General features: G+C 70.2%; 53 protein-coding genes and 1 pseudogene (2 of these 54 cut by a window edge). 22 read left to right on the plus strand and 32 right to left on the minus strand.

Annotated elements, in window-relative coordinates:
• Nucleotides 1–299 carry the 3' portion of a hypothetical protein gene (locus ACIGEP_RS10270; RefSeq protein WP_396661525.1) on the plus strand. Its footprint begins 70 nt before the window's first position, so the window shows 299 of its 369 coding nt (coding positions 71–369); its start codon lies beyond the left edge, outside the window; the stop codon is at nt 297–299.
• Nucleotides 300–434: 135 nt separating this feature from the next.
• Here ACIGEP_RS10270 and ACIGEP_RS10275 read toward each other — a convergent pair whose 3' ends face one another.
• Genes ACIGEP_RS10275 through ACIGEP_RS10290 form a run of 4 tightly spaced genes read right to left on the minus strand, consistent with a single transcriptional unit; the run spans nt 435 to nt 3,952 of the window.
• Nucleotides 435–2,615 carry a heavy metal translocating P-type ATPase gene (locus tag ACIGEP_RS10275; protein ID WP_396661526.1) on the minus strand — a complete coding sequence of 727 codons (2,181 nt, stop codon included), beginning with the start codon at nt 2,613–2,615 and terminating at the stop codon, nt 435–437.
• Complete coding sequence (locus tag ACIGEP_RS10280; protein ID WP_396661527.1) at nt 2,612–2,899, minus strand: heavy-metal-associated domain-containing protein; 288 nt, start codon at nt 2,897–2,899, stop codon at nt 2,612–2,614. Before ACIGEP_RS10280 ends, ACIGEP_RS10275 begins: the two co-directional genes overlap by 4 nt.
• A gap of 20 nt (nt 2,900–2,919) precedes the next feature.
• Nucleotides 2,920–3,201, minus strand: a complete 282-nt coding sequence (locus tag ACIGEP_RS10285) for a metal-sensitive transcriptional regulator (RefSeq protein ID WP_018187744.1) — start codon at nt 3,199–3,201, stop codon at nt 2,920–2,922.
• 46 nt (nt 3,202–3,247) lie between these two features.
• Nucleotides 3,248–3,952 (minus strand): FadR/GntR family transcriptional regulator, encoded by a 705-nt coding sequence (locus tag ACIGEP_RS10290; RefSeq protein ID WP_396661528.1) that lies wholly within the window; start codon nt 3,950–3,952, stop codon nt 3,248–3,250.
• A gap of 168 nt (nt 3,953–4,120) precedes the next feature.
• On the opposite strand from ACIGEP_RS10290, the gene ACIGEP_RS10295 reads away from it, so the two are divergent.
• The 15 genes and pseudogenes from ACIGEP_RS10295 (at nt 4,121) to ACIGEP_RS10365 (ending at nt 20,477) form a co-directional block, all read left to right on the plus strand.
• Nucleotides 4,121–5,503, plus strand: a complete 1,383-nt coding sequence (locus ACIGEP_RS10295; protein ID WP_396661529.1) for a GntP family permease — start codon at nt 4,121–4,123, stop codon at nt 5,501–5,503.
• Entirely contained in the window at nt 5,496–6,263 is a 768-nt protein-coding gene (locus ACIGEP_RS10300; protein ID WP_396661530.1) for an SDR family oxidoreductase, read from the plus strand. Before ACIGEP_RS10295 ends, ACIGEP_RS10300 begins: the two co-directional genes overlap by 8 nt.
• Nucleotides 6,264–6,288: 25 nt before the next feature.
• The gene (locus ACIGEP_RS10305; protein ID WP_396661531.1) at nt 6,289–7,311 is read left to right on the plus strand and encodes a zinc-binding dehydrogenase; all 1,023 of its coding nucleotides are present in this window, start codon (nt 6,289–6,291) and stop codon (nt 7,309–7,311) included.
• A complete protein-coding gene (locus ACIGEP_RS10310; protein WP_396661532.1) occupies nt 7,308–7,799 on the plus strand; it encodes a gluconokinase in 492 nt (163 codons plus the stop codon). Before ACIGEP_RS10305 ends, ACIGEP_RS10310 begins: the two co-directional genes overlap by 4 nt.
• Nucleotides 7,800–7,871: 72 nt before the next feature.
• A complete protein-coding gene (locus ACIGEP_RS10315; protein WP_396661533.1) occupies nt 7,872–8,789 on the plus strand; it encodes an NmrA family NAD(P)-binding protein in 918 nt (305 codons plus the stop codon).
• 104 nt (nt 8,790–8,893) lie between these two features.
• Nucleotides 8,894–9,742, plus strand: a pseudogene (locus ACIGEP_RS10320) (UbiA family prenyltransferase); the annotation flags it as partial.
• Nucleotides 9,649–11,166 carry a phytoene desaturase family protein gene (locus ACIGEP_RS10325; RefSeq protein WP_396661534.1) on the plus strand — a complete coding sequence of 506 codons (1,518 nt, stop codon included), beginning with the start codon at nt 9,649–9,651 and terminating at the stop codon, nt 11,164–11,166. The pseudogene ACIGEP_RS10320 and the gene ACIGEP_RS10325, both read left to right, overlap by 94 nt.
• A 93-nt stretch (nt 11,167–11,259) precedes the next feature.
• Nucleotides 11,260–12,024 carry a GntR family transcriptional regulator gene (locus ACIGEP_RS10330; RefSeq protein ID WP_396661536.1) on the plus strand — a complete coding sequence of 255 codons (765 nt, stop codon included), beginning with the start codon at nt 11,260–11,262 and terminating at the stop codon, nt 12,022–12,024.
• A 176-nt stretch (nt 12,025–12,200) separates the two neighbouring features.
• Nucleotides 12,201–13,181: a sugar ABC transporter substrate-binding protein gene (locus ACIGEP_RS10335; RefSeq protein WP_396661537.1), complete on the plus strand. Its 981-nt coding sequence runs from the start codon at nt 12,201–12,203 to the stop codon at nt 13,179–13,181.
• Between the two features lie 66 nt (nt 13,182–13,247).
• Entirely contained in the window at nt 13,248–14,717 is a 1,470-nt protein-coding gene (locus ACIGEP_RS10340) for an ATP-binding cassette domain-containing protein (RefSeq protein WP_396661538.1), read from the plus strand.
• On the plus strand, nt 14,714–15,754 hold the full coding sequence (locus ACIGEP_RS10345; protein WP_396661539.1) for an ABC transporter permease: 1,041 nt from the start codon (nt 14,714–14,716) through the stop codon (nt 15,752–15,754). Before ACIGEP_RS10340 ends, ACIGEP_RS10345 begins: the two co-directional genes overlap by 4 nt.
• Nucleotides 15,755–15,798: 44 nt before the next feature.
• Nucleotides 15,799–17,157 (plus strand): aspartate aminotransferase family protein, encoded by a 1,359-nt coding sequence (locus ACIGEP_RS10350; protein ID WP_396661540.1) that lies wholly within the window; start codon nt 15,799–15,801, stop codon nt 17,155–17,157.
• Between the two features lie 52 nt (nt 17,158–17,209).
• Entirely contained in the window at nt 17,210–18,631 is a 1,422-nt protein-coding gene (locus ACIGEP_RS10355; protein ID WP_396661541.1) for an amidase family protein, read from the plus strand.
• Complete coding sequence (locus tag ACIGEP_RS10360) at nt 18,628–19,548, plus strand: hypothetical protein (protein WP_396661542.1); 921 nt, start codon at nt 18,628–18,630, stop codon at nt 19,546–19,548. Before ACIGEP_RS10355 ends, ACIGEP_RS10360 begins: the two co-directional genes overlap by 4 nt.
• Entirely contained in the window at nt 19,545–20,477 is a 933-nt protein-coding gene (locus tag ACIGEP_RS10365; RefSeq protein WP_396661543.1) for a phosphotransferase, read from the plus strand. The genes ACIGEP_RS10360 and ACIGEP_RS10365 overlap by 4 nt, the downstream gene beginning before the upstream one ends.
• 181 nt (nt 20,478–20,658) lie before the next feature.
• Here the strand turns inward: ACIGEP_RS10365 and ACIGEP_RS10370 are convergent, their stop codons facing one another.
• The 15 genes from ACIGEP_RS10370 to ACIGEP_RS10440 form a co-directional block, all read right to left on the minus strand.
• Nucleotides 20,659–21,249, minus strand: coding sequence for an N-acetyltransferase (locus ACIGEP_RS10370; protein WP_396661544.1), 591 nt, complete (start codon nt 21,247–21,249; stop codon nt 20,659–20,661).
• A gap of 170 nt (nt 21,250–21,419) precedes the next feature.
• On the minus strand, nt 21,420–21,710 hold the full coding sequence (locus tag ACIGEP_RS10375) for a hypothetical protein (protein WP_396661545.1): 291 nt from the start codon (nt 21,708–21,710) through the stop codon (nt 21,420–21,422).
• Nucleotides 21,711–21,763: 53 nt separating this feature from the next.
• Nucleotides 21,764–22,888: an imidazolonepropionase gene (gene hutI, locus ACIGEP_RS10380; RefSeq protein WP_396661979.1), complete on the minus strand. Its 1,125-nt coding sequence runs from the start codon at nt 22,886–22,888 to the stop codon at nt 21,764–21,766.
• A 32-nt stretch (nt 22,889–22,920) separates the two neighbouring features.
• Nucleotides 22,921–24,240, minus strand: coding sequence for a formimidoylglutamate deiminase (locus ACIGEP_RS10385; protein WP_396661546.1), 1,320 nt, complete (start codon nt 24,238–24,240; stop codon nt 22,921–22,923).
• Entirely contained in the window at nt 24,237–25,439 is a 1,203-nt protein-coding gene (locus ACIGEP_RS10390) for an allantoate amidohydrolase (RefSeq protein WP_396661547.1), read from the minus strand. The genes ACIGEP_RS10385 and ACIGEP_RS10390 overlap by 4 nt, the downstream gene beginning before the upstream one ends.
• Before the next feature lie 2 nt (nt 25,440–25,441).
• Nucleotides 25,442–26,206, minus strand: coding sequence for an enoyl-CoA hydratase/isomerase family protein (locus ACIGEP_RS10395; protein WP_396661548.1), 765 nt, complete (start codon nt 26,204–26,206; stop codon nt 25,442–25,444).
• Entirely contained in the window at nt 26,203–27,111 is a 909-nt protein-coding gene (locus ACIGEP_RS10400) for a 3-hydroxyacyl-CoA dehydrogenase family protein (protein WP_396661549.1), read from the minus strand. Before ACIGEP_RS10400 ends, ACIGEP_RS10395 begins: the two co-directional genes overlap by 4 nt.
• Complete coding sequence (locus tag ACIGEP_RS10405) at nt 27,108–28,310, minus strand: CaiB/BaiF CoA transferase family protein (protein WP_396661550.1); 1,203 nt, start codon at nt 28,308–28,310, stop codon at nt 27,108–27,110. The genes ACIGEP_RS10400 and ACIGEP_RS10405 overlap by 4 nt, the downstream gene beginning before the upstream one ends.
• A complete protein-coding gene (gene hutH / locus ACIGEP_RS10410) occupies nt 28,300–29,844 on the minus strand; it encodes a histidine ammonia-lyase (RefSeq protein ID WP_396661551.1) in 1,545 nt (514 codons plus the stop codon). The genes ACIGEP_RS10405 and hutH overlap by 11 nt, the downstream gene beginning before the upstream one ends.
• Before the next feature lies 1 nt (nt 29,845).
• Nucleotides 29,846–31,516 (minus strand): urocanate hydratase, encoded by a 1,671-nt coding sequence (gene hutU, locus ACIGEP_RS10415; RefSeq protein WP_396661552.1) that lies wholly within the window; start codon nt 31,514–31,516, stop codon nt 29,846–29,848.
• 31 nt (nt 31,517–31,547) lie between these two features.
• Entirely contained in the window at nt 31,548–32,462 is a 915-nt protein-coding gene (locus tag ACIGEP_RS10420) for an ABC transporter substrate-binding protein (RefSeq protein WP_396661553.1), read from the minus strand.
• An 82-nt stretch (nt 32,463–32,544) separates the two neighbouring features.
• Nucleotides 32,545–33,261 (minus strand): ABC transporter permease, encoded by a 717-nt coding sequence (locus ACIGEP_RS10425; protein WP_396661554.1) that lies wholly within the window; start codon nt 33,259–33,261, stop codon nt 32,545–32,547.
• Nucleotides 33,258–33,908 (minus strand): ABC transporter permease, encoded by a 651-nt coding sequence (locus tag ACIGEP_RS10430; RefSeq protein ID WP_396661555.1) that lies wholly within the window; start codon nt 33,906–33,908, stop codon nt 33,258–33,260. The genes ACIGEP_RS10425 and ACIGEP_RS10430 overlap by 4 nt, the downstream gene beginning before the upstream one ends.
• Complete coding sequence (locus tag ACIGEP_RS10435; RefSeq protein WP_396661556.1) at nt 33,905–35,002, minus strand: ABC transporter ATP-binding protein; 1,098 nt, start codon at nt 35,000–35,002, stop codon at nt 33,905–33,907. The genes ACIGEP_RS10430 and ACIGEP_RS10435 overlap by 4 nt, the downstream gene beginning before the upstream one ends.
• Complete coding sequence (locus tag ACIGEP_RS10440; protein ID WP_396661557.1) at nt 34,999–35,673, minus strand: IclR family transcriptional regulator; 675 nt, start codon at nt 35,671–35,673, stop codon at nt 34,999–35,001. Before ACIGEP_RS10440 ends, ACIGEP_RS10435 begins: the two co-directional genes overlap by 4 nt.
• A gap of 135 nt (nt 35,674–35,808) precedes the next feature.
• Here ACIGEP_RS10440 and ACIGEP_RS10445 point away from each other — a divergent pair, with 135 nt between their 5' ends.
• Nucleotides 35,809–36,309 (plus strand): HutD family protein, encoded by a 501-nt coding sequence (locus tag ACIGEP_RS10445; RefSeq protein ID WP_396661558.1) that lies wholly within the window; start codon nt 35,809–35,811, stop codon nt 36,307–36,309.
• A gap of 181 nt (nt 36,310–36,490) precedes the next feature.
• Here the strand turns inward: ACIGEP_RS10445 and ACIGEP_RS10450 are convergent, their stop codons facing one another.
• The 3 genes from ACIGEP_RS10450 to dnaB form a co-directional block, all read right to left on the minus strand.
• On the minus strand, nt 36,491–38,452 hold the full coding sequence (locus ACIGEP_RS10450) for an MDR family MFS transporter (protein WP_396661980.1): 1,962 nt from the start codon (nt 38,450–38,452) through the stop codon (nt 36,491–36,493).
• 232 nt (nt 38,453–38,684) lie between these two features.
• Nucleotides 38,685–40,541, minus strand: coding sequence for a carbohydrate-binding domain-containing protein (locus ACIGEP_RS10455; protein WP_396661559.1), 1,857 nt, complete (start codon nt 40,539–40,541; stop codon nt 38,685–38,687).
• A gap of 222 nt (nt 40,542–40,763) precedes the next feature.
• On the minus strand, nt 40,764–42,134 hold the full coding sequence (dnaB, locus tag ACIGEP_RS10460; protein WP_064002773.1) for a replicative DNA helicase: 1,371 nt from the start codon (nt 42,132–42,134) through the stop codon (nt 40,764–40,766).
• A 438-nt stretch (nt 42,135–42,572) separates the two neighbouring features.
• Between dnaB and ACIGEP_RS10465 the strand changes: the two genes are divergently transcribed.
• Both ACIGEP_RS10465 and ACIGEP_RS10470 read left to right on the plus strand, forming a co-directional pair.
• On the plus strand, nt 42,573–43,814 hold the full coding sequence (locus ACIGEP_RS10465; RefSeq protein WP_396661560.1) for a hypothetical protein: 1,242 nt from the start codon (nt 42,573–42,575) through the stop codon (nt 43,812–43,814).
• A 97-nt stretch (nt 43,815–43,911) separates the two neighbouring features.
• Entirely contained in the window at nt 43,912–45,606 is a 1,695-nt protein-coding gene (locus tag ACIGEP_RS10470) for an LPXTG cell wall anchor domain-containing protein (RefSeq protein WP_396661561.1), read from the plus strand.
• Nucleotides 45,607–45,975: 369 nt separating this feature from the next.
• On the opposite strand, the gene rplI is transcribed toward ACIGEP_RS10470, so the two are convergent.
• The 5 genes from rplI to ACIGEP_RS10495 all read right to left on the minus strand — a co-directional run bounded on the left by rplI (nt 45,976) and on the right by ACIGEP_RS10495 (nt 48,694).
• Nucleotides 45,976–46,428, minus strand: a complete 453-nt coding sequence (gene rplI, locus ACIGEP_RS10475) for a 50S ribosomal protein L9 (RefSeq protein WP_396661562.1) — start codon at nt 46,426–46,428, stop codon at nt 45,976–45,978.
• A gap of 11 nt (nt 46,429–46,439) precedes the next feature.
• Nucleotides 46,440–46,694 (minus strand): 30S ribosomal protein S18, encoded by a 255-nt coding sequence (rpsR, locus tag ACIGEP_RS10480; RefSeq protein ID WP_005054609.1) that lies wholly within the window; start codon nt 46,692–46,694, stop codon nt 46,440–46,442.
• Between the two features lie 53 nt (nt 46,695–46,747).
• A complete protein-coding gene (locus ACIGEP_RS10485) occupies nt 46,748–47,263 on the minus strand; it encodes a single-stranded DNA-binding protein (protein WP_396661563.1) in 516 nt (171 codons plus the stop codon).
• A gap of 5 nt (nt 47,264–47,268) precedes the next feature.
• On the minus strand, nt 47,269–47,607 hold the full coding sequence (gene rpsF, locus ACIGEP_RS10490; RefSeq protein ID WP_396661981.1) for a 30S ribosomal protein S6: 339 nt from the start codon (nt 47,605–47,607) through the stop codon (nt 47,269–47,271).
• Between the two features lie 139 nt (nt 47,608–47,746).
• On the minus strand, nt 47,747–48,694 hold the full coding sequence (locus ACIGEP_RS10495; RefSeq protein WP_396661564.1) for a helix-turn-helix transcriptional regulator: 948 nt from the start codon (nt 48,692–48,694) through the stop codon (nt 47,747–47,749).
• A 95-nt stretch (nt 48,695–48,789) separates the two neighbouring features.
• Between ACIGEP_RS10495 and ACIGEP_RS10500 the strand changes: the two genes are divergently transcribed.
• Nucleotides 48,790–49,245, plus strand: coding sequence for a VOC family protein (locus ACIGEP_RS10500; RefSeq protein ID WP_396661565.1), 456 nt, complete (start codon nt 48,790–48,792; stop codon nt 49,243–49,245).
• Between the two features lie 49 nt (nt 49,246–49,294).
• A complete protein-coding gene (locus ACIGEP_RS10505; protein ID WP_396661566.1) occupies nt 49,295–50,413 on the plus strand; it encodes a hypothetical protein in 1,119 nt (372 codons plus the stop codon).
• A gap of 30 nt (nt 50,414–50,443) precedes the next feature.
• Here the strand turns inward: ACIGEP_RS10505 and ACIGEP_RS10510 are convergent, their stop codons facing one another.
• Nucleotides 50,444–51,190, minus strand: a complete 747-nt coding sequence (locus ACIGEP_RS10510) for a 3-hydroxybutyrate dehydrogenase (RefSeq protein WP_396661567.1) — start codon at nt 51,188–51,190, stop codon at nt 50,444–50,446.
• The gene (locus tag ACIGEP_RS10515; protein ID WP_396661568.1) at nt 51,187–52,569 is read right to left on the minus strand and encodes an MFS transporter; all 1,383 of its coding nucleotides are present in this window, start codon (nt 52,567–52,569) and stop codon (nt 51,187–51,189) included. Before ACIGEP_RS10515 ends, ACIGEP_RS10510 begins: the two co-directional genes overlap by 4 nt.
• Nucleotides 52,570–52,713: 144 nt before the next feature.
• Between ACIGEP_RS10515 and ACIGEP_RS10520 the strand changes: the two genes are divergently transcribed.
• Nucleotides 52,714–53,625, plus strand: a complete 912-nt coding sequence (locus ACIGEP_RS10520) for a LysR family transcriptional regulator (protein ID WP_396661569.1) — start codon at nt 52,714–52,716, stop codon at nt 53,623–53,625.
• 10 nt (nt 53,626–53,635) lie between these two features.
• Here the strand turns inward: ACIGEP_RS10520 and ACIGEP_RS10525 are convergent, their stop codons facing one another.
• The 3 genes from ACIGEP_RS10525 to ACIGEP_RS10535 form a co-directional block, all read right to left on the minus strand.
• Nucleotides 53,636–54,976, minus strand: coding sequence for a DUF6716 putative glycosyltransferase (locus ACIGEP_RS10525; RefSeq protein WP_396661570.1), 1,341 nt, complete (start codon nt 54,974–54,976; stop codon nt 53,636–53,638).
• Nucleotides 54,973–55,845 (minus strand): N-acetylneuraminate synthase family protein, encoded by an 873-nt coding sequence (locus tag ACIGEP_RS10530; protein WP_396661571.1) that lies wholly within the window; start codon nt 55,843–55,845, stop codon nt 54,973–54,975. The genes ACIGEP_RS10525 and ACIGEP_RS10530 overlap by 4 nt, the downstream gene beginning before the upstream one ends.
• Nucleotides 55,846–55,949: 104 nt before the next feature.
• Nucleotides 55,950–56,891 carry the 3' portion of a cytidylyltransferase domain-containing protein gene (locus ACIGEP_RS10535; RefSeq protein ID WP_396661572.1) on the minus strand. The gene runs 228 nt beyond the window's last position, so 942 of the gene's 1,170 nt are visible here — the last part of the coding sequence; its start codon lies beyond the right edge, outside the window; it ends in the stop codon at nt 55,950–55,952.

Below are 56,891 nucleotides of genomic sequence, written 5' to 3' on the forward strand. Positions count from 1 at the left end.
CGCTGGAAGGCCGCGACGTGGGATTCGTGTTCACAGCGAAGCAATGGTTCTGGAGTCTCTCCTGGCCACTCCGACGACAGTGGTGGATCTGGTACATCGTCGTGTGGAACGACGGTGAGCGCGAGAGGTCGACCGAGGACTACCCGCCCTTCATCGCCGTTGAGGAGATGAAGGGCGGACATCTCACGGTGGACAGCGAGGACGACAGCCGCTCCGGTCGATACGACCTGCGATGGCTCCACCCTCGAGGGGCAGATGAGGCGCGCACGAGGTGGTCGATCACACCGGCATCCTTCTGACTCCGGAGTCTCGGTGTCACCGGATGCAAGGGGTCCGCGGCGACACGCCGGCTCTGGATGCCGGGGCGCGGCGTGTCGCGCGGCATCCATTGCATCCGCGAACACCCCCGCGAACACCCGGCCGCGGCCCAGCCCTCAGCCCCGCACAACCCCTTGGAACCCGCGCAGGCGCAGGCTGTTCGTCACCACGAACACCGACGACAGGGCCATGGCCGCCGCCGCCACCAGCGGGTTGAGCAGCGCGGCCATCGCCAGCGGGATCGCCGCCACGTTGTACGCGAACGCCCAGAACAGGTTGCCCTTGATGATCCCGAGCGTGCGCCGCGCGAGCCGCACCGCGTCGGCGACGACGATCGGGTCGCCCGAGACGACGGTGATGTCGGATGCCGCGATCGCCGCATCCGTTCCGCCGCCCATCGCGATGCCGAGGTCGGCGGCCGCGAGCGCCGCGGCGTCGTTGACGCCGTCGCCCACCATCGCCACGACTCGACCCTCGCCCTGCAGACGGCGGATCGTGTCGAGCTTGCCGGCCGGCGTCACCCCGGCCTCGACGCGGGAGATCCCGACCTCGGCCGCGACGCGCGCCGCAGAAGACGCGGTGTCGCCGGTCAGCAGGATCGGTTCGAGTCCGAGCTCGCGGAACCGGGCGATCGCCGCGGCACTCGACGACTTCACGGTGTCGGCGACGACGATCGCGCCGAGGTACACGCCGTCACGAGCGACGGCAACGACCGTCCCCTCGGGCAGGCCGGCGGACACAGCAACGGCCCACTGCTCGGCGAGCCACGACGGACGGCCCGCGACGACCGCCGCGCTGTCGACGATCCCCTGCACGCCGAATCCGGCGTGCGACTGGAACGACTCGACACCACGCGGAGCCGACGTCGCGTCGACGATCGCGCGGGCGACCGGGTGTTCCGACCCTGACTCCACTGCCCCCGCGACCGCCAGCAGCTCCTCCCGAGCAACCCCCGCGGGCAGCACCTCCGTGACACGCATGCGCCCGGTCGTCACCGTCCCGGTCTTGTCGAGGACGATGGTGTCGACCGTACGCGTCTGCTCGAGCACTTGCGGCCCGCGGATGAGGATGCCGAGCTGCGACCCGCGCCCGGTGCCCACCAGCAGCGCGGTCGGAGTCGCCAGGCCGAGTGCACACGGGCAGGCGATGATGAGCGTCGCGACGGCCGCGGTGAATGCGAGCTCCCAGGGCGCCCCCGCGATCAGCCAACCGACGAGGGCGGCGAGCGCGAGCACGATCACGACCGGGACGAAGATCGCCGAGACGCGGTCGGCGAGGCGCTGCACCCGAGCCTTACCGGTCTGCGCCTCCTCCATGAGCCGTCGCATGCGGGCGAGCTCGGTGTCGGCGCCGACGCGGGTGATCTGCACCTCGAGGCGCCCGCCGACGTTGATCGTCGCGCCCACGACGCGCGAGCCCTCGGCGACCTCGACGGGCATCGACTCGCCGGTCAGCATGCTCGCGTCGACGCTGCTCATCCCCGCGGTGACGAGTCCATCCGACGGGATCTTCTCGCCGGGGCGGACGACGACCGTGTCGCCGACGACGAGCTGAGAGACCGGAACGCGCGTCTCGACACCGTTGTGCAGCTTCGCGGCATCCGTCGCGCCGAGTTCGAGCAGCGCGCGCAGCGCCTCGGACGACGCCCGCTTCGCGCGCGCCTCGATGTAGCGACCCGCGAGGATGAAGACCGTCACGAGCGCGGCGACCTCGAGGTAGATCTCGTGCCCGCCCGCCTGCGGAGCGCCGACCAGCGTGAACGACATCGTCATGCCGGGCATGCCCGCGCCACCGAAGAACAGGGCGTACAGCGACCAGCCGAACGAGGCGATGACGCCGAGGCTGATGAGGGTGTCCATCGTCGCGGCGCCGTGGCGCAGGTTGACGGCGGCGGCCCCGTGGAACGGCCACGCGCCCCACACCGCGACGGGAGCCGCGAGCGTGAGGGCGAGCCACTGCCAGTACTCGAACTGCAGCGCCGGGACCATCGATAGCACCGCGACCGGCAGCGACAGCGCCGCGCTGATCAGCAGGCGCCGGCGGAGCGGGCGCGTCTCGTCTTCCGGCTCGCCGACCTCGGGTTCGGGCGCCGGAACCGTCGCCGCGTACCCGGCGGCCTCGACGGTCGCGATGAGCTGGGCGGTGTCGACACCGTCGGCCCGTACGCGCGCCTTCTCGGTCGCGTAATTGACGGATGCCTCGACGCCGGGCATCTTGTTGAGCTTGCGCTCGATCCGGGTGGCGCACGACGCGCACGTCATCCCCGAGATGTCGAGCTCGACGTCGGTGAGGCTCATGCCGAGACCCGGGTGTAGCCGGCCTCCTCGACAGCGGCGGTGAGGGCGTCGTCGTCGACGGGCTGCGCGCTGTGCACCGTGACGCGCGACGAGCCACCCGCGACGAGCTCGACCGAGACGGCCTCGACACCTTCGATCTCGGACAGCTCCTCGCGGACGCTCGCGACGCAGTGCCCGCAGGTCATGCCTGCGACGAGGATCTCCTCGTTGATGGCGGATGCCGGTGCCGCGGAAGCGGCGGGGGTCGGGACGTCGGTGAGTCCGAGCTGGATGCGTTCGGTCATGGCGGTGTCCTCCGGGGGTGTCAGGAGCGGACGAGACGCGCGATCGCGTCGTTCGCCTCGCGGATCTTGTCGGCGGCCACCTGGCCGCCTTCGGCGCTCGCCTCGGCGACGCAGTGGCTGAGGTGGTCGGACAGCAGCGAGAGCGCGACGGTCTCGAGCGCCTTCGTCGCGGCGGAGACCTGCGTGAGGATGTCGATGCAGTACTTGTCTTCGTCGACCATGCGCGCGATCCCGCGCACCTGGCCTTCGACGCGGCGCAGCCGCTTCTGCAGGTCGTCCTTGTTCGCGTCGTACCCGTTCATGGCCGATACCATACCCCCCTAGGGTATGAGGGTCAAGGATCGGGGCTCAGGCCTCCTCGACCTCGTCGGACACCAGGGTCAGGTGCTCCCGCGCCGACGCCTCGGCATCGACGCCGCGGCCGTCATGGATCGCCTGGGCCGTCGCGAGGTGGGCTTCGAGGGTGCCGACGCGCGGCATCCCGGGCGTGAGACCTCGCACCGCACGACCCCGCAGGATCTCGGCGATCGGGTCGCTCAGCTGCAGGAAGAGCGGGTTGCCCGACGTGCGCAGGAGCAGTCGGTGATACGCGATGTCGGCCTCGAGGTACTCGTCCGAGTCGCCGAGCCCCTGACTGCCGAGGTCGCTCAGCTTCGTCGCCCACCGCAGCAGCTCGTCGCGCTCGGTCGCGGACGCGCGCTCCGCCGCGAGCCGCGCCGCGACGGGCTCGACGGCGACGCGGAGTTCGGTGAGCTCGATGATCACGTCGCGCCGGTTCGGGCCGTCGAGGGACCATTCGATGATGTCGGCGTTCAGGGCGTCCCACTCCCCCCGAGGGCGGACGACGAGCCCGACCCGGCGACGCGACGTCAACAGCCCGTGGGCTTCGAGCACGCGTACCGCTTCACGCACGACGGTCCGCGACGCCGCGAACGACTCCTCGAGCCCGGCGAGGGTCAGACCCGTCCCAGGTGCGAGCTCGCCGCCGACGATGCGGCGACCGAGGGTCTCGACGATGTGGGCGTGGGACGCGGTGGTGACGGGCGTGGGCATCGGTGTCCTTCGTTGCGACCCTCACGTTACCCCGCGGATGCCGGGGGAACAGTCGCGGCATCCGAAAAGTACTACTAATCGCTTGCGATAAGTAGTACTTATGTGGCACCGTGGGCTCGCTGCCGGGAAAGACCCCGGCATCGGGACGATTCACTGGAGAACACACCCATGGACGAGTGGACGCAAACACTCGGAGCAGTGCCCCTGCTTCTGATCGCGGCCGGAGCGGTCGCCCTGATCCTGCTGCTCATCATCAAGGTCCGCATGCACGCGTTCATCGTGCTCGTGCTGGTCTCGCTGCTGACCGCACTGGTCACCGGCATCCCGGTCGGCAGCATCGGCAAGGTGCTGATCGACAGCTTCAGCTCGACCGTCGGCACGGTAGCGCTCCTCGTCGGCTTCGGAGCGATGCTCGGCGCCCTCATCGAGAGCTCCGGCGGCGCCCGCGTGCTCGCCGAGAAGATGGTCTCGGTCTTCGGGGAGAAGCGTGCCGCCATCGCCCTGAGCGTCGCCTCGCTCCTCATGGGCTTCCCGATGTTCTTCGACGCCGGCCTCGTCGTCATGCTGCCGATCATCTTCGCGGTGGCCCGCCGCATCGGCGGCAAGCACATGCTGCTTTACGGCATCTCGGCCGCCGCCGCATTCTCGGTCATGCACGTCTTCGTCCCGCCGCACCCCGGCCCCATCACGGCCAGCGAGACCTACGGCGCGAACCTCGGGCTCGTGCTGCTCATCGGTCTCGTCGTCGCGATCCCCACGTGGTACGTCAGCGGTTACCTCTGGGCGCGCTTCATCGATCGCCGCATCCCGCTCGCCATACCGCGCCTGTTCGGCGAGGACGTCGAACCCACGAACCCGCCCAAGGCCGGCACCGTCATCGGCGTCATCGCCATCCCGCTGGTCCTGATCCTCCTGAACACCGGTTCCGCCGCGCTCGTCTCTTCGGGAGCCGTCGACGGCGCTGCCGTCTGGGTGCAGGTGCTCGGCCTCATCGGCACGAGCCAGGTCGCCCTGCTGATCGCCGTCCTCGTCGCCCTGTTCGTTCTCGGCACCCGCCGCGGCGTCGGCGGCAGCGCGCTCGACAAGATCGTCGAGTCGTCGCTCGGACCGATCTGCTCGGTCGTGCTCATCACCGGAGCGGGCGGCATGTTCGGTGGCGTCCTGCGCGCCTCGGGCATCGGCGACGCGCTCTCGGACTCGCTCGCCTCGATCGGCGTCCCGGTCATCTTCGCCGCCTACATCATCGCGGTCCTGCTTCGCGTGGCGCAGGGGTCGGCGACCGTCGCCCTCGTCACCGCCGCGGGGCTCGTCGCACCCGCCGTCGTGTCGGGCGGCTTCAACCCGCTGCAGGTCGCCTGTATCGTCCTCGCCACCGCGGCGGGCTCCGTCTTCGCGGGTCACGTGAACGACTCGGGCTTCTGGCTCGTCGGCCGCCTCATGGGCATGGACGTCAAGACGACACTCAAGACCTGGACCGTGCAGCAGGCCATCGAGTCGGTCGTCGGCTTCCTCATCGTGCTCGGCATCTTCGGCCTGGTGTCCCTTGTCTGACGTCTTCGACCTGACCGGCCGCCTTGCCCTCGTGACGGGATCGTCGCGGGGGCTCGGGCAGAGCCTCGCCGTGGGCCTCGCAGAGGCCGGCGCCCGCGTCATCGTGCACGGTCGCGACGCCGATGCGGTGGAGCGCAGCGCCGAGGCGATCGGCGAGCGCACCGGCATCCGTCCCGCGACGGTGATGTTCGACGTGACGGATGCCGCGGCCGTCGAAGCCGCGATCGGCGAACTCGTCGAGCGGGTCGGGACCCCCGACATCCTCGTCAACAACGCGGGCATCCAGCGGCGGGCACCCTTTGCGGAGTTCCCTGTCGCGGACTGGGATGCGGTGATCTCGAGCAACCTGTCGAGCGCGTTCTACGTGTCGCGCTTCGTCGCGCCCGGCATGATCGCGCGCGGCTCCGGCAAGATCATCAACATCGCCTCGGTCCAGTCCCTGCTCGGCCGCCAGACCATCGCGCCGTATGCGGCGAGCAAGGGCGGCATCGCCCAGCTCAGCCGGGGGATGGCCGCCGATCTGGCGCGCCACGGCATCCAGGTCAACACGCTGTCGCCGGGCTACTTCGCCACCGAGATGAACGCGGCGCTCGTCGCCGACGCGGACTTCTCGGACTGGATCGCCCAGCGCACTCCGGCCGGCCGCTGGGGTGATGTCGCGGAGCTGCGCGGACCGCTCGTGTTCCTCGCCTCGGCGGCGAGCGACTTCGTGAACGGCCAGAACCTGTTCGTCGACGGCGGCATGACCGCGGTCGTCTGACGCGAACACCCGAGGAGTGACACACATGGACGCCGTCGTCATCAACGGAAAGCTCGACCTCACTGTGACCGCGCAGCCGGTGCCGATCCCCGGCGCGGGCGAGGTGCGGATCCGCGTCGGGTACGTGGGGATCTGCGGGTCCGACCTGCACTATTACGGCGAGGGGGCGAACGGCGCGTTCGTCGTCACCGAGCCCCTCGTTCCCGGGCACGAGCTGTCGGGGTGGGTCGACCTCGACCCGTCCGGCCTGCTCTCCCCGGAAACACCCGTGACGGTCCATCCGGCGCGGTTCGGGCCCGAAGGGCCCACTCCCGTCGAGCCGCATCTGCGCCTCGGCGGCAGCTACCTCGGGAGCGCCGCGACAACCCCGCACACGCAGGGCGCGATGAGCGAGTATCTGGTGGTGGATGCCGGCATGATCCGGACCCTGCCCGAGGATCTGCCCGTGCGGCGCGCCGTCCTGGCCGAGCCCTTGGCCGTCGCCCTGCACGGCGCGGGTCGGGCGGGCTCCCTCGCCGACGCACGCGTGCTCGTCTGCGGCGCCGGTCCCATCGGGCTGCTCGCCGTCGTGGCCGCACAGGAGGCGGGAGCTGCGAGCGTCGAGATCACCGACCTGCTGCCCGAACCGCTCGAGCGCGCCCGGGCGCTGGGTGCCGACGGCGTCTGGCGCGTGGGCGAGGACGAGATCCCGGCCGACGCCTACGATGTCGTCCTCGAGTGCTCGGGCGCCGCGTCCGCCGTTTCGTCGGCGATCGCCACCGTCCGCCGCCGCGGCACCGTCGTGCAGATCGGGATGCTGCCGAACCAGCCGGTCGGCGTGAACATCGCGCCGCTCATCTCCAAAGAGGCCACGCTCACCGGCGCCTTCCGATTCCTCGACGAGATCGACCGAGCGATCGAGGTCCTGAGCCGCCGCCCCGAGATCGAGTGCGTCATCACCCAGGAGTTCGCTCCGGCTGACGCGATCGAGGCGTTTGAGACGGCCCGGCGCCCCGCCGACAGCAGCAAGGTCGTCGTCGCGATGAGTTCTGCGAGAGTGGAATCGTGAGCAGCACACCGCGCGTCGTCGTCATGGGACCCAGCGGGTCGGGCAAGACCGCGGTCGGTGCCGCCCTCGCGGTCGATCTGGGCGTGGACTTCGTCGACGCCGACGACCTGCATCCCGCCGCGAACGTCGAGAAGATGGAGGCCGGCCACCCCCTCGACGACGACGACCGCGCACCCTGGCTCGACATCGTCGGACGGACCCTCGCCGAGGCACCCGGCCTCGTCGTCGCATGCTCCGCGCTGGCGCTTCGCTATCGCGACCGCATCCGGGCCGCCGCGCCCGACGTGCGCTTCGTCGAGCTGCTGGTGTCGTCTGAGGAGCTCGATCGTCGGATGCGATCGCGCCAGCACTTCATGCCGCCGGCGCTCCTCGCCTCGCAGCTCGCGATCCTCGAGCATCTCGAACAGGATGAGCCGGGCGTCGCCGTCGAGAACGTCGGTCGGATCCTCGACGTCGCGCGTCGCGCGCGCATCGCGCTGGACACCTGAGCGGGCCGGGGGCGTCGTCGGGGTGGACACAACCCCCTCCGTGGAACGCCGGTGCAGGCGCAGGATGGTGTCGTGACCTCCACCGTTCTTGTCGCCGGCGCCACCGGTGACCTCGGCGGGCGCATCTCTCGCGAGCTGCTCCTGCACGACGTCCGCCTGCGCGTCCTCACCCGCCCCGGCAACTCCGCGGCAGCCGACCGCTTCGGTGACGACCCGCGCCTCGAGATCGTGTCGGCGGAGTACTCGGATCACCGAGCTCTCGTGCGGGCCGCCAGCGGCTGCGACGTGGTCGTCTCTGCGATCAGCGGCACGCGGCCGGTGATCGTCGATGCGCAGCGCGCGCTGCTCGCCGCTGCCGTCGCTGCCGGTGTGCCCCGGTTCCTCCCCTCGGACTACTCCGCCGACTACCGTCGCCTCACGCCGGGGACGAACCGCAATCTCGAGTTGCGGCGGGAGTTCGCGGCGGATGCCGACGCCGCTCCGATCCGGACGACCTCGGTTCTCAACGGGATGTTCACCGAACTGCTCGCCGGCGCGGCCCCGATGATCCTCCGCGACCGGAAACTCGTCCTCTTCTGGTCTTCCGCCGACCAGACGCTCGACCTCACGACGAAGGACGATGTCGCCCGGGTCGTCGCGCTGGTCGCCCTCGACCCCGATGCTCCGCGCGTCGTCGAGGTCGCCGGTGACCGCCTGACCGCCCGAGACGTGGCGAACCTCGCCTCCGAGCTCTCGGGTGAGAGGTTCCGCCTGCAGTGGGCGGGCACGACCGGCACGCTGTCCGCCATGGCCTCGGTCGGACGTCGACTGTCGCGCGATCCCGACGACACGTTCCCCGCATGGCAGGGCATGCAGTACTTCGTGAGCATGTTCAGCGGCGAGGCCCAACTGCTCCACGTCGACAACGACCGCTACGGCCCTCACGCCTGGACGTCCGTCCGCGACATCCTGCAGCCCTGGCTCGCGAGCCCGGGAGCTCACCCCGCCTGAGTGCCCGACCCCGCTGAGCGCAAGGACGCCCGCGCCTCACGTTTGGCCGCATACAATCGCGGAACACGGACGTCCGCGCCGTTGCCCACCCGAGGAGACCCGCCATCGACGACCACCGCGCGCCGGTATCCCTCGCCTCTGCGTCGGCGACGCTCGGCCGCCTGGTCCACATCTCACGCCCGGTGCTCTGGATCAACACGATCGGCACGGGCGTGCTCGGGATGTGGCTCACGGGGCAGTTGCTGGATGTCGCGGCGATCCCGCTGCTGCTCTGGCTCACGCTGCCGTTCAATCTGCTGATCTACGGCGTGAACGACATCTTCGACCAGGAGACCGACGCGCTGAACCCCCGCAAGGGAACGATCGAGGGCGCCCGGATCGACCCGCGCGAGGTGCGACTCATCGTGTGGGCCGTCGCGATCACGAACGTCCCGTTCCTGCTGTGGTTCCTCGTCGCCTATCCGCCGGCGGCGGTCGGGTTGATCCTCCTGTACACCGCGGTGTTCGTCTTCTACTCGGCGCCGCCACTGCGCTTCAAACAGCGCCCGTTCCTCGACTCACTGAGCAACGCCGCCTACGGCCTGCCGCTGCTGATCGTGCCGGTGGCCCTCGAGGCACCCCCACTGTGGCCGGCGGTCGTCGGGCTGCTCGTGTGGAGCGTCGCGAAGCACGCCTACGACGCCGTGCAGGACATCGACGAGGATCGCGAGGCCGGCATCCGGACCACCGCCGTGCTGCTCGGTCCGCGCGGGACCGCGGTGTGGAGCGGATGCTGGTGGCTGGCGTCCACGGTGCTGTTCGCGTTCGTCAGCATCCCGGTCGCGGCCCTCAACCTCGCGATCTCCGGTGTCCTCGTCGTGTGGCTGCTGGTGCGCCCGACACCCGCGGCCGGTCGCCGGATGTATCCGGTCTCGATCGCGTTCCCCTACGTGGCCGGATCGGTGGCGAGCGGTCTGCAGCTGACCAAGATGTTCTTCGAGGCGTACGGATGAGCCGCGTCGTGGTGGTCGGTGCCGGGCTCGGGGGGCTGGCGGCATCCGCTCTGCTCGCCCATGCCGGGCACGACGTGACCCTGCTCGAAGCCGCGGACCGGATCGGCGGCAAGAGTCGACGCCTCGAGGTCGATGGCGAGCGTATCGACTCGGGGCCGTCGCTCGTGACCTTTCCCGGGGTGTGGGACGAGCTGTGCGCGCGTCTCGGCACGGATCCGGGCGCGCTCGACCTCGAGCGCCTGCCCGAGGTCGGCCGGTACTACTACGACGGCGAGGAGGTCGCGCTGCCGGTGCCGCCGGAACACCGGTGGTACCCGGCATGGAAGCGTTTCAGCGACCTGCACGCTCCGCTCGCCGACGACGTGACCGCGCTGCTCGTCGCCGATCCGCTCGATCGGCGGTCGCTGCCCGCCCTCCGCCGGTTGCTCGCCGTGTACGGTCCGAGGCTGAGCACACGCGCCTACCTCGACAGCCTCACGTGGATGCCCGACGGCCTGCGCGAGATCATCGCGATCCACACGCTCAACGCCGGGGTGGCGCCGTCGCAGACGCCCGCGCTGTACGCGAGCATGCCGGCGATCATGGCGGCATCCGGCGTGTGGGTTCCGCGGGGCGGCGTCTACGAGATCCCGCTCGCGCTGGCGCACATGGCGGATGCCGCAGGCGTCGACATCCGCACCGGCGAAACCGTGATGCGCATCGAGCGCGGCCGGGTGACCACCGCCGGCGGGTCGTTCGCCGCCGACATCGTCGTGAGCGCGCTGGACGCCGACCGTGTCGACGCGCTGCTCGGCCGGCGGCCACGGCGTGCGCGGGCGCTGTCGTGCTCGGCGGTCGCGATCTACGGTGCGCTGCGGGAGCCGCTTCCCGAGCGGATCGCCGCGCACAGCGTCATCCTGCCGACGAAGCCCGACGCGCTGTTCCGCAGCCTCGCCGCGGGCGACGAGCCGGCCGACACGATGGCGTTCGTGAACCTGTACCGCGCGGGCGAGATCTACCCGAACGGGCGCAGCACGCTCGCCGTCCTGCTCACCGCTCCCGCCGACGCGTCGGGGTACGGCCTCGAGCATCCGTTCGTGCGGCGCGAGGTCGAGCGGATCTCGCGGACGATGGGCCTCGACGAGGTGCTCACCGACACGATGACGGATGCCGCCGTGCTCGACCCGCGCTACTTCGGCACTTTCGGCGAGCGTTACGGCGCACTGTACGGCGCGGGGCGTCCCCTGTGGATGAGCGGGCCGTTCCATCAGCCCGCGCACCACGATCCCCGCACTCCGTGGCTCTGGCGCGTGGGCGCATCCGTGCACCCCGGCGGGGGGATACCCGCTGTGCTCGGCGGAGCGATGATCGTCGCCGCGAAGCTGTTGCGGCGACATCCGGTCTGATCGGGTCCGGAGCGTGGAGAAACACGGGTGAAACGCAGACGGCTTAGCTTCGAGAGGAGAAGATAAGAGGCCGGCCGGGGGTGAGTCCACGAGATGCAGACTCCCGAGCTGGTCCGAGCCGCCCAGGCACTGCAGGCCCTCATAGACAATGCCGTCACCCAGGGTCTCGAGAAGCTACCCGCCGAGCGGGAACTGGCTGACCAGCTTGGGGTTTCGCGCAATATGGTGCGGCGCGCGCTCGAGATCCTCGAGAACGAGGGCGCAGTCGTTCGTTCGCAAGGGCGCAGTGGCGGGGCTTTCATCACCGCGGTGACAGAGTCCGCACCCGTGTCGTCCACGCTGTTCGACGCGCACGAGCGAAAGCTCGAACGCGACCTGAACGCGATCAAGGGGATCCCGCAGATGCTGGCCGAGCAGGGGTTCGAAGCAAGCACGCGCGTGCTCTCCGAGTCGGTGGAGGATGCATCCCCCGGTATCGCCAGGGCCTTGGGCCTCACCGCAGGCGCTCCGGTGATATCCCTCCTCCGGCTGCGCCTCGCCGACGGACGGCCGCTGTCGTTGGAGCGGATGTTTCTGGACGCGGACGTATTCCCTGATCTGCTGACGTACAGTCCGATCGGGTCACTGTACGCCCTTCTCGCCACGCACTATGGCGTGACGGTGACAACAGCCGAGGAACACGTCGAGGTCGTTCAGGCGTCACGGCAGGTCGCCGACCTCCTCGATGTAAAGCCGTGGGCGCCCGTTCTCGCACTGCGCCGCGTCAGCCGACGCGCGGACGGCTCCCCGGTGGAGGCATCCATCGACCTCTTCCGGCCAGAACTCACCCGGCTCATCGTACGAACGGTCGTCGGCTGACGAGGACTGACTTCGCTGCGCGCGGACCAGCAATGGTCGCCGCCCGCGCCGCCGCATCCTTAACACAGCGTTCACAGCCGCCCGCCGGACCAGAAATGGTCCTCGTCGAATGTTGACCTCGAAGAGCACTCCCGGCTGCATACCCGAGCAGCCCCATCCCTCCCGAGGAGTTTCGTGTGAACAGCACTGCCACCAAGCGGATCCTGGCTGCCGGCGTCGTCATCGCCGCGCTGGGTCTGACCGCCTGCAGCACCACCGCCGACGCCGACACCGGCAGCGGCGCAGCCGAATCGAAGGGCGCCGTCGCGATGGGGTTTGCCGGAGCGGACATCACGATCTGGAATGACCAGCTCGAGATCATGCGCCCGATCGTGGAGGAGGCCGGATACGAATTCCTCACGGACGACCCCCAGTGGGACGTGAACCGACAGGTCTCGAGCTGGCAGGCATGGATCAACCGCGGCGACGTGAAGGCGATCGCGGGCTATCCCGTCACGCCGGACGCCATGGTGCCGGTCACTCAGCAGGCCGCCGCAGCCGGCATCCCGGTGTTCGGCTACCTCGTCGGATGGGAAGGCACTGCGGGCACTACTGTCGTCGATTCCTACGACGGGGGCTACCAGCTGGCCGCGAACGCCGCGACCGAGCTGAAGGGTGTGGGCGCGGAGGACGATCTCACCGTCGTCCTGGTCGGCAGCCGCGACAGCGACTTCTCGGCAGAGGCGATGGACGGACTCGCCGAAGGGTTCACCTCGGTCCTTCCCGACGCGTCGATCGTCGAACAGACCGCGATCACGCGTGAGGAGGGGTACAACATCACGAAGGCGCAGATGACCGCCGACCCCGAGAGCCACGTCTGGCTGGGCGCGTCGAACGACACGATCCTCGGTGTCTATCAGGCTCTCATCGAGGACGGGGTCGCGCCCGACGACCCGGACTTCTACCTCGCGAGCCGAGACGCCACCAACGAGACGCTCGACCTCATCAAGATCGACGGATCCATCTACCGGACCTCGCTCGTCGTCCCGGCGCAGGACCTCGCGGAGGCGAACGCACAGCTGCTCATCGACGGCGCTGAGGGCAAGGACACCAGCGACATCGTCGTGCCCGGCGTCCTCGTGACTGCCGAGGACGCGGACGACTACTACGTCGGCTGACCTCGAGCCCGGGGGCGGCGTCGCACGTCGCCCCCGCCCCGTCCTTTCCCAGATGAGGAGCCCCGCATGACCACGCCTCGCCTCGCCTTCGACGACGTCACCGTCGATTTCGGCGTCACCCGCGCGCTCGACAGCGTCCACCTGGCCTTTGCCCCGGGCGAAATCGTCGGCCTGCTCGGACATAACGGCGCCGGAAAATCGACGCTCGTGAACGTCGCGACCGGCGCCGTTCGAGCCACGGGCGGTCGAATGCTGATCGACGGTGAGCACGTCACCGCCGACACCCCTCGGCAGGCGGCGGAGCTCGGGATCACCGTCATCCACCAGACCCCGGCACTCGTGGGCAACCTGACCGTCCTCGACAACCTCTACCTCGGACGAGGGCGCACAGGACGATCCAAAGCCGACCGCGATGCGGCACGCGCAGCACTGGCGGAGGTGGGCGGCGATGACCTCACACTCGACACGATGGTCTCGACACTCGAGCTCGGCCAGCGCCAGGTCGTCGATCTGGCCCGCGGACTTCTCCACGGGGCGATGAAGGTGCTCCTTCTCGATGAGCCCACGGCCGCTCTCGGCCAGGCGGAAACAGACGCCCTCCACGGGCTTATCCGTCGACTCGCGGCATCAGGGACTACCGTCATCTACGTCTCGCACCGCCTCCCCGACATCATCGAGGTCTGCGACCGCGTTGCGATCCTCCGCGAGGGAAAGGTCGCCGGTGAACACCCCATCACCGGGCTCACCGCCGACGCACTCGCAACCGCGCTCGTCCCCGATCTCCAGACCGCCGACCATGTCCCGGCCGTGGTCGGTGAGCGCGTTCTGGAAATCACCAGCCCCCACCACATGACCTTCCACGCGGGCGAGGTCGTCGGGCTTTTCGGGGTCGCGGCCGGAGAGCAGTTCGAGTTGCTCAACGCCCTTCATGGGGCGGGCGGCGTCACCGCGGTCCTGGACGGTTCCGACTACCGCGCCCGCACGCCTCTCGAGGCGATTCGTCAGGGTGTGCATCTCGTCGTGGCGGACCGCGACCGCGACGGCCTCATCGCCGGCCTCTCCGCCCGCGACAACGTCTACCTCCCCTGGCAGGGAAGGCGCGCGAACGGTCGGAAGGTTGCGCCAACGCATCGCGCGCGCAGCGCCGGCTATGCCGATGCCCGGCAACAGCTGGGCATCGTCGGTCCCGGTGCCGACTCGCCGATCGCCGCGTTCTCGGGTGGCAACCGCCAGAAGCATCTGCTGGCGGCGTGGCTGTACCCGGCGACCCCCAAGGTGCTGCTGCTGGCGCAGCCGACCCAGGGTGTCGACGTGGGGGCGAAAGCCGACATCCGTCGCGCTGTGCGACAAGCAGCGGCCGGCGGAGCGACCGTGCTGGTCGCCAGCGCCGAAAGCGATGAGATCGCCGGGCTGTGCGATCGCAGCTACGTGCTCTCCGGCGGAAGCATGGCTGAGCTCCCACGAACGCCTGAATTCGACTCCGCACTCCTTCAGACCCTCCTCGACCTCATCCCCACGAAGGGCGCGTTCGCATGAACATCACACAGCTGAAGATCCTGCTCGCCAAGAACGGCGCAATCGTCGCGCTGATCCTGTTGGTGCTCGTCTTCACGATGCTCAACCCGCGGTTCGTCCAGCCGGGCAACCTGATCACGATCGTGCTGTCGATGGCGGAGGTCGGCATCATCGCCATCCCGCTCGCCTACCTCGTCATGAGCGGCTCCATCGACCTCTCCGTCGGATCGGTTGCGAGTCTCGGCTCCGTGGCGTGCGGGTTGGTGGCCACGGCGAGCGGGAGCATCTGGCTCGGCATCATCGCGGGTACCGCTGCGGGAATCGTCACGGGCATCGTCACCGGGGTCCTGGTCGAATACCTGCGACTGAACCCGCTCGTCGTGACCCTGGGTCTGCTCAACGTGTGGGCCGGCCTCGCCCTGTTCCTCACGAACGGTCGGACGATCACAGGTCTTCCGACCGAGTCGCGGTCCGTCGCCGGCTTCGCCCTGTTCGGGGTCGTGCCCCTGCCGATGCTCCTGCTCTTGGTCGTCACCGTCGCCGCGTGGTGGGTTCTCAATCACCGTCCGTTCGGTCGACAGCTGCTCGCGGCGGGCGGCAATCAGCGCGCTGCCTTTCTCATGGGGATCAATGTACGGTCGGTCCGACTCCGCCTGTTCGTGCTGACGGGTGTCGCTGCCGCGTTCGCCGGCGCACTGATGACTCTGAAGCTGCAGGCGGGCTCCCCTACGACCGGGCAAGGGCTCGAGTTCAGCGCGCTGACGGTGGTCCTACTCGGCGGCGTCGCCGTCGCCGGGGGCGCCGGCCGCATCAGTGGCGTCATAGCCGGACTGCTGTTCGTCGGTGTGCTGCGAAACGGCCTCGTCATCCTCGGGGTCAGCCAGTTCCTTCAGACCATGATCGTCGGTCTCACCCTCGTCGTCGCGATCTCCCTGGACGAGACCCTGCAGCGCGTCCTGAAGTCGGCATGGAACCGCTTGGCCAAAGAGCGAACCGCGGAGCGAACCACGCTCACAGAGGAAGCCCCCACAGAGACCGCCGAACCCGTCCGCAGCTGATCCCTCGCTGCCGCCACTCCCCGCAAATCACAAGGACCCACGCCATGACCACTGACGCGCCCGTCTCGCTCTCTTCGATCATGGACGGCAACAGCTTTCGCATCGCCGACCTCGACGGACTTCCGCCGACCTCCCGACAGCTCGTCCTCCGACGGCAGGCGAGCCTCGGACCGAGCTACCGGCTGTTCTACCGGCAACCCGTCCACGCTGTGTCCGGGTCGGGTGCCTACATCTACGACGCTGACGGCACCCGCATCCTCGACGCCTACAACAACGTTCCCAGCGTGGGTCATGCCCATCCCGCGGTGGCGGATGCCGTCGCCAGCCAGATGCGCACGCTGAACACCCACACGCGGTACCTCCAGGACGGGATCGTCTCCTATTCCGAGCAGTTGCTGGCAACGCTTCCCGACCACATCGGGTCCATCATGTTCACCAACTCGGGGTCGGAGTCGAACGATCTCGCCATCCGCATCGCTCGCCTGTGGACCGGCGGGCAGGGCATAGTCGTCACCGCGGAGGCCTACCACGGGACGACCGAACTCCTGAGCCGGATGTCGCCGGCGATCTCCGGCGGCTTCCCTGATGACGCCGCAGTGCGCATCATCCCCGCCCCGGACTCCTACCGGGTCGAGACCGACGACATCGGGGCATGGTTCGCCGATCGCGTGCGACAAGCGTTCGACGACCTGCTGAACCACGGCATCCGCCCCGCCGCGCTGCTCGCCGACTCGATCTTCTCTTCGGACGGCATCTTCCCGGACCCACGAGGATTCCTCGCCCCCGCCATCGATGTGGTCCATGAGTACGGCGCGCTCTTCATTGCCGATGAAGTGCAGCCCGGCTTCGTTCGCACCGGACAGACGTTCTGGGGCTTCGAACGTCACGGCGTCGAGGCCGACCTCGTGTCGATGGGCAAGCCGATGGGCAACGGCATCCCGGTGGCCGCGCTCGCCGGCAGCGCCGACATCCTCGCGCGGTTCGGCCAAGAAGTGCCCTACTTCAACACTTTCGGCGGCAACTCCGTCTCCATCGCCGCCGCTCAAGCCGTCCTCGACGTGATCCAGTCGACGGATCTCATCCGATCGGTCGACCGCACCGGCGCCCTCATCCGTGATGGCATCCGCTCGCTCGCGGTGGGGCGCCCCCTCATCGGCGACGTGCGTGGTTCCGGCCTGTACATCGGCGTCGACATCGTGACGGACCCCGAGACGAAGACCCCCGACTCCGTTGCGGCGCTTGGGCTCGTGAACGCGCTCCGTCAGCGGAATGTGCTCATCAGCGTTGCCGGCCCGGGGAACAACGTGCTGAAGATCCGACCGCCGCTGGTGTTCGCGGAGCCTGAAGCCGACCTTCTGCTCGCCACCCTCGGGGGCGTCCTCGATGAGGTCGCGCCTCGATGAGCTGGCCAGAGGCCACCGATCTCATACCTACTACCTCATACCCGGAGGAACGATGACCGCATCCATCTCGACTGGCGCGCTCCGCAGCGCCACCGCCGCTGACCTCGTCGCCGGCTACCGCAACGGGACCATCTCTCCCGTCGACGCGACCCAGGCGGCGATCGACGTCGCCACCACTGCCGGCATGGAACTCAACGCGGTAGCCGTGATGAATATCGAGCAGTCACTCGAAGTGGCGGCGGAGAGCGCCGCGCGCTGGGCCGCGGGAACTCCCCTCAGCGAGCTCGACGGTGTCCCGGTGTCGGTCAAGGACAGCTTCCCGATGACGGGTCTACCTCGCTGGCACGGCAGCAAGCTCAACGACACTGCGCCGGCATCCGCGCACGACGGCGCACCGGTTCGACGGCTTCGCGAGGCCGGGGCAACCCTCTTCGCCAAGACCTCTATGCCTGACTTCGGGCTGATCGGCGCCGGCGTGAGCTCTCAGTTCGGAATCATCCGCAACCCCTGGAACCCGGCACTGAATCCGGGTGGCTCCTCCAGCGGCTCGGGAGCCCTCGTCGCACTCGGCGCAGGCCCCCTATCGATCGGTACTGACATGGGCGGCTCCGTTCGGCTTCCCGCCGCCTTGTGCGGTCTTGCCGGGCTCAAGCCCACGCAGGGTCGCATCGCGTACGACCCGCCGAAGCTCATCGGCAGCGCGGGCCCTATGGGACGGACAGTGGCCGACATCGCCACTCTCCTGCATGTCGTCGGCAAGCCCGATCCGACCGATCACCTCAGCTTGCCGGGCTCCTTCGAGATGGATGGCCTCCCGGCATCCTCCCTCGCAGGTGCCACGGTCGGTGTCCTCCTTGAGACGGATGTTCCGGGCGGCGTCGACGAGGAGGTGGTCGATGCGGTGCGCGCCCAGGCCGCGATCCTGTCGGCCCACGGCGCAACGGTCATCGACATCGGTGGTCCGCTCTGGACGGCCGCCGAGCGCGAGAGCTTCATGACGGTCCTTTCGACACGGGGGCTGCCGGAGCTGCTCGCGGTGCCGGAGGAGATGTGGCCGCTCCTGCCGCCCCAGTTGCTTTCTCAGCTACTGAGTCGCACCGACCTCACTGCGGTACAGCACGTGACCAACGAGAAGAGGCTCGAAGGCGTACGGGCGAAGATCTCCAGCACCCTCACCGCCTACGACTACGTCCTCTCACCGGTCACCCCGGTCGTCTCCTTCCCGGCGGAGAACGTGACCCCGGTCCGCAACGATTACTCCCTCGACCACATGGTCTTCACGTCGCCGTACAACCTGACGAGCATGCCGGCCGGCACCGTCCCGGTCGCGATGTCGGCGTCGGGGCTGCCGATCGGCGTGCAGATCGGCGGGCGTCGGTTCGACGACGCGGGCGTGCTCGGCATTCTGGCACTTCTTGAGCGCGAACGCGGCTTCGATCCGGCGTTCCCATTCCCGGAGACGCCAGGAGCGTGATCGACCGGCTGAGCGGCCTGCCCGACCCATGGGCCGCGCTCGATTGGAAGCCGACGGGCATCGGGTCCGGCCTGCTCAGCTGGCAGGGTGCCTCCCATGAAAGCTGGCAGGCGATGACGGACGGCGGCGAGCGTGTCATCGCCAAGATCCCTCGGCCGCACGCGGTCGGGAGCGCGGCGGCACTCGCGCGCTCGGCGGCGTCGGCTGCGGGTGTCGGACCTGTTGTCCTGGCGCACGATATTGCCTTGGGGATGACCGTCGAAGCAGCCCTCGGTGATGGGTGGCGCGTCGCGACCGGCCTGCGCTTGCAGCGGACCCCGGGGGCGGTTCACGCGGTCGCCGCCGCGCGTCGGGTGTTCCGCGAATCGGAGGCGACGCTTCCTGCGCGTGACCTCGGCGCGGAGGCTCAGGCCATGCTGGACGCGTTCTCCGCCGCCGGCGCGTCGCTCCCCCTGGTCGTGGCGCCAGTCGCTGCCGTCCTGCCGCGACTGCGGGAGGCCGTCGCGAATGGTCCGGATCCACTCCCCGCGTGGCTGTCGTCGGAGATTTCCGACATCCAGCTCGGCCCGGATGGCGAGGTGCTCCTCACGGGCGGCACGACAGCCGGTCTGGCCGATCCGCTTGCGGATATCGGCGCTCTGCTCACCGAGCTTTCGCCGACCGTGCTTCCCGCCGAGGAGGCGTTTCCCGTGCTGTGGGGTGATGCGCACCCTGGGGCGTTCGCCCGGGCCAGGCTATGGGGAGTGATCGCTGACCTCTGGGTGCTCCTGCGGGCGATGCAGGCCCACGCTATGGAACCCGAATCCGACGTCGGATACGTGGGCTATCTGATGTTCCGCACGTGGCACGCGGAGCACCTGGTCCTCACGGGCGAGATCGACACACTCGTCGCTCAGGCAGGGATGGGCTGGAAGTGAACGCGATCGCGTGGCACGAGTGCGGGGCCGCTGCATTGAGGTCGGCCCTGCCCACCTTGACCGGCTGGCCCTTCGGGACTGAGCTGCGCATGGAGCGGATCTCGTCGGGCACGACCAACGTCAACTGGCGGATGATCACGCCGGGCGGCGTCTACTTCCTCAAAGTCCCGGGGCTCGGCGCCGAGGCGTTCGTGAACCACGAGGTCGCGCACGAGGCTGCCGTCGTCGCCGCATCCACCGGGGTCGGCCCGGAGATGCTCTATGTGGACCCTCCATCGGGCATTGAGGTCAGCGCTTTCCTGACGGGGTACCGTTCATCGACAGCCGGCGACCTGCTCTCGCCTCAGGGCATGTCGGAGGTGATGCGCCTCTACCGTCAGCTACATGCAGGCGGGCAGTTGTCGGTCACCAAAACTCTGTTCGACATGATCGACGAGCACCAGGCGCAGATCGCCGCTGTCGGCCGTACCCTCCAGCCGTATCAATTGGAGGTGCAGGAGCGGTGGCAGCCGATCCGTGATCGGTATCTCGCCGCGGGTCTGGAGATCGTGCCCGGTCACAACGATCCGAACCCACCCAACTTCATGGTGAAGCAGGGTGCACCGATGATGCTCATCGATTTCGACTACGCGGCGAACACCGACCGCTACTACGAGCTCGGCGCCTATCTGACGATCATGGGCATACCTGGGGACCTCAAGAGTTCCCTGTTCGAGCAGTACGCCGGGACCCCGCCCTCGGCTGGCCAGCTCGCGCGGCTCTACCTCTCAGGACTGGGCACGCTGGTCAAATGGGGCCACTGGGCGCTCTACAACTCCGTCGTGCGCGACGTCGACTTCGACTATGAGAAGTACGGCGCCGGGATGCTTCTCGGTGCACTCACCATGCTGCGCAGCGAGGAATGCGCCCGCGCCGTGGCAGCGCTGTAGTCGTCGGACCTGTTTCGAGGCGAGGAACGATCGCAGCAGGCTCCGCTCCTCAGGATTCCCATGACGTTGGCTGCCGTGCTCGACCCTGGCCGCCACCACGCGCGGGGGCGAGCGTTAGCCGTACTCTCCGCACGCCCGCCCGTGGTCACAGTGACGCCGGCCCGACGCCGAGGCAACCCGGTCACACGTGCGCGATGAAGGCGCCTGGTTTGTCGTGCTCGCGGATCTCGAAGGCCGGGCGCAGACCCGCGTCCTCGAGCAACGCGATCTGCGCGACGAAGCTCTCGTGCGCGACGTACACCGTCGCCGACAGTCGCCACTCCTCGCGGAACCAGCGTCGCAGTTCGTCGACGACGGTCACGTCACCGCCCTGTTCGCGCCACGAGGTGAGCACCCAGAAGTAGACGACCGCGTCGACGTCGGCCCAGGCGAGGCTGCCGGTCTGCCTGACGTCGGCGCGGGTGAGAAAGGTGGCTTCCGTGGGGAAGACGTAGACGCACCCGAGGCAGACTCGGTCGTCGGGATCCGCCACCGTGTAGGTGAATGCCCGTCCCGCCTCGTGTCGCTCGATCATGCCGGCGACGTCCGCCCGATTGTCGTCGACGGTGAAGTCATCGGATGGCCAACCCGACTGTTCCCACAGCCGGAGGTCAACGCGGCTCGCGACCACCGCAGCGAAGTCACGCTCGACATCGTCCTCGCCGATCGGCCGGAGGAGGAAGTCCGCGCCGTGACGTCCCGCGGACACGACCATGTCGGCGGGGAACGCCATGTGCTGCCTCCTCGGGCTCTGTCGGATGGGATGCCGCTCAGCGGACCGCGTTCCGGGCAGTGTACGTGACGGGTCCAATCGGACGATCGCCAGGTTCCGGGGGCGCGATCCGTCGGCTCCGGCGTCGCGACGCGTCCCCGGAACACTCGGCGGCGACCCGCGCCGCCCCGTCAGCCGAGCGCGATCGGCTCGGGCTGGCGTTCCGCGTCGGCCGACTCCTGCAGCGCCGACTTCTGGCGCAGCGGCGGGGTGCGGAAGAACAGCGTCAGCACGAAGGCGATCAGAGCGACACCCATGGCCACCCAGTACACGCTCACCGTCGACTGGTTGAACGACACCAGCAGCGGCTTCGTCAGACGCGCGTCGGCTCCGTTGAGGAAGTTGCGGCGGCATCCGGTCTGAGGCGCGCTCTTTCGGGGTATGGAGGCCCGTGCGACACGGCTGGTACGGATCGTCCACACGGGCAGGCTCGCACCGAGCGTCGGATGAGCGGACTCATCCCGATCGCCGCCCGTCACACCACGCGGGCGCCGCCCCGCCAGACCGCGGCGGTCAGCGGCATCCCGGGACGGTAGGCGATGTGCGTCGCGGACGGAGCGTGGAGCAGGTGCAGGTCGGCACGATGGCCGACGGCGATCGAACCGATCGCGCCCTCGCCGCGGTCGCGGCCCAGGGCGATCGCGCCGCCCCGGGTCGCGGCGCGGACGGCCTCGTGCACGCTGAGGCCCATCTGCAGCACCGCGGTGGCGACGCAGAACGGGATCGAGCTCGTGTACGACGTGCCGGGGTTGCAGTTCGAGGCGATCGCGACCTCCACGCCGGCGTCGAGCAGACGCCGGGCCGGCGCGAGCGGCGCGCGGGTCGAGAGGTCGCACGCCGGCAGCACGGTGGCGACGGTGTCGCCGGCGGCGAGCGCGTCGAGGTCGGCGTCCGAGACGAAGTTGCAGTGGTCGACGCTCGCCGCCCCCAGCTCCACCGCGAGGCGGATGCCCTCGCCGTGGCCGAGCTGGTTGCCGTGCACCCGCAGGCCGAGGCCAGCGTCGCGGGCGGCCGTGAGCACCTCGCGGGACTGCTCAGGGCTGAACGCCCCCCGCTCGCAGAACACGTCGGCCCACGACACGTGCGGGCGGACCGCGTCGAGCATGGGCCCGCACACCAGTCGCACGTAATCGTCGGGGTCGATGCCGGCGGGCACGAGGTGGGCGCCGAGGAACGTCGCATCGTCGGCACCGGTGGCGGCGATCCGCGCGCTGCGCTCCTCGCTGGAGACGTCGAGGCCGTAACCGGTCTTCGTCTCGATCCAGGTGGTCCCCTGCGCACGCGCCTCGCGCACCCGGGCGGCCACCAGCTGGGCGAGCCGCTCGTCGGTGGCGGAGCGCGTGGCATCCCGCGTCACCGCGATCCCACCGGCGGCGTAGCTCTGACCCGCCATGCGGGCCTCGAACTCGGCCGTACGGTCACCATCGAAGACGAGGTGGGTGTGCGAGTCGACCCAGCCGGGCAGGAGCGCGCGACCGTCGGCATCCACCAGCTCGTCGGCAGCGGGAGCGTCTGCGGCGGAACCGACCCAGGCGATGCGATCGCCATCGACGACGACGGCGGCATCGCGCAGGACGCGCTGTTCGTCGTCGACCGTCATCAACTCGCCGATGCGGGTGATCAGGGTCGTGCTCACGCGAGCACCGCCTTTCGCAGCAGATCGCCGACCGGTCCGAGGTCGGTGTGGGTGCCCCGGGTCGCGCGGTCGCGCCCGCCGATGACGACACGGGTGACGTCGTGCGCAGTGGCCGTCAGCACCAGCTGGCCGGGGTCGCTGCCGGCGGTGCGTGCGCTCCCCTCGTCGACGACGAGGAGGTCGCACGGCTGGCCGACCTCCAGGTTGCCGATCCGACGCCCGACCGCGTCCGCACCGCCGCGGGTGAGCGCGGCGACGAGCTCGACAGGCGAGAACCGCCCGCGCTCGCCCGACGCGAGCCGCTCGCCGTGCTCGAGCGCGCGGGCTTCGAGCAGCGGGTCGACGACGGCGTGCTGATCGGTGCCGAGGGCGATGCGGGCACCGGCATCGGCGAGGCGACGAGCAGGACCCACCCCGTCGCCCAAGTCGGCCTCGGTGGTCGGGCACATCACGATCGTCGCGCCGGCCGACCCGAGCGCCCCGATGTCGTCGGCGGTGAGATGGGTCGCGTGCACGGCCGACAGCCGCGGCGACAGCAGGCCGCTGCGGGCGAGCAGCGCCGTCGGCGTCAGACCGGTCGCCGCGAGGCACGCCGCGTTCTCGGCGGGCTGCTCCGACAGGTGGACGTGCAGCGGGATCGAGGAGTCGAGTTCCGCGCCGATCCGCTCGAGCGCGTCGACGGGCACAGCTCGCACCGAGTGGATCGCGGCACCGACGACGACCTCGGGGTGGTCGTCGGCGAGCCGGGACCGCAGCGACGACAGCCGCGCGAGCCACGCCCCGGCATCCGCGTCGCCGAAGCGTCGCTGAGCCGGTTCGAGGGGCGAGCCGAAACCGCTCGAGAGGTAGCACGTGTCGAGCAGGGTCAGACGGATGCCGGTGGCCCTCGCCGCGCGCGCGAGCGCGCGCTCCATCGCATGTGCAGGCTCGTAGGGCCGGGCGTCGGGCGTGTGGTGCACGTAGTGGAACTCGGCGACCGATGTCCACCCGGCTGCCACCATTTCGGCGTAGACGGCCGTCGCGACGCGCTCGTACGAGTCCGGGTCGAGGCGTCCGGCCTCGCGGTACATCAGCTCGCGCCAGGTCCAGAAGCTGCCGCCGTCGGCGTGGGTGCGCCCGCGCAGCAGACGGTGGAACGCGTGCGAGTGGGCGTTGACCGTCCCGGGCAGCACGAGTCCGTCGAGGCGGTCGTCCGCGGCATCCGGCGTCGCGTCGGTCTCGACCGCGGCGAGGGTGCCGTCGGCTGAGGCCGTGAGGCGCACGCCGGTCGCCACGCCGTCGCCGACCCACGCGCGCGGCGCCCAGAACGTAGTCACGACAGCAGCTCCTGCAACACGTCGGCGAGGGCCGCGGCCGACGCGTCGGCGTCGGCATCGACCACGTGCTCCTCGGGCGAGTGGGAGATGCCCGAGGGGTTGCGGACGAACAGCATGCCGGTGGGGACGACGCTCGCGAGGATGCCGGCGTCGTGACCGGCGCCGGTGCGCAAGAACGGAGAGTCCGGCAGCACCGAGCCGAGGCGGCGGGCGAGCGCGGGGTCGAACCCGACGGTGGGGCTCCATGACTCCTCGACGAGCACGGCCTCGCATCCCTGGGCAGCGGCGACCGATCCGCACATGAGGTCGATGTCGGCGATGAGGCGTCGCGTGACGTCGTCATCGGGATGCCGGGCGTCGATCCAGAAGTCCACCGACGACGCGATGACGTTCGTGCCGCCGGGCACAGGCTCGAACCGGCCGACGGTGGCGCGCGCGTCGTCCACGGCGCCGGCGAGCTCGGCGATCCGCCCGACCATGGCCGCGGCGGCGACGACCGGGTCGCGCCGGTCCGCCATCAGCGTGGTGCCGGCGTGGTTGCCCTCGCCGCGCACCGACACCTTGAACCGACCGTGGCCGAGGATCGATTCGGCGACGGCGAACGACCGGTCGAGGTCGATGAGACCGCGACCCTGCTCGACGTGCAGCTCGACGAAGACCCCGATACGCGCGAGCGTCTCGGGGTCGGGGCCGATCCCGGCAGGGTCGACACCGCTCGCCGCGAAGACATCGGCGAGGGTGTCGCCCTCGCGGTCGGTGAGCCGGCGCGCCGCGTCGGGCGAGAGCGCTCCGCTCAGCAGCCGGGAGCCCAGACAGGCGACGCCGAAGCGCGAGCCCTCCTCCTCGGGGAACACCGCGATCGCGAGGGGTTTCGCGGGTATCGTCCCCCGCGCACGCAACACGTCCACGGCGGCGAGCGCCGCCGCGATCCCCAGCGGACCGTCGAACGCGCCGCCGCCCGGGACCGAGTCGAGGTGGCTGCCCGTGACGACGGCGCCCGGGCCCGGAGTGCCCCACCAGGCCCAGATGATGCCGTTGCGGTCGACCTCGACGTCGAGCCCCCGCGCCTCGGCCTCACCGACGAACCACGCACGCAGATCGCGCTCCGCGGTCGAGAACACCGGGCGGGCGTACCCGCCGCTGCGGGGATCGCGGCCGATCCCGGAGATCGCGCCGAGAAGGCTGGTCACGGAGGTCATCGTCAACGTCCTTCGAACGTGGGGGTCTCGCGGGCGCGGAAGGCGCGCATGCCCTCCGTCCGATCGGCACTCGCGGCGATCAGGGCCGAGAGGGCACGCTCGTGGGCGATCGCCGCGCCGAGGGGCATCTCGAAGCCGGCGAGCACTGCGGCCTTGATCATCCCCGCGGCGACGGGTGCCCCCTCGGCGATCTCGTCGGCGGTGGTCTGGGCGGCGACATCCACCTCGTCCGACGGCACGACCCGGCTGGCGATGCCCAGGCGTGCCGCATCGGCACCGCTGATGCGACGGGCGGTGAGCAGCAGGTCGAGGGCGACCGCTTTGCCGACGGCGCGCAGCAGTCGCTGCGTGCCGCCGGCACCGGGGAGGATGCCGAGGCGCACCTCCGGGAACCCGAGCACCGCGTCATCGGCGATCACGACGACGTCGCACGCGAGGGCGAGCTCGAGCCCCCCTCCGAGGGCGTACCCGCGGACGGCGGCGACGAGGGGCGTGCGGATCGCGGCGACCGCATCCCAGTGCTCGCTGAAGCCACTGCGGTACAGGTCGACGGCGCCCGCTGAACCGAGGTCGCCGAGGTCAGCGCCCGCGGCGAACGCCCGCTCGTCACCCGCGACAACGATCGCGCGGACAGCCGGGTCGGCGTCGAATCGATCGAGGGCGGCGACGAGGGCGCCCAGGGTGTCGGCGTCGAGCGCGTTGCGCTTCTCGGGGCGCGCGATCGTAACGGTCGCGACGTGACCGCGCGTCTCTTCTCGCACACTCATGCGTCCGCCCCCGTACGCCGGGCGGTGAGGAGTCGGACGACGGCGTCGCGTTCCGCACGCGCGCGGTCGGCGTCGGCCGGCGACCACGGGTAGAAGCCCCGGCCGCTCTTGGCGCCGAGGGCGCCCTCGGCCACGAGCGCGGCGACGGTGCGCGGGACACCACCCGAGGCAGCCAGGTCGGCCATCAGCATGCCCGACACCTTCTCGACGACGTCGAGTCCCGCGAGGTCCATGAGCGCGAGCGGCCCGAAGGCCGACCAGCGCGGGGCGAGGGTCGTCTGCACTGAGCGGTCGACGTCGGCGGGCGTCGCGATCCCCTGCTCGACCAGGGCGATGGCTTCGCGCAGGATCGCGTACTGCAGCCGGTTGACGACGAAGCCGGGCACGTCGCGGTCGACGACGATGCTGTCGCGGCCGAGGTCGGCGGCCAGGTCTCGAGCCTCGGCGACGGTGTCGTCGGAGGTCAGTTCGCCGCGGACGACTTCGACGAGCGGCATGACCGTCGGCGGATTGAACCAGTGCAGGCCGACCAAACGCGTCGGGTCCGCGAGCGCCGTCGCGATGTCGGTGATGCGGACGCTCGAGGTGTTCGTCGTCAGGAGGGCACCCGCCGCGACGATCGGTTCGATGCGCGAGAGGATGTCGCGCTTGAGCGCGAGGTCCTCGGCGACGCTCTCGATCACGAGACGGGCGCCGCGCGCCGCGTCATCGAGGTCGGTCGTCGTGGCCACCCGGCCGACGGCGGCAGCATCGTGGGCGGCGACGATCGCGAGGGCGGCCTCGAGGGTCGCGGTGCTTCGCGAGTAGAGCCGCACGTCGTGGCCGTGCGCCGCGAGGACGGCGGCGACGCCTGCCCCCATCGTGCCGGCGCCGAGGACGGCGACGGGTGCGGACGCGGCGCTCACGCGACCACTCCCGCGGCGCGCAGCCGCGCGATCTCGGCGGCGTCGAGGCCCAGATCGTCGGCGAGGACGGCGTCGGTGTGCTGGCCGAGCGTGGGCGCGGGCGCCTGGGCCGCGGCATCCGTCCCACTGAAACGCACCGGCTGGGGCACGAGCGGCACCGCACCGGCGACGGGGTGCTCGACCGTGCGCACGAGTCCGCGGGCGCGGGCATGGTCGCTGTCGGCGAGCTGCGCCACGTCCCAGATGGGTGCGGCGGGCACGCCGGCTGATTCGAGGGCCGTGACGGCCTCGTCGACCGCGCGCGCACCCGTCCACCGCTCGATCTCGCTGCGCAGGTCCTCCTGGTGTGCGAGGCGGGCGGGATCGGTCGAGAACCTCGGATCGTCGAGCCATTCCTGCCGGCCGAGCGCGGTCGCGAGCCGGACGAAGAGGGCGTCGTTCGCGACGGCGATGACGATGTGGCCGTCGGCGCAGGCGTACGCGTCCATCGGAGCGCTGATGGGGTGAGCGTTGCCCAGGCGGGCGGGCGCGGCCGCCCCCGCGAGGACCTGCGAGAGGGCGACCATCTGCAGCGAGAAGATCGCGTCGAGCATCGCGACGTCGACGTGCTGACCGACGCCGGTCTGCGCCCGCTGGAGCAGCGCGGCGAGCGCGCCCCATGCGCCGTACATGCCCGCGACGACGTCGCCGATCGCGTCGCCCACCCGGGTCGGCGGGCCGTCGGCCCATCCGGTCGCCGACATGATGCCGCCCATCGCCTGCACGATGTGGTCGTAGGCGGGCCGGTGAGAGAGGGGACCCGTCTGGCCGAAGCCCGAGATGCTGACGTAGACGAGGCGCGGGTTGATCGCGCGCACGCTCTCCCAGTCGAGGCCGAGACGCGCCGTCACCCCGGGTCGGAAGTTCTCGACGAGCACATCGGCGTCGGCGATGAGCCGCTCGAGCAGGGCGCGGCCCTCCTCGGACTTCAGATCGAGCGCGATCGACCGCTTGCCCCGGTTCACGAGCATGAAGTAGCTGCTCTCGCCTCCGATGTGCGGGGTGAAGTGACGGGAGTCGTCGCCGCGGCCGGGCAGCTCGACCTTCGTCACCGTCGCGCCGAGGTCGGCGAGCATCGTGGCGCACAGCGGCCCGGCGAGGACACGGGAGAGGTCGAGCACGCGGACGCCGTCGAGCGGGCGGGGGGTCTCAGTCGACACGGGAGTCTCCTTCGGATGTGGACGTGGTTTCGTGGACGACGAGGGCGAGGATGCCCCCGGTCACGAGCGAGGTGACGGCGTCGATATCGGGAGCCATGAACCGATCGGTGTCGCGGGGAGCGACCCGCTCGCGGATCGCCGCGTGCGCCCGGGCGGTGCCCGCCCCTGCCGTGAGCGGCGCATGGAACTCCAGCGCCTCAGCGGCGCAGAGCAGTTCGATCGCGATGATGCGCTCGGCGTTGGCGACCGCCTGGCGCGCCTGCATGGCCGCCGTGGTCCCCATGCTGACGTGGTCCTCCTGACCGGCGCACGTCGGCACGGTGTGCACCGACGCGGGGGCGGCGAGCGCGCGGTTCTCGCCGGCGAGAGCGGCCGAGACGTAGGGCGGGATCATGAACCCCGACATCCCCGGAGTGCCGGCTGCCAAAAAGGCCGGCAGACCGCTGAGGGCCGCGTGCGTGAGCCGGTCGGCGCGGGCCTGCGACATCGTGCTCACCTCGGCCACCGCGATGGCGAGGGCGTCGAGGGCGAGGGCGACGGGGGCGCCGTGTCCGTTGCCGCCGGGCAGGGCGACGAGTTCGTCGTCCTCCACGACGAACACCGGATTGTCGGTGACGGCGTCGATCTCGGTCTGCACCGCGGCCTCGACGTAGGCGAGCGCGTCGCGCACCGCGCCGTGCACCTGCGGGATGCAGCGCAGGCTCAGGGCGTCCTGCAGCCGGTGGTCGCGGTGCGCCGCAAGGATTTCGCTGTCGGCGAGGAGGGCGTTCAGCCGCCTGGCAGTCTCGACCTGACCGGGATGCGGCCGCAGCGCCTGCAGGCGGGGGTCGTACCCGCGGGTGTTGCCCCGCAGCGCCTCGAGCGACATCGCGCCGGCGAGATCGGCGACGTCGACGAGGGCGCGAGCGCCGGCGACGGCGAGCGCACCGATCCCGGTGATCTCGTAAGTTCCACTGATGATCGCGTGCCCCTCGCGGGCCTCGGGCACGAGGGGGCGGATCCCGGCTCGCTCCAAGGCGACCGCGGCGGGCACACGTTCGCCGGCGAACCAGGCTTCACCCTCGCCGAAGGCGACCAGGCCGATGTGGGCGGTGGCGGTGAGGTATCCGACGGAACCCTGCGAGGGTGCGACCGGGGTCACGCCGCGATTGAGCATCGCGACGAGGGTCGTCACGAGCACGGGACGGATGCCGCTGTGTCCCCGGGACAGGGCACGGACGATCGCGGCGGTGATGGCCCGCGTCGCCGGCTCGTCGTGAGGGGTGCCCACACCACTGGCGTGGCTGCGCAGCATCCCGAGCTGGACATCGGCGACGGTCTGCTGGACGGCCCCGACCTTGTAGAGGTCACCGACGCCGGTCGTCAGTCCGTAGATCTGCTGACCCGACGTGGCGAGGGCCTGGAGGAGGCGGTTCGTCCGCTCGACGGCGGCGAGCGCCTCATCCGACACCCGCACGGGTGCACCGTGAGCGACCGCGACGAGCTCATCGATCGAGGTCGACCCGAGCCCGAAGACCACCTCCTCCCGGTCCATCTCAGACCTCGACCTTCTCGGCCTCGAGCATCGGAACGCGCACCCCGCGTTGGCGGGCGACCTCGATCGCACGGTCGTACCCGGCATCCACGTGGCGGATGACGCCCATCCCGGGGTCGTTCGTCAGCAGGCGCTGCAGCTTCTCGGCGGCCAGCGGCGTGCCGTCGGCGACGGAGACCTGACCCGCGTGGATCGAACGGCCGATGCCGACACCGCCGCCATGGTGCAGCGACACCCAGGTCGCCCCGGACGCCGTGTTGATGAGCGCGTTCAGGATCGGCCAGTCGGCGATGGCGTCCGAGCCGTCGGCCATGGCCTCGGTCTCGCGATACGGCGAGGCCACCGACCCCGAGTCGAGGTGGTCGCGGCCGATCACGATCGGGGCGGAGATCTTGCCCTCGGCGACGAGCTCGTTGAAACGCACCGCGGCCTTCGCCCGCTCGCCGTAGCCGAGCCAGCAGATGCGGGCGGGAAGTCCTTCGAACTCGACGTGCTCCTGGGCGGCGGTGATCCAGCGCTTCAGGCCCTCATTCTCGGGGAAGAGCTCGAGGATCGCCTGGTCGGTCACGGCGATATCGGCGGGGTCCCCCGACAGCGCCACCCAGCGGAAGGGGCCGAGGCCCTCGCAGAACAGCGGCCGGATGTAGGCCGGCACGAACCCCGGGAAGGCGAACGCGTCCGCGTAGCCGCCCTGACGAGCCTCGTCGCGGATCGAGTTGCCGTAGTCGAACACCTCCGCGCCGCGCTGCTGGAAGCCCACCATCGCTTCGACGTGGCGTGCCATCGACTCGCGGGAGCGCTCGGTGAAGGCCTCCGGATCGCGCGCCGACTCGGTGCGCCAGTCCTCGAACGGGATGCCGGCGGGCAGGTAGGCGAGGGGATCATGCGCGGACGTCTGGTCGGTGACGATGTCGACGGGCACCTCGCGACGAAGCAGCTCGGGCAGGACCTCGGCGCTGTTGCCGACGAGACCCACCGAGAGCGCGCGCCCCTCGGCCTTGGCGGCGAGGACACGGGCGAGGGCGTCGTCCAGGTCGGTGGTGACCTCGTCGAGGTAGCGCTTACCCTGACGGCGTCGCAGGCGGGTCTCATCGACGTCGACGATGAGCACGACGCCGCCGTTGAGCGTGACGGAGAGCGGCTGCGCGCCACCCATGCCACCGCACCCGCCGGTCACCGTGAGCGTGCCCGCGAGGGTGCCGCCGAAACGCTTGCGCGCTACGGCGCCGAACGTCTCGTAGGTGCCCTGCAGGATGCCCTGGGTGCCGATGTAGATCCATGAGCCGGCCGTCATCTGGCCGTACATCATGAGGCCCTCGGCCTCGAGGCGGCGGAACTCGGGCCAGGTGGCCCAGTCGCCGACGAGGTTGGAGTTGGCCAGAAGCACGCGCGGTGCCCACACATTCGTGCGGAACACCCCCACGGGCTTACCCGACTGCACAAGCAGGGTCTCATCGTCCTCGAGGTCGGCGAGGGTGGCGACGATCGCGTCGTAGCTCGCCCAGTTGCGGGCGGCCTTTCCCGTGCCGCCGTAGACGATGAGGTCTTCGGGTCGTTCCGCGACCTCGGGATCGAGGTTGTTCATGAGCATCCGCAGCGGGGCCTCGGTCTGCCAGCTCTTGGCTGTCAGCGTCGTCCCCCGCGGCGCGCGCACCGCGCGGCTTCCGGTCATCTCGGTAACTCTCTTTCTGGTGGAGCGGTGATCAGTCGGCGAGATCGTGCGCGGCGAGCCATTCGGCCGCGACGTCATCGAGGCTCTGCTGGTCGTCGAGCTTCGCGTTCATGTCGATGAGGTCCTGGGTGGTGAGGGCGGCCGAGACCTCGTCGAGCACCTCGGTCACCTCGTCGCTCACCTTGTCGGTGGCGAGGATCGGCACGATGTTCTGCGCCGGGAACAGGTTCAGGTTGTCCTCCAGGGCGACGAAGTCTGACATCGCCGGCGACGTGGAGTACATATCGGCCGCCTGGATCTGTCCGTTCTCGAGCGCCGCAATCGTCAGCGGGCCGCCCACGTCGAGTGACTTGAACTCCTTGAAGGTCAGGCCGTAGACCTCTTCGAGACCCTGCACGCCCTCGTGACGCGTCGGCCACTCCGGCGGGCCGCCGAGGACCATCTCGGCCGCGTGCGGCTGCAGGTCCTCGATCGTCGTGAGATCGTACTGCTCTGCCGTCTCCTTCGTGACGGCGAGTACGTCCGAGTCCTGGGCGTCCGAGGGCGTCAGCATCGAGATGCCGTCGGGCAGCGCCTCCTTGAGTGCGGCCGAGACGTCCTCGGGACTGGAGACACCCGCCTCGCCCTCGGTGAGGTAGCTGAGGGTCGCACCCGTGTACTCGGGGAGCATGTCGATCGAGCCGTCGAGCAGAGCGGGCATGTACACCTCGCGGCTGCCGATGTTGAGGCGGGTCGTAGCCTCGACGCCGGCGGAGGTGAGGGCTTGCGCGTAGATGGTGGCCAGCAGCTGACTCTCGGGGAAGTCCGCCGAGCCGATGACGATGCTGCCGGCGGGGGCGGATTCCACCTCCGCGGCGAGCGGGTCGCCGCCCGAGGAGCAGGCGGTGAAGGCGAGGGCGGAGGCGGACGCGAGCGCGGCCACCGCGGCGAGGCGGGTGCGGATCATGAGGGTTTCCTTTCCCGTGCGGACACGGAGGGTGAGGTGAGAAGTGGTGCGGGTCGGGTGGAGCTTTCGGAGAGGAGCAGGGTCAGGGGGTTGCGAGGCGGGCACGCCGCACGCGGAGGGGGATGCGGGAGGTGCGCCGGTCGATGCCGGGCGAGACGAGGACGCGCGAGGCGAGGCCGAGCAGCAGGTCGACGACGAGAGCGAGCACGGCCACGAGGACCGCGCCGACGAGCATCTTGTCGTAGTCGTTCTGCGCGCGGCCGTCGATGATCAGGCGTCCCACCCCGCCGAGCGAGACGTACGCGGCGATGGTCGCGGTGGAGATGACCTGCAAGGTGGCGCCGCGGAAGCCCGAGATGATGAGCGGCAGCGCGCACGGCACCTGAACCGAGAAGAGGACCCGCATCGGCCGGTACCCCATCCCGACCGCGGCGTCGACGGCCGCGGCATCCACCGCCCGGATCCCGGCGTACGTGTTGGTCATGATCGGTGGGATGGCGAGCAGCACGAGCACGATGATGCTGGGGATGACGAAGGCGAGGTCCGACGCGATGAGCGGCGCGACGATCATGACGAGCAGCACGATCAGGCCGAGGGTCGGAAGCGCCCGGAGGGCGTTGGCGAGGCCGGCGATGAGCACGACACCACGACCGGTGTGGCCGACGTACAGGCCGGCCGGGACGCCGATCGCTCCGGCGATGAGCAACGCGACGGCCGTGTAGACGAGGTGCTGCCCGACGAGGGCGGGGATGCCGCCGGACCCGGCCCAGTTCCCCGGGTCCGTCAGGTAGTCGATCACGCGTTCGCTCCCCTCGGGGTCCACGGGGTGAGCAGTCGCGCAGTCAACAGCACGAGTCCGTCGAGCACGAGGGCGAGCAGCAGGCAGAGCACGATCCCGGCGATGATCGGTGTCAGGAAGCGCAGTTGAGCTCCCTGGGTGAACAGCAGCCCGAGCTGCGGGGTGCCGATGAGCGCCGCGATCGAGACGACGCTCACGTTCGAGACGACGGCCACGCGCAGACCCGCGGCGATGACCGGCACCGCGACGGGCAGTTCGACGGCGAACAGGCGGTGGAGCGGTCGGTAGCCCATGGCATCCGCCGCCTGCAGGGTCTCGGGGGCGACCGAGTCGAGGCCGTCCGAGACCGTCCGCACGAGGAGCGCGAGCGTATAGACCGTGAGCGCCACGACCACGTTGAGCGGATCGAGGATGCGGGTTCCGAGGATCGGTGGCAGCAGCACGAACAGGGCGAGCGAGGGGATCGTGTAGAGCAGCCCCGTGACGCTCAGCAGGCCAGACTTGAACATGCCGCTGCGATGTGCCGCCCAGCCGAGCGGCAGCGACAGAGCGAGGCCGATCACGACGGGGATGACCGACAACGCGACGTGCCAGCCGAGCAGGACGGCGATCGCGTCGGCCTCGCGGGCAAGCCAGTCGAAGTTCATGCCGCGGCTCCCGCATCGAGTTCGGGGATCGCCGCGATGACGGCGCCCGCGGTGACCGACCCGGCGACTGCCCCGGCGTCGTCGACAATCACGCCGCGGCGGCTGGGGGCGCTGAGGGCCGCGTCGAGAACCTGCCGCAGCGAACCGCCGCGCGGCGCGACGGTTCCGGCGAGGTTCAGATCGGATGCCGCGATCGGACCGCGCAGGCGACGCGGCTCGACCCAGCCGAGGGGCCGGCGGTCGGCATTCACCACCAGCAGCCACTCATCGTCGGTGGCGGCGCGGGCCTCGTCGACGGACGCGCCGAGGGTCACCGTCGGCTCGGCCGTGAGGGGCAGGTCCGCTGTGGTGCGGAAGCCCAGGGAGCGGTAGCCGCGGTCGCGCCCCACGAAGTCGGCGACGAAGGCGTCGGCTGGGCTCGTGAGCAGCTCCTCGGGGGTCGCGAGCTGGGCGAGATGGCCGCCGGTGCGCATGACCGCGACGTAGTCGCCGAGCTTGAGGGCCTCGTCGATGTCGTGGGTGACCATGACGATGGTCTTGCCCTCATCACGCTGGATGCGCAGGAACTCGTCCTGCAGCTGCGCCCGAACGACGGGGTCGACGGCGCTGAACGGTTCGTCCATCAGCATGAACTCGGGGTCGGCGGCGAGCGCACGGGCGACCCCGACGCGCTGCTGTTGCCCGCCCGAGAGCTGCCACGGGTAGCGCGACGCGAAACTGGTCGGAAGTCCGACGCGCTCCATCAGGTCGAGCGCGCGGCCGCGAGCGACCTTCGCCGAGGCACCGGCCAGGCGCGGCGTGGTGGCGATGTTGTCGACGATCGTTCGGTGGGGGAAGAGGCCGGCGTGCTGGATGACGTACCCGATGCGACGGCGGAGGGCCGCGACATCCATCCGCGCCGTCGACTCGCCGTCGAGCAGGATGTCGCCCGAGGTGGGGCGGATGAGCCGGTTCACCATGCGGAGCGAGGTGGTCTTGCCGCATCCGGAGGGCCCGACCAGAATCGTGAGCTTGCCGGTCGGCGCAACCAACTGCAGGTCGTCGACGGCAGTTGCGTCGCCGTACCGCTTGGTGACGTTCTGGAAGGTAATCATCGGGCGCGCTCCTCGGTGGCGGCGGGAAGTTCCGGGTGGGCCAGAATCGAGCGGCTCTCGGCGACGAGCATGCGTCCGATGGCAGCGTTCTTGACGTCGGTCGTGCGGTAGCTCGGCACAACGACCGAGAGGGATGCCACGATCCGGTCGCCGACGGTGATCGGGGTCGCGATGGCGGTGACGTCGTCCTCGACACCCTGCACGACCACGACGTAGCCGGCCTCGCCGGTCGCCCCCTGCAGCACGGCACCGGCTGCCGAGGCGTCGAGCGGGATGCTGCGCCCCACCCAGCTCGCGTGGCGGATCGAGTGGGTGCCTTCGACGATCGCAATGTAGAGGGCCGTGTCACCGGCGCCGCGGACGGCGAGATAGCACGACTCGCCCGTTGCGGCGACGACGCGGGCGAGAGCGGGTTCGGCGAGAGAGACGAGGGAGTCGTTGGACAGCGCGAGGGCACCGAGCTGCACGATGCGGGCGCCGGCGGTGTAGCGACCGTCGGGCACGCGGCGGACGAACTCCTGCGCCTCCATCGTGCGGAGCAGCCGGAGGGCGGTGCTCGCCGACAGCTCGGCCGCGCGGGCGGCATCGGCGAGCGTGATCGGCCCGGAGTCGCAGACGGTGCCCAGCAGCGACAGGGCGCGGTCGACGGTGCGGGTGGATGTTTCGGCCATGCGTGCTCCCTTCGTTGGGATGACGGTATGGCGCCGCTGTTACGCGACTCGCCTTCCAATGTTTCCGTTGAGTAAAACTGCCATGCCACCAGATGGCAATGATGGAGGATGCCGCATCTGCCCTATCGTGCTCTCATGCCCGATGTCCTGCGCCGCTTTGCCGAGATCACTCCGGTTCCGTGGCGGAACGGCGGCGGGACGACGGTGGAGCTCATCGACGAGGACCGATCGACGACCCTGACGCCGGGACTGCGGTGGCGGCTGAGCATCGCGCACCTCACTGCTCCGGGCCCGTTCTCCGCCTTCCCCGGCCAGGTGCGCACGCTCATCCCGTGGGAGGGCGACATCGTCCTCTCGGTCGACGACGAGTTCCGTCACGTAGGGGCGGGCGAAGCCGTCCGGTTCCCGGGCGACGCCCGCACCCACCTCGTCGAGCTCACCGCGCCCTGCTACGCCGTCAACCTCATGGCGTCGGGTCCGGACCCGACGTTCGAGGTCGTGATCGCAGGTCACGTCGCGACTCAAGACTCGGTCGCGATCGCAATCGCGGGCAACGCGGATGCGTCGCGATTCGACGTCATCGCGGTGCGTGCGAACGAGCTGATGCCCGTGCCCGGCATCCTCCTCCGTCCGTAGCCGGCTCAGCCGGGCGCCGGGCGCGAGCCCTCTTCACCAGAATCGCGGCGCGCGAGGAGAAGGACGGAAACGCGGAATCCTCACGACGAGCCGACCCGATTGGCCGATGACCTATGCGTGCGAGTGCCGCGCGTGTGGCCGGGGGTCACGCGTGCGACGTGGCCGCCCGCAGCACCTGAGCTCAGCCGAGCGCGATCGGCTCGGGCTGGCGTTCCGCGTCGGCCGACTCCTGCAGCGCCGACTTCTGGCGCAGCGGCGGGGTGCGGAAGAACAGCGTCAGCACGAAGGCGATCAGAGCGACACCCATGGCCACCCAGTACACGCTCACCGTCGACTGGTTGAACGACACCAGCAGCGGCTTCGTGAGACGCGGGTCGGCTCCGTTGAGGAACGACGTGTCGTCCATCGTGCTGTCGTCGAAGGATGCGCCGGACGAGCCCGACATGCCGTCGATGATCTGCGGTACCGCCTGGTCGACGAATGCGCGGCGAGCCGTGGCATCCGAGAAGTCGAGCGTGACCGTCCCGTCTGCGGCGACCTTGGCGACCGGTACCTGCTCGGTGATCTTCGCCGCAGCCTGCTGGATCGCCTGCGCTTCGGCTTCGGCCGTTGCCTGCTGCTGAGCGGCGGCGGGGATCGTACCGGCTGCGACCTGCTGGGCGACCGCGGCGGCGGCGGCGGCCTTCGCCTCGTCGACACCCTTCTGCGCACCGTCGAGCGCTCCGTCGGAGAGCTGCTCCACGAACGGTTCGTAGACCTTCGACATGATGCCGGCGTTGGCCGGGGCGGTCGCGACCGTCGGGTCGAGGGCCGCGTCGAGGGCGTCCGCGAGCGACTGCTGGTCCTTGAAGGTGGTCTGAAGGTTGAGCGGGACGAGTGCGAACAGCAGCGACAGGAGCACGGCTGTACCGAGCGTGCCGCCGATCTGCCGGAAGAACGTCGAGCCGGAGGTGGCGACGCCGATGTCCCGCGGGCCGACGGAGTTCTGCGAGGCGATCGTGAGCGTCTGCATGAGCTGACCGAGACCGAGCCCGATGAGCAGCATCGACCCGGCGATCTGCCAGTACGACGTGTCGTACCGGACGAAGGTCAGTGTCAGGAACCCGAGCGCCATGAGAGCCGTGCCGATGGTCGGGAAGATCCGGTAGTGGCCGGTGCGGGCGATGATCTGTCCGCTGACGATGGACGAGATCATGAGCCCCAGGATCATCGGCAGCAGCTGGATGCCGCTCTCGGTCGGCGTCGAGCCGAGCACCAGCTGCAGGTAGAGCGGCAGCGTCAGCATCGCACCGAACATCGCGAAGCCGACGAAGACGCCGATGATCGTCGCCATCGAGAACGTCGACGACCGGAAGAGTTTCAGCGGGATGAGGGCGTCGTCCTTCATCCCGCGTTCGATGAGGATGAAGGCGATGATGCCGATCGCACCGATGAGGTAGCAGGCGATGGCGATGGGTGAGGTCCAGCCCCACTCCCGGCCCTGTTCTGCGATGAGCAGCAGCGGCACGAGCGCGACGATGACGGCCGCCGCGCCGAACCAGTCGATCCGCACCGCGCCGTGCGGGTGGCGTGGAATGTGCAGGAAGCGGAGCACGACGGCCAGCGCGATGAGGCCGATCGGCACGTTGATCAGGAAGACCCAACGCCACCCGGCGATGAAGAGGATCTCGCCCGCCCCGGCGAACAGACCGCCGACGAGTGGCCCGATGACCGAGGAGACGCCGAAGACCGCGAGGAAGTAGCCCTGATACTTGGCGCGTTCGCGCGGGGCGAGGATGTCGCCCATGATCGCGAGCGGCATCGACATGAGGCCGCCGGCCCCGAGGCCCTGGATCGCACGGAAGGCGGAGAGCTCGGCCATCGAGGTCGAGAAGCTCGCCGCGACCGAGCCGATGATGAAGATCGCGATGGCGATGAGGAAGAGGGGTCGGCGGCCGAAGATGTCGGAGAGCTTGCCGTAGATGGGTGTCGAGATCGTCGACACGATCAGGTACGCCGTCGTCACCCAGGCCTGCTGGCTGAGTCCGTTGAGGTCGTCGCCGATCGTGCGGATCGCGGTGCCGACGACGGTCTGATCGAGCGCGGACAGGAACATGCCCGCCATGAGCCCGAAGATGACGAACAGGATCTGACGGTGGGTCATCACCGGGGTGCTTCGGGTGGTCGGGCTCGACGCGGTGGCAGTGGTCACGATTCCTCGGAGGGCAGGAGAGGCCGATGGGATGCCGCGCGTCGGGTCATGCGCGACGGGGATGCCGGGAGTGACCGGCGGAGAAAGTTGCGTTTGGTCAACTATAAGCGCGCGAGCGTGCGGCGCATTCCCCGAACCCTGAGATCCCTCGCCGGCGATCTCGCCGTCGATCCGGCCGTTGCGGTCAGCGAGCGCCGCCGGGTCCGCCCATGCCGCCTCCGCCGCCACCCATGCCGCCGCCCATGGTCGAGGTGAGCTCACCGGCCGTCGCCGTCGCCACGGCGCTGCCGCCGGACCCGCCCGCCGCGTACGTGCCCGCGATCCCCTCGCCCGCAGAGCCGCCGCTCAGGAGCGAATACGACTCGCCGTCGACGACATCGGCCGAGGTGAAGAGGAACCCCGACGTGGACTGCACCGTCGTGAACGATGCGAGGGCGTTGCCGTCGGAGTCGACGACGGTGAGTACCGTGCCCGCCGACACCGCATCGAAAGTGAACTGTACCGAGTCGAGCTCCGAGCTCTCCTCGGGGACCTCCGGGGTGCCGCCCGCGGCGACCAGCACGCCGCCCGAGATGTCGATGCCGCCGTCCGCGTCGATCGCGCCGTCGCCGCCCGCATTCGGACCGGATGCCACGATCGTGCCGCCCGTCTGCGCCCACGACCCGTTGATGTCGATGCCGTCGCCTCCGCCGAGCAGCACGAGCTCTCCTCCGCTCATGGTGAACTCTGCCGTCGCGCTGCCCGTCCCGGGTTCGGATGCGCCGCCGCCGGGCGCTGAACCGTTCACCGCATCGTCGCTCGCGGTCACGTCGGCCGACCCGCCCGTCACCGTGATCGAGACCGACTCCAGACCCTCGTACGAGTCGGTGATGGTCACATCGCCGGCCGACAGCACAAGCTCCGCCTCGGCATGCACACCGTCGTCGCCGGCCGCGAGGCTCAGCGCCGCCCCGGCGAGGTGCACGTACGAATCGGAGTGCACCGCGTCGTCTGCGGCGTCGATGCTGATCGTGCCGCCCTCGAGCACCGCGATCACCCCGGCTGCGGCGCCCTTCGCCGAAGCGGTGTCGCTCCCGGCATCCGACCCACCGCCGGCGACGATCGTGACGTCGCCGCCGGTCGTGATCACGTCGGTGAACGCGTCGATCCCCTCGTCGCCCGAGACGATGTCGATCGTGCCGCCCGAGATGTCGACGTACCCGCGCTCGGCGTCTTCTTCGTTGTCGCTCTTGATCCCGTCGCCGCCCGCGTCGACGGTGATGTCACCGTCGCGGATGACGACGTAGTCCTTCCCGCGGATACCGTCGTCCGCGGCCGTGACCGTGATCGATCCGGACTGGATCACGAGACCATCCGCCGAGGCGATCCCGTCGTTGCCGTTGCCCGACACCTGCAAGGCACCGGTGCCGGTGAGCGTCAGGTCGGCCGCGCTGTAGAGAGCGGCGTTCGCCTCGGCATCCTCGGCGTAGCTCGACGCGTCGCTGAGGCTGTTCGTCGAGCCGTCCGCCAGGATGACGACCGCTTCGTCGGCGGCCTGCACGTCGATCGCGGCGCCGACATCGGTCGTGATCGTCGCGCCGTCGAGCACGAGCACGACCTTGCCCTCACCGGAGCTGTTCACCACGACCTGTCCGGTGTAGTCGCCGGCGAGGACGTAGGTGCCCGCCGCGCTGATCGTCACGAGCGCGTCCTCGACACTGACCGACGACGTGTCCGACGCCGTCGCCGTGTCTCCGTCGAGCGAGATCGTCACGGCATCCGATTCGGACCACTCCGCGTCGTCATCGGCATCGTGGCTCTCCTGGTTGCCCGCGCGGACGTCGGCGGCCGTGGCCGTCGCATCTGTGGCGCCGGTGAGTTGGCTGGCCGTTTCGGTCTCGGTGGTCTCGGTCGACTGCGCCGTGGAGGTGTCATCGGATGCCGAGACGGCGGCGACCGACGAACATCCCGCCAGCGTCAGCGCGGCGGCGAGCGGCATCGTCACGAGCCACCCGCGCCACTTCGACGGACGAGGGCGGGGGGAGGGGGCGGAGGGAGTCATCGCGTTCCTTTCGCGACATGCGACGCGCCGTGATGACGCAGCCTGCGGACGGTCGTCGTGAGCACGTGCCCGTGGGGGCCGCTCCACGACGTTGTTCCCTCAGTGAGCCGAAGAATCCTTAACGGCTCCTCAGACATGCGCCAGACGGTCGTAAGAGCCCGACCGCCGCGACGGAGCGCGCCGAATCCTCGCGGATCCTCCGCTGTCAGCCGGGATGGACGCTCAGTCCATCCCCACGGCCATGTCGGTGAAGCGGGAGAAGTGTCCCTGGAACGCGACGACGACCGTGTCGGTCGGACCGTTTCGGTGCTTGGCGACGATCAGGTCGGCTTCGCCGGCGCGAGGGCTGTCCTTCTCGTAGGCGGCTTCACGGTGCAGCAGGATCACCATGTCGGCATCCTGCTCGATCGAGCCCGACTCGCGCAGGTCGCTGATGGCGGGTTTCTTGTCGGCGCGCTGCTCGGGGCCACGGTTCAGCTGCGACAGCGCGATGACCGGCACCTGCAGCTCCTTCGCGAGGAGCTTCAGCGCACGCGAGAACTCCGACACCTCCTGCTGACGCGACTCGACGCGCTTACCGCTCGTCATGAGCTGCAGGTAGTCGATGACGACCATCTCGAGGCCGACGCGCTGCTTGAGCTTGCGGCACTTCGCGCGGATCTCGACGAGCGTCATGTTCGGGCTGTCGTCTATATAGAGAGGAGCATCGTTGATGCGACCGCGCGTCGAGGCGATCGTGGTCCAGTCCCGGCTGTCGAGCATGCCCTTGCGCATGCTCTGCAGGGGGACCGAACCCTCGGCGCTCATGAGGCGCATGGCGATCTCGCTGCGCCCCATTTCGAGCGAGAAGAAGACCGTCGGACGGTTGTGCTTGATGGCGGCGGCGCGGGCGAAGTCGAGCGCGAGGGTCGACTTACCCATCGCGGGACGCGCAGCGACGACGATCATCTGACCACCGTGCAGGCCGTTGGTGAGTTGATCGAGACCCGCGAACCCGGTCGGGATGCCGGTCATCTGACCGTCTCGACCGCGGGCCGCCTCGATCTCCTCGACGGCGGCATCGACGGCGACCTGGAGCGGGACGTAGTCCTCGGACTGCTCCGCCCCGGTCACCGAGTAGATCTCGGCCTGGGCGTTGTTGACGAGGTCGAGTGCTTCGCCCTGGCCGTTGTAGCCCATCTGGACGATGCGGGTGCCGGCCTCGACGAGGCGACGCAGCAGAGCCCGCTCCCGCACGATCGACGCGTAGTACGCGGCATTGGCCGCGGTCGGGACGATCGACGTCAGCGAGTGCAGATAGTCCGCCCCGCCGGCACGCTGCAGGTCGCCGGTCTTGATGAGCTCATCGGTGACGGCGACCACGTCGGTCGGCTCGCCGTGCGAGTACAGGGACAGGACGGCCTCGAAGATCAGCTCGTGCTTCGGCACGTAGAAGTCGGTCCCGCGCAGCGCCTCGATGACGTCAGCGACCGCGTCGCCGGACAGGAGCATGCCACCGAGAGTGCTCTGCTCAGCGAGCATGTCGTGCGGCGGAGTCCGTTCGGGGCCGCGGGAGCCGCCGATTCGGTCGTCCGACAGATCCGCGATCGACATGCACGCCCCTCTTCCGGGCCCGCTGGAAGGCCCTCGCACACGCTAGGGAGGGCTTCCGACACACGCAAGCCAGCCTGTGGATAACTATGTGGAAAGGGTGCGGGAAACGCCGCGCACCCTGTGCAGAGAGCCTGTGGAGAAAGGCGGGATCGCAACCGATACTCCAACAGGAAACTGGACTTGATCGGGTTTTTGCTTTCCCACAGCCTGTGGATGGACAACCGACCTCAAGTGTCGGTTGAAGGTTCTGCGTTATCCCCACCCCCATGTGCAGAATCGGCCGTTTGTCAAATGAGAAAGTCGCGGAGCGACCTGCCCTCTCGAACAGGGAAAACTCTTGCGTAATTCATAGGCACGGCGTACCGTCTCTAGTCCAGGCACCCCGCAGACGCGGCCCTCTCGGCATGCGTCCCGATGTTTCCATCGTGGAGGCGACCTGTGCACACAACGCTCCGCGCGTTCGCGCGCTTCGGTCTTCTCGCCGCGATCGGCCTCGGGATGGCGGTGCTCTGGGCCCTTGTCACCGTCGTTCTCTTCGCATCGGATGCACGCGCATCCGACCGCACCGACGACGGGCTGCTGAGCGGGGTGACGAAGACGATCGAAAAGATCGGAGAACCGGTCGTCGATGACGCGGTGAAGCCGACCGTCGAGAAGGTCGTCGCACCGACGGTCGAGAAGATCACGAGGCCCGTCACGGAGAAGGTGACGAAGCCCGCCGCCGAGATCGTGAAGAAGGTGACCAAGCCCGTTGCGGACAAGGTGACCGAGCCCGTCACCGACAAGGTCGTCCCGCCGACCGCCGAGGTGGTGGAGAAGGTCACCAAGCCGGTCACGGAGAAGGTGACGAAGCCGGTCGCCGACACGGTCGTCAAGCCGGTCACCGACAAGGTCATCACCCCGATCGCCGAGACTGTCGCCCCGATCGTCGCGCCGGTCACGGATAAGGTCGTGGAGCCTGTGACGGACGCGGTCGTGAGGCCCGTCACCGACGCCGTCACCCCCGTCACCGACGCGCTCGTGGAGCCGGTCGTCGAGGCGGTGGCGCCTGTCACGGACGCCGTCGTGACTCCCGTCGCGGAAGCGGTCCTCCCGCCGGTCGTCGACGCCGTCCGCCCCGTCACGGACCCTGTGGTCGACGCCGTCTCACCTGTGATTCCGCCGGTCGCCGGCGTCACCGACCCGGTCGTGGACGCCGTCACTCCAGAGCTCCCGAACCTGCCCGTGCAGGTTCCGGGTTCGCCCACGCTCCCGGTCGCACCGATCCCGTCCGAGGTGGGAGGTTCCGATGAGCTCGCGCCCTCGGAGCCTGCCATCGACGTCGAGACCGGCGCCGTCCCGACGCGGACGTCGACCGTCCTGGACGAGGTCGGGGGCATCACACCTGCGAGCGTCGTGGCGCTCTTCTCGGCTGCCGTCGCGCAGACTCCTGCCGACGATGCCGCTGCGGTCGCGCAGCATCCACTCGTTCTCACCGACCCCGCCGTGCCTGCGCCCAGCGCACCCGCGTCGGAGTCCGGTTCACTGACTTCCACGTCCACCGGAGGAGCTGCCGGGCTGTTTGCCCTGCTCCCGTTCGGGCTTCCCGTCGCGCACCGTGCCTGGGCACGACGGGGCCGTCCGACCGACGAGCAGGGGCTCCCTGCGCCCTTCTTCGACACCGACGTCTCTCCCGACTGACGGGGATCGCGCCGCGCTTCTTCGCGGCATGCATCCGCACGCTGTGCGTGCCGGCGCCATGGCGCCAATCCCTGTTGATTTTCTGAGGAGAGATGAAATGAATTCCACGTTGTCGCGTGTCCTGTTGGGCACGCTCGTGGCCGGGGGCATCACGCTCTTCGGCGCAGCGGCCGCGCAGGCCGCAGAACCGACGACGTCCGGGGAGGATGGGCTGCTCTCGGGCACCCAGGCCATCCTGAACGTCGACATCCCGATCACCGTCGGCGACACCGCTGTCTCGGTCATCGGCGACTCGTCCAGCTCGTCCGACGACAAGGCCGAGCCGGCGAAGCCGCGGAAGACCTCGTCGGCGTCAACGAGTGGCGCCGACGGCGCCGCATCCGGGTCGCAGGCTCTGGTCGACGTCAACGTCCCGATCACGGTGAAGGACACCGCGATCTCGGTCGTCGGCGACAGCACGACCGAGTCGAAGGATGCCGCGGCACCCGCCAAGCCGGCACCGGCCAAGCCCGCTCAGGCGCCGTCCACCGACGGCACTGACGGCACCGGTTCCGGCACCCAGGTCGTCGCCCCCATCACCGTCCCCGTGACGGTCGAGGACACGGCGATCTCCGTCATCGGCGACAGCACCACCGAGTCGACCGATGCCGCGGCACCCGCCGCACCGGCACCCGCCACGCCGGCCGCACCCGCCACGGCGCCGTCCACCGACGGCACCGACGGCATCGGCTCCGGCACCCAGGTCGTCGCCCCCATCACGGCCCCTGTGACCGTGGATGACTCGGCGATCTCGGTCATCGGCGACAGCACGAGCGAGAGCACGTCGGCACCGGCTGCGCCGGTCTCGGGCGGCACCTCCCCGGCGCCCACGACGGGCGGCTCGGACGGCATCGGCTCGGGCACCCAGGTCATCGCTCCCATCACGGTCCCCGTGACCGTCGGTGACACCGCGGTCTCGGTCATCGGCGACAGCTCGACCGAGAGCACGGATGCCGCGGTGCCGGCCGCTCCCGCAACCGGCACCACCGGTGGCCCGTCCACCGACGGCACCGACGGCATCGGCTCGGGCACCCAGGTCGTCGCCCCGATCGGCCTCCCGGTCACGGTCGATGACACCGCGGTCTCGGTGATCGGCGACAGCTCGGTCATCGGCGGCGGCTCCGCCGGCACGCCGGGCACCGGCACGTCGACGGGACCCGTCACCTCGGGTGAAGGCGGCATCGGTAGCGGTACGCAGATCGTGTTGCCCATCGGCATCCCGATCACCGTCGGTGACACCGCCGTCTCGATCATCGGCGACAGCGAGGTGACCGACCCGGGCACCCCGACGGACCCGACGGACCCGACCGACCCCACGGACCCGACGGACCCGACCGACCCCACGGACCCCACGGACCCGACCGACCCGGTCGACCCGACGGATCCCACGGACCCGACGGACCCGACCACGCCGGTCGACCCTACGGACCCGACGGACCCGACCACGCCGGTCGACCCTACGGACCCGACGGACCCGACCACCCCGGTCGACCCGACGGACCCGACCACCCCGGTGAACCCCACGGACCCGACGGACCCGACCACCCCGGTCGACCCCACGGTCCCCGGTGACGGCGCGGACGGTCAGATCCCCGGCGGCAGCCCCGCTCCGATGGTCCCTCAGGCCACCGGTGGCGACACCCCGTCGGCACTGGCGCAGACCGGAGGCGTCGCGACCCCGTGGCTTCCCCTGGCTGCGATCGCCCTGATCGCCGCTGGAGCAGTGCTCACGCTGCGTCGCCGCACCGTCTGATCAGCTCCCCCCGAAGGGCGGATGCCACGGGCCCCCACCCGCGGCATCCGTCCACCCCTCGCGGATGCACTGGATCCGGCACGACACGCCGGGTCCCCTTCCCCATCGCCGGCGCGCCGGCCGAGATCCATTGCATCCGCGGACAGCTCCCCCCAAAATGGCGGATGCCGCAGGCCCCCACCTGCGGCATCCGCCCTCAGCGTGCGTCGACGCAATGGATGCGGGGCGACACGCGGCATCCACGCCCCATGTCACGGCGTGTCGCCCGCGATCCATTGCATCGGCGAACACCACACCCCCGGAAACGACGGATGCCGCGGTCCCGACCCGTGAGGGAGGGGACCGCGGCATCCGAACCGCGCGCCGGGATTACTTGGCGGCGACCACCTGCAGGGTGATCACGGCGGTGAGCTCGTCGCCGAGGCGAACGGTCGCCTCGTGCTCGCCCACGGCCTTGATCGGCGAGGTGATGTGAATCTTGCGCTTGTCGAGGTCACCGAAACCGGCGGCCTTGACGGCGTCGGCCACGTCGGCGGTCTTGACCGAACCGAACAGACGGCCTTCGGCGCCGGCCTTGACGGTCAGCTTGACCGTGTTCGACTCGAGCGTGTTCTTGAGCGCCACAGCCTCTTCGTGGTCGTGGATCGCGCGGGACTCGCGAGCGGCGCGGATCGACGCCACCTGCTTCTCGCCACCGCGGGTCCAGGCCACAGCGAAGCCCTGGGGGATGAGGTAGTTGCGGGCGTACCCGTTCTTGACCTCGATGACGTCACCGGCGCTACCGAGCCCGGCGACCTCGTTCGTGAGAATCAGCTTTGCCATGTCGGTACTCCTTACCGGCCAGCGCCGGCGTAGGGCAGGAGCGCCATTTCACGGGCGTTCTTGATCGCCTTGGCGATCAGACGCTGCTCCTGCACCGAGACTCCGGTGATACGACGGGCGCGGATCTTCCCACGCTCCGAGATGAACTTGCGAAGCGTCGCGACGTCCTTGTAGTCGATGACGCCGACGCGGATCGCCTTCGCGGGAGCGGCGTTCTTCGCGCCCTTCCGCGGCTTGCGGCGATCGCCGGTTGCCTTTCCAGCCATGTGTCTTCCTTAAGAGAGGTGGATGCCGCAGCCCGCGGCGTCCGAAATTCGAATCAGAACGGGGTGTCGTCGCCGTAGCTCGTCCCGGGCGCGCTCCAGGCGTCAGGAGCCGAGGACCCGGGCGTGGCCCAGGGCTCGTCCTGCTGCACCTGCGGACGCGACTGCTGACCGCCGCCGAAGCTGCCGCCGCCGTTGCCGCCCGAAGAGGCGGCGCGGGTGACCTGCGCCGTGGCGTAGCGCAGCGAGGGGCCGATCTCGTCGACCTCCAGCTCGATCGCCGTGCGGTTGTTGCCTTCGCGGTCCTGGTAGGAGCGCTGCTTCAGGCGGCCGGTCGCAACGACCCGCATGCCCTTGGTGAGCGAGCCTGCGACGTGCTCAGCGAACTCGCGCCAGACCGACGCGCGCATGAACAGCGCTTCGCCGTCCTTCCACTCGTTGGCCTGCCGGTCGAAGCTGCGCGGCGTCGATGCGATCGTGAAGTTCGCGACGGGGAGGCCGTTCTGCGTGTAGCGCAGCTCGGGGTCCGCCGTGAGGTTGCCCACGACCGTGATGATGGTCTCGCCGGCCATGAGCGTCAGGCCTTCGCAGCCTTGCGGGCGGCCTTGGCGTCGGCGCGCTCCTTCTCGGCGGCGACCTGAGCGATCGCCTCCTCGGCGCGGAGGACCTTGGTACGCATGATCTGCTCGTTCAGCTTGAGCTGACGGTCGAGCTCCTGCGTGGCCTCGCTCGTGGCGGTGAAGTTGACGACGGCGTAGATGCCCTCGTTCTTCTTCTGGATCTCGTAGGCGAGACGGCGCTTGCCCCACACGTCGACGTTGTCGATCGAGCCACCATCAGCGGTGATGACCTTCAGGAACCCGTCGAGCTTGGGAGCAACCTGGCGCTCGTCGACCTCGGGGTCGAGAATCACCATGAGTTCGTACTGGTGGATGTGCGTCACTAACCCACCTCCTTCGGACTAGAACGGATGCCGGGCGGTTCCCGGCATCAGGAGGGTTGATGCACGTGTCCGGGGATTCCGCGCATGAACGCAGACGGACAACCACAGCAGTCTAGCGGATGCCCGGCCCCACCGCGGAATCGGTCAATCGCCCCGCGAGCGCGGCCGCCGCATCCGCCAGCTCCGGCGGCCCGACGATCTCGAACGGTGCATCGAACCGCAGTGCCCAGGCGAGTGCTCCCGCCCACGACCAGGAGCCGACCTGCACGCGCGTCCGTCCGCCGCCCAGGTCGTCGAGCGCCGCGCCTGCGGCGAACGGGATCACCCGCCCCACGGGCACCGAGAGGATGAACTCGGCCGTGACCGGCCAGCGATCCTCGTCCGACGCGCCCTTGAACCGCGCGGCCAGAAAGGTGCGCGCATTCCCGGTGGGGATCTCGCGCGGCTCGAACGGGACCCCGCCGCCCTGTCGGAGGCGCAGTCGGTCGAGCCGCAGGATGCGCCAGTCCGCGGCATCCAGCTCCCAGGCGACGACGTACCAGCGGCCGTCGCGGGCGACGACGGCGTAAGGCTCGATCCGTCGGGAACGGTCATCGCCGCCGTACTCGATGCGGAGGGTCCGGCGATCGCGGGTCGCGCCGCTCACCGCTTCGACGACCTCCGGCGCTGCCTGCTCACCCGTGGCGTCGACCTCGAACCGGATGGTGTCGATCCGGTGGCGCAGGTGCGAGGGCATGACCTGCCGCATCGTCGCGAGGGCGCGTGCCGCGGCATCCGCGATGTCGACACCGGATGCCGATTGCAGGGCGACCGCGATCGCGACGGCCTGCTCGTCGTCGAACAGGAGCGGCGGCAGCTCCTCGCCCGGCGCGAGGCGGTAGCCGCCGTAGGGACCCTTGACCGCCGTGATCGCGTAGCCGAGCTCGCGCAGCCGGTCGACGTCGCGGCGAATGGTGCGGACGGTGACGCCGAGCCGGTCGGCGAGTTCCTGGCCGCCCCAGTCGCGTCGCGATTGCAGGACCGACAGCAGGTTCAGCATCCGATGCGACGGAGAGGGCATGTCTCCATCCTGCGATAGAAGCGGACAGGATCCGACCTCTATCCGGCGGAGATTGGTCTCCACACCGACACCCACCCCTGAACGAAGGACACCTCATGACCCTCACCACGACCACCCACCTGAACTTCCACGGCACGGCGAGGGAGGCCCTCGAGTTCTACGCCCGCGTCTTCGACGGTCAGGCGATGACGACCACCTACGCCGACCTCGGAATGCCCGCCGACGCACCCGGCGCCGACAAGGTCGTCTTCGGCATCGTCGTCGCGGCGGACGGATTCCGCCTCATGGCGTACGACGTCCCCGGGCAGGACGCCGGTGCCGAGGCGGTCGCGGGGACGACGCACCGCGAGAACGGCGTCACCATCACCGACCGCGCCTTCTTCGTCTCGCTGCAGGGCGACACCCTCGACGAGGTCACCGCTCGGTGGACCGCCCTCGCCGAGGGCGCGACCGTCGTCGAACCCCTCGCCGCGTCCGCCTGGAGCGCAGGGTTCGGCATGCTCACCGACCGGTTCGGCGTGACCTGGGTCGTCGACGTCCGCACCGCGTGAGCCTGGTCGGCCGGTACCGTGGCCGCATGCACTCCGACGAGGTGAACCGATGAGCACGTCGACGTTCGACCCGACCCCGCTCACCGAGCCGGTGGACCGCGCCGCCGTCGCCGCGCACCGCACCGAGCTGCGGGCCGCCGGTCGGCTGCCCTCCGGCGGCAACGTCGTGGGCATCGTCATCGCCGTCGTGGTGTTCCTGTTCGTCGGCTTCTTCGTCGTGACCGTGTTCGCCACGGTGCTCGGTTCGTTCGTCGGCGGATCGAACCGCAACCCCCTCGCGGTCGGCTTCGTCGTCGTGGTGGCGATCTTCGCGATCGGGATCGTGGCGCTCATCGGCCGCGGGCTGAAGGGATCGCACGAGCGGATCTACCGCCTCGAGCGGTTTGCGCGGGCGAACGGACTGACCTGGTTCGCCCAGGCATCCGCCCCGCCGCTGCCGGGCATGATCTTCTCGCACGGCCACTCGCGCCGATCGAGCGACATCCTGCGCGGCGAACGCCCCCGGTTCGTCGAGTTCGCGAACTATCGCTACACGACGGGGTCGGGCAAGAACCAGACCACGCACCGGTGGGGATACGTCGCGATCCGCCTCGCGACACCGCTGCCGCACATCGTCCTCGACGCGACCGGCAACAACGCCCTGTTCGGCTCGAACCTGCCGCAGGCATTCGACAAGGACCAGCGGCTCAGCCTCGAGGGCGACTTCGACGAGCACTTCGCCCTCTACTGCCCGCAGGGGTACGAGCAGGACGCGCTCTACCTCTTCACGCCCGACATCATGGCCCGGTTCATCGACCACGCCGCACAGCTCGACGTCGAGATCGTCGACGACTGGCTGTTCCTCTACGCCAAGCGCGACCTGTCGACCCTCGACCCGAACACGTGGGCGTGGCTGTTCTCGGTCGTCGGCGCCCTGCTCGACAAGCTCGCGCAGTGGGAGCGGTGGCGCGACGACCGGCTGACGCAGCCCGCCCTGGTGCCCGGAGCGACGGCGGACTCGCTGCCGTTCACGCCGCCGCTCGGGACACTCCGCCCGCCGCCCGGTGTCGCACCGCAGGGACGCCGTCTCAAGGGGGGTGTCTCGTGGCCCGCGATCATCATCGGCGGTCTCTTCGTGCTCGGCGTGTTCGCGATGCAGAGCGGGCTGCTCGACGCGATCTTCCGCTGAGCGGGAGCGCGGATCCTCTCCGCGCACGGGTCAGCGCGCCGACCAGCCGCCGTCCATCGTGTAGCTCGCGCCGCTGACCATGCCGGCATCCGGCCCCGCGAGCCACACCGCGAGGGCGGCGACCTCCTCCGGCTCGACGAGACGCTTGACCGCGGCCTCGGCCAGCAGCACCTGCGACAGCACCTCGTCCTCGCCGATGCCGTGCAGCTTCGCCTGGTCGGCGATCTGCTTCTCGACCAGCGGCGAGCGCACGTAGCCGGGGTTGATGCAGTTGCTCGTCACACCGTGCGCGCCGCCCTCGAGCGCCGTCGCCTTCGACAGTCCCTCGAGGCCGTGCTTGGCCGCGACGTAAGCGGACTTGTACGGGGATGCCACGAGTCCGTGCACGCTCGACATGTTCAGGATGCGGCCGAACCCGCGCTCGTACATGGCGGGAAGCGCCGCGCGGATGAGCAGGAACGGCGCCTCGAGCATGAGCCGCATCATGAACGAGAAGCGCTCGGGCTCGAACTCCTCGATCGGGCGGACGTGCTGGATGCCGGCGTTGTTGACGAGGATGTCGACGTCCAGCCGCAGGTCGGCGAGGGCGGCCGTGTCGCTCAGGTCCACGGCCCACGCCTCGCCGCCGACGGCGCCAGCGACCCGCTGCGCGCCGTCGGCGTCGACGTCAGCGACCGTCACCCGGGCACCCGCGGCGGCGAGCGCCGAGGCGCACGCCGCCCCGATGCCGCTCGCGCCACCCGTGACGAGTGCGGTCCGGCCGGTGAGGTCGGTCATGCGCGCTCCTTCTCGCGGAGCAGTTCGGCCGTGCGAGCGGCATCCGCGTCGTCGATCGCCTGCAGCGAGGCGCCCTTCGTCTCGCGCATCAGGACGATGGTGGTGCCGGTGATGACGCAGGCGATCGCGATGTAGATCGAGACCGGGGTCCACGAGCCGAAGTCCCGCAGCCACTGGGTCGCCAGGATCGGGGCGAGCGAGCCGGCGGCGATCGCCGTGACCTGCGCGCCGAGCGAGACGCCGGAGTAGCGCATGCGGGTCGGGAACAGCTCGGCCATGATCGCCGGCTGCGGCGCGTAGAGGAACGCGTGGAACGTGAGTCCGACGGTCACCGCGAGCACGATGAGGACGGGGTTGAGCGTGTCGAACAGCGGGAAGGCGAAGAACGCCCACGTCGCGCTGAGGATCGCGCCGGTCAGGGCCACGGGCCGCCGCCCGAAACGGTCGGCGAGACGGCCCACCTGCGGGATGACGAGGAAGTGCACGACGTGCGCGATGAGAAGCGCGAGCAGCAGCTGGCTCGTGTCGTACTCGTGCACGGTCTTCAGGTAGACGATCGAGAAGCTCACGACGATGTAGTAGACGATGTTCTCCGCGAAGCGGACGCCCATGGCCTGCAGCACGCCGACCGGGTAACGGCGGAGCACCTCGACGACGCCGTACGAGACGGCCTTCTCGGCCTCGACCTGCGCCTTGGCCTCGAGGAAGATCGGGGCCTCCTCCACGTGGCGACGGATGTAGAAGCCGACGAGGACGATGACAGCGGACAGCCAGAACGCGATGCGCCAGCCCCAGCCGAGGAAGTCCTCGGAGCTCAGCACCCACGACGTGATGAGCAGGACGAGCGTCGCGAGCAGGTTGCCGACGGGCACTGCGGCCTGCGGCCAGCTCGACCAGAACGCCCGTGAGCGGTTCGGGCTCTGCTCGGCGACGAGGAGCACCGCGCCGCCCCACTCGCCGCCGACGGCGAAGCCCTGCAGGAAGCGCAGCGCCACCAGCAGCGCGGGCGCCCAGTAGCCGATTTCGACGAAGCCGGGGAGGCACCCCATCAGGAAGGTCGCGACACCGACGATGATGATCGTCGCCTGCAGCGTGGGCTTGCGGCCGAAGCGGTCGCCGATCTGACCGAAGACGATGCCGCCGAGGGGCCGCGCGATGAAGCCGACGGCGTAGGTGACGAATGCGGCGATGATCCCGTCGAGCGACGAGCCGGTCTGCGGGAAGAAGTAGGTGCCGAAGACGAGGCTGGCGGCGGTGGCGTAGAGGAAGAATTCGTACCACTCGACGACGGTGCCGGCCATCGAGGCGGCGACGACGCGGCGCAGGCCGGACGGGGTGGCGGATGCCGCGGGGTCGGCGGCGCGGGTGGGGGCTGACATGGTCTCTCCGATCGATGTCGTCGATGACATCCGGGGTGGTCTGCTCTGACTCGGGACGCGGTGGCGTCCGCCCCACAGTCTGCGGACAGGACGCGATGACGATCAATGCCCAGTCCTGCACCCGCGATGTGCAGAATTGCACACATGGATGCCCGTGGCCGCCTCCGCGCCGACGACCTGCTCGTCTTGCTCGCCGTCGCGCGGTCGGGGCGGTACACGACCGCGGCGAGCGCCCTCGGCGTCGACCACACCACCGTCGCGCGACGCATCGCCGCCCTCGAGGACGCCGTGGGCGGGCGCCTCGTCGCGCAGAGCGGCGGCGGTTGGGAGCTCACGGCGCTGGGGCGGCAGGCGGTCGACACGGCCGGGCGCATCGAGTCCGCCTTGACGCAGCTCGCCGGCGCCGGCGAGGATCACGACCCGATCGCCGGCGTCGTGCGGATGTCGGCGACCGACGGCTTCAGCGCCTTCATCGCCGCCCCGGCCGTCGCGCGGCTGCGCCGCCGGCATCCTCGCCTCAGCATCGAGATCGTGACGGCCACCCGTCGTGCCGCCGCGCATCGACCCGGCCTCGACATCGAGGTCGTCGTCGGCGCCCCGCAGTCCCGGCGCGCGCAGGGGGTCGAGCTCGGCGCGTACACGCTCGGGATGTACGCCTCGCGCGACTACCTGGATCGGGAGGGGATGCCGCGCGACGCCGCCGAGCTCATGCGGCATCCGCTCGTCTACTTCGTCGACGCGATCCTGCAGGTCGACGCTCTCGACCTGCCGCGGCGGCTCGTGCCCGAGATGCGGGACGGACTGAGCTCGACGAACGTGTTCGTGCACGTCGAGGCGACGCGGGCGGGCGCGGGCATCGGGCTGCTGCCGAGCTTCGTGGCGGACCGGCACGACGACCTCGTGCGCCTGCTGCCCGACCGGTTCGACGAGCGGCTGCCGTACTGGATGATCGTGCGGCCCGAGTCGCTGCGGATCCCCGCGGTCGCCGCCCTCGCCGAGGCGCTGCGCGAGGAGACCGCCGCGGCCGCCGACATGCTCGCCGGCCGCGCGGGCTGATCCGCGCGCGTCAGTCGATCGCGACGAGCGCGGCGCGGCGCGGCCGGACGATGGGGTCCTGATAGCGCGCCGGCGTGACGGTGATGTCGGTCTGGTCGTCGAACCAGGTGCCGCTCCCGCGGCGGCCGAGCACCGTGCGGGCCGTGAGGATGCCCCACACGAGCGGCGCCCCGACGGCGAGCGCGACGGCGCCCGTGAGCGAGCGGTCCTCGCGGCCGAGCACCGCCTTGCGCTGCCACGCCTCGTGCAGCGCGCCGCCGCGTGCGGTCGGCACGAACCGCGGCGGCAGGAGACCGCGGCGGCGCAGCGCGACGAGCTGCTCGACGTCGTCCCACCAGGTCGACTGTTCCGGGTCGTGGAAGTAGTTGTCGGCGAGCCACTGCGCGTGCGGGTGGCGGAACCGGCGGGCGATGACGTCCTCCGCGGTGCCCTGGACGCCACTGCCGTTGAACACCGTGTTGAGGTGCGTCTTGGTGACCCCGAAGGTGTCGAGGGCGATCACCGGGACCCCCATGGCCATGGCCTCGATCGCCGCGGTCGAACTGACGGTGACCAGGCCCTCGGCGTGCGCGAGGGCCTGCGCCATCGGCTCGTGCGAGAAGACGAGGTTGTCGGGACGGTCCCGCAGCAGCTCGGTGAGCTCGGTGCGCTCGTAGTGGGTCTCTGTCTCGCCGAGCTCGGGGCGCGAGCGCAGCTTGACGACGACTCGGCGAGAAGGATCGGCGAGTGCCGCCCTGCGCAGGATGTCCGCGATCGCGGCCCGGTCGGCGGGTTCGCGCGGGACGATCGCCTGCGCGGCGAAGACGAGGTCGGTGCCGCCCTGCGACCGGCGGGCGGGTCGCGCGAAGGGCAGAGTCGCCAGGCCCAGGCGAAGTTCGATGCCGAGCCGCTGGGCGAGATGGCGGAACGCCCGCCGCTCGCGCTGGGAGTGCACGACCATCAGGTCGCAGTGCTTGCGGTACATCGCCGCGCCCCGCTGGGCGGGGATCGAGATGCCCGGCAGGCCCGAGACGACGACCGGCCGCGGCGCGACCCGGTCGATCTGGCGCATCACCAGCCGCACGAACGGCCCGCGCCCACCGATGACCACGACGTCAGGGCGGTCCTTCGCGAGCCAGGCCGCGATGTCGTCGCAGTCCACGCGGGTGACCGCCTCGGGACGGATGCCGGTGCCCGCCAGCGCCGCGTGCTCCTGCGCCACACTCACCGTGAGCGGGGTGCGCACGAGCAGCAGATGGGGGTCCACCGACGGCGCGGAGTCGATGAGCGCCGCCGACCACTTCACGAAGGAGTCGGCGTCGGCGATCGCGACGACGCGCAGGCGTCCCGGACGGTCACCGCGCATGGTCATGCCGGGACGCGGCGCAGCTTCGCCATGGGGGCCAGCTCACCGTCGTAGATGCGCTTCACACCGTCGCCGAGAGCGGTCTCGATGACACGGATGTCGCGGACGAGGTGCTCGAGACCGGTCGGCTCGAGCGAGGCGGCGTGGTCGGAGCCCCACATGGTGCGGTCGAGCGTGATGTGACGCTCGACGGCGACGGCGCCCAGGGCGACGGCGGCGAGGGAGATCTGCAGGCCGCGCTCGTGGCCGGAGTACCCGACGGGGATGCCGGCGTAGCGGTCGCGGAGCGAGGCGATCATCTTGATGTTCGCCTCCTCGGGCTCCATCGGGTACGTCGACGTCGCGTGCATGAGAACCGTGCGGTCGGTGCCGAGGACCTCGAGCGCGCGGTCGATCTGCTCGATCGTCGACATGCCGGTCGAGAGGATGATGGGCTTGCCCGTGGCCCGCAGCGCCTCGAGCAGCTCGAGGTCGGTGAGGCTCGCCGAGGCGACCTTGTGGGCGACGACGCCGAGGTCTTCGAGGAAGTCGACGCTGGGGACGTCCCACGGCGAGGCGAACCAGTCGAGGCCGCGCATCGTGGCGTGGTCGCCGATCTCGATGTACTGGTCGCGGTCGAACTCGACGCGGTAGCGGTACTCGAGGTAGGTCATCGTGCCCCACGGGGTCTCGCGGAGGGTGTCGCGCATGTGCGCGGGCGTCGCGATCTCGGGGGTGCGCTTCTGGAACTTGACCGCGTTCGCGCCGGCGTCGGCGGCGACGTCGATCAGTCGCTTGGCGAGCTCGACGTCGCCGTTGTGGTTGAGGCCGATCTCGGCGATGACGTACACGGGGTGTCCGCCGCCGAGCACGTGGTTTCCGATGGTCACCGTCATGGCGAGTCCTTTCGTCGTTGCTGTCCTCAGCGTGGGTTCCGACCGTGAATGACGGATGAACCCCGGGTGGCGAGGACCGGACGACTGGCTGTCGGGTGCGTGCGTCAGCGTGCGGCGAGCACGCGATCGGCCAGTTCGCGGACGGCGCCGGCCCCGCCGGTCCGCATCAGCACGAGGCGTGCGGCGGCGAGCACCTCGGGATGGGCGTCGGCGACGGCGACCGGCCAGCCGACGAGCGCCATCGCGGGCAGGTCGTTCACGTCGTTGCCGAGGTAGGCGGTCTCGGCGAGGTCGACGCCGCGCTCGGCGGCCCACTGCCGCAGCACGCTCGCCTTGTCGTCGACGCCGTGGATGACCTCGACCCGCAGCTTCTCGGCGCGGGCCCGGACGACGGCGTTCTGCTCGGTGGACAGGATGAGCACAGGGACGCCCGCGCGCCGCAGGAGGGCGACCCCCATGCCGTCGGAGCGACTCACCCGCACGTGCTCGGTGCCGGCGGCATCCACCCATGCGGTGTCGTCGGTGTGGACACCGTCGAAATCCGTCACGACGACCCGGGCTGCGAGGGGCGCGGACGGCTCGAGCAGGTGCGCGAGGGCCTGGGCGGTGCGCAGTTGTGCCGGGTCGTCGATCTCGATCGCGGTCTCTTCGGGGACCTCCACGATCTCGGTGCGTCCGAAGAAGCGGTGCCGGGCGGCGCGGAATCCGTCGGTCGTGAAGACGTAGAAGGCACCGGTCTCGACGTAGTGCGGATCCCGGTCCTGTCGGCGCGGCCGGTGCGCCGCATCGTGACCGAGAGCGGATGCCGCGCCGTCGGCATCCCTGCGCCAGACGAACTCGTAAGTCTCGCGCGCCGAGAAGGCGCTGTCGGCGCGGCCGTCGCGCACGAGTGTCACCGCGTCCGCGAGGGCGTCGGCGGGGATGAAGGGGCTCGTCGCCTGCAGGAAGGCGGTGACGCGCGGCGTGACGCCGGCGGCGGCGAGCGCGTCGAGCGCGTGGAGGAGCGCACTCTCGGAACTGGCCTGATCGCCGGAGATCTCGGCCGG

This window comes from Microbacterium sp. NPDC077663 (assembly GCF_044542795.1).
Taxonomy (GTDB): Bacteria; Actinomycetota; Actinomycetes; order Actinomycetales; family Microbacteriaceae; genus Microbacterium.

Coding starts and splice junctions, on each gene's coding strand:
- ACIGEP_RS10435 (WP_396661556.1), bottom strand. CDS start 35,002: ATGATTACCTTCCAGAACGTCACCAAGCGGTACGGCGACGCAACTGCC.
- ACIGEP_RS10445 (WP_396661558.1), top strand. CDS start 35,809: ATGCCCGATGTCCTGCGCCGCTTTGCCGAGATCACTCCGGTTCCGTGG.
- ACIGEP_RS10355 (WP_396661541.1), top strand. CDS start 17,210: ATGACCGCATCCATCTCGACTGGCGCGCTCCGCAGCGCCACCGCCGCT.
- ACIGEP_RS10515 (WP_396661568.1), bottom strand. CDS start 52,569: ATGTCAGCCCCCACCCGCGCCGCCGACCCCGCGGCATCCGCCACCCCG.
- ACIGEP_RS10350 (WP_396661540.1), top strand. CDS start 15,799: ATGACCACTGACGCGCCCGTCTCGCTCTCTTCGATCATGGACGGCAAC.
- ACIGEP_RS10495 (WP_396661564.1), bottom strand. CDS start 48,694: ATGCCCTCTCCGTCGCATCGGATGCTGAACCTGCTGTCGGTCCTGCAA.
- ACIGEP_RS10395 (WP_396661548.1), bottom strand. CDS start 26,206: ATGAGTGTGCGAGAAGAGACGCGCGGTCACGTCGCGACCGTTACGATC.
- ACIGEP_RS10285 (WP_018187744.1), bottom strand. CDS start 3,201: ATGAACGGGTACGACGCGAACAAGGACGACCTGCAGAAGCGGCTGCGC.
- ACIGEP_RS10330 (WP_396661536.1), top strand. CDS start 11,260: ATGCAGACTCCCGAGCTGGTCCGAGCCGCCCAGGCACTGCAGGCCCTC.
- rpsF (WP_396661981.1), bottom strand. CDS start 47,607: ATGGTGATTCTCGACCCCGAGGTCGACGAGCGCCAGGTTGCTCCCAAG.
- hutU (WP_396661552.1), bottom strand. CDS start 31,516: ATGACCGGAAGCCGCGCGGTGCGCGCGCCGCGGGGGACGACGCTGACA.
- ACIGEP_RS10340 (WP_396661538.1), top strand. CDS start 13,248: ATGACCACGCCTCGCCTCGCCTTCGACGACGTCACCGTCGATTTCGGC.
- hutI (WP_396661979.1), bottom strand. CDS start 22,888: ATGACGGTCGACGACGAACAGCGCGTCCTGCGCGATGCCGCCGTCGTC.
- ACIGEP_RS10370 (WP_396661544.1), bottom strand. CDS start 21,249: ATGGCGTTCCCCGCCGACATGGTCGTGTCCGCGGGACGTCACGGCGCG.
- ACIGEP_RS10500 (WP_396661565.1), top strand. CDS start 48,790: ATGACCCTCACCACGACCACCCACCTGAACTTCCACGGCACGGCGAGG.
- rpsR (WP_005054609.1), bottom strand. CDS start 46,694: ATGGCTGGAAAGGCAACCGGCGATCGCCGCAAGCCGCGGAAGGGCGCG.
- ACIGEP_RS10450 (WP_396661980.1), bottom strand. CDS start 38,452: ATGACCCACCGTCAGATCCTGTTCGTCATCTTCGGGCTCATGGCGGGC.
- ACIGEP_RS10295 (WP_396661529.1), top strand. CDS start 4,121: ATGGACGAGTGGACGCAAACACTCGGAGCAGTGCCCCTGCTTCTGATC.
- ACIGEP_RS10305 (WP_396661531.1), top strand. CDS start 6,289: ATGGACGCCGTCGTCATCAACGGAAAGCTCGACCTCACTGTGACCGCG.
- ACIGEP_RS10430 (WP_396661555.1), bottom strand. CDS start 33,908: ATGAACTTCGACTGGCTTGCCCGCGAGGCCGACGCGATCGCCGTCCTG.
- ACIGEP_RS10520 (WP_396661569.1), top strand. CDS start 52,714: ATGGATGCCCGTGGCCGCCTCCGCGCCGACGACCTGCTCGTCTTGCTC.
- ACIGEP_RS10530 (WP_396661571.1), bottom strand. CDS start 55,845: ATGACGGTGACCATCGGAAACCACGTGCTCGGCGGCGGACACCCCGTG.
- ACIGEP_RS10470 (WP_396661561.1), top strand. CDS start 43,912: ATGAATTCCACGTTGTCGCGTGTCCTGTTGGGCACGCTCGTGGCCGGG.
- ACIGEP_RS10485 (WP_396661563.1), bottom strand. CDS start 47,263: ATGGCCGGCGAGACCATCATCACGGTCGTGGGCAACCTCACGGCGGAC.
- ACIGEP_RS10525 (WP_396661570.1), bottom strand. CDS start 54,976: ATGACCATGCGCGGTGACCGTCCGGGACGCCTGCGCGTCGTCGCGATC.
- hutH (WP_396661551.1), bottom strand. CDS start 29,844: ATGGACCGGGAGGAGGTGGTCTTCGGGCTCGGGTCGACCTCGATCGAT.
- ACIGEP_RS10345 (WP_396661539.1), top strand. CDS start 14,714: ATGAACATCACACAGCTGAAGATCCTGCTCGCCAAGAACGGCGCAATC.
- ACIGEP_RS10505 (WP_396661566.1), top strand. CDS start 49,295: ATGAGCACGTCGACGTTCGACCCGACCCCGCTCACCGAGCCGGTGGAC.
- ACIGEP_RS10275 (WP_396661526.1), bottom strand. CDS start 2,615: ATGAGCCTCACCGACGTCGAGCTCGACATCTCGGGGATGACGTGCGCG.
- rplI (WP_396661562.1), bottom strand. CDS start 46,428: ATGGCAAAGCTGATTCTCACGAACGAGGTCGCCGGGCTCGGTAGCGCC.
- ACIGEP_RS10510 (WP_396661567.1), bottom strand. CDS start 51,190: ATGACCGACCTCACCGGCCGGACCGCACTCGTCACGGGTGGCGCGAGC.
- ACIGEP_RS10440 (WP_396661557.1), bottom strand. CDS start 35,673: ATGGCCGAAACATCCACCCGCACCGTCGACCGCGCCCTGTCGCTGCTG.
- ACIGEP_RS10390 (WP_396661547.1), bottom strand. CDS start 25,439: ATGACCTCCGTGACCAGCCTTCTCGGCGCGATCTCCGGGATCGGCCGC.
- ACIGEP_RS10280 (WP_396661527.1), bottom strand. CDS start 2,899: ATGACCGAACGCATCCAGCTCGGACTCACCGACGTCCCGACCCCCGCC.
- ACIGEP_RS10455 (WP_396661559.1), bottom strand. CDS start 40,541: ATGACTCCCTCCGCCCCCTCCCCCCGCCCTCGTCCGTCGAAGTGGCGC.
- ACIGEP_RS10290 (WP_396661528.1), bottom strand. CDS start 3,952: ATGCCCACGCCCGTCACCACCGCGTCCCACGCCCACATCGTCGAGACC.
- ACIGEP_RS10420 (WP_396661553.1), bottom strand. CDS start 32,462: ATGATCCGCACCCGCCTCGCCGCGGTGGCCGCGCTCGCGTCCGCCTCC.
- dnaB (WP_064002773.1), bottom strand. CDS start 42,134: ATGTCGATCGCGGATCTGTCGGACGACCGAATCGGCGGCTCCCGCGGC.